At 67.2% G+C, this 57671-nt stretch carries 44 protein-coding genes and 4 tRNA genes (1 of these 48 running past the window's edge); 40 read left to right on the top strand and 8 right to left on the bottom strand.

Features of this window, described 5'->3' with window-relative positions:
• The 6 genes from E6K79_05960 to E6K79_05935 form a co-directional block, all read right to left on the bottom strand.
• A protein-coding gene (locus tag E6K79_05960; protein ID TMQ65039.1) for a hypothetical protein crosses the window boundary here: on the bottom strand, window positions 1-789 show its 5' portion. 741 nt of this gene lie to the left of the window's left edge; only the first 789 of its 1530 coding nucleotides appear in the window; its start codon is at window positions 787-789; the stop codon falls past the left edge of the window.
• A gap of 499 nt (window positions 790-1288) precedes the next feature.
• On the bottom strand, window positions 1289-7399 hold the full coding sequence (locus E6K79_05955) for a PKD domain-containing protein (protein ID TMQ65038.1): 6111 nt from the start codon (window positions 7397-7399) through the stop codon (window positions 1289-1291).
• A 62-nt stretch (window positions 7400-7461) separates the two neighbouring features.
• Window positions 7462-9879 (bottom strand): PKD domain-containing protein, encoded by a 2418-nt coding sequence (locus E6K79_05950; protein TMQ65037.1) that lies wholly within the window; start codon window positions 9877-9879, stop codon window positions 7462-7464.
• A 230-nt stretch (window positions 9880-10109) separates the two neighbouring features.
• Entirely contained in the window at window positions 10110-10766 is a 657-nt protein-coding gene (lepB, locus tag E6K79_05945; GenBank protein ID TMQ65036.1) for a signal peptidase I, read from the bottom strand.
• 95 nt (window positions 10767-10861) lie between these two features.
• On the bottom strand, window positions 10862-11200 hold the full coding sequence (locus E6K79_05940) for a hypothetical protein (protein ID TMQ65035.1): 339 nt from the start codon (window positions 11198-11200) through the stop codon (window positions 10862-10864).
• Window positions 11201-11380: 180 nt separating this feature from the next.
• Complete coding sequence (locus E6K79_05935) at window positions 11381-12130, bottom strand: hypothetical protein (GenBank protein TMQ65034.1); 750 nt, start codon at window positions 12128-12130, stop codon at window positions 11381-11383.
• Between the two features lie 51 nt (window positions 12131-12181).
• On the opposite strand from E6K79_05935, the gene pruA reads away from it, so the two are divergent.
• Window positions 12182-13732: an L-glutamate gamma-semialdehyde dehydrogenase gene (gene pruA, locus E6K79_05930; protein ID TMQ65033.1), complete on the top strand. Its 1551-nt coding sequence runs from the start codon at window positions 12182-12184 to the stop codon at window positions 13730-13732.
• Here pruA and E6K79_05925 read toward each other — a convergent pair.
• On the bottom strand, window positions 13713-15182 hold the full coding sequence (locus E6K79_05925; protein ID TMQ65032.1) for a UDP-N-acetylmuramate--alanine ligase: 1470 nt from the start codon (window positions 15180-15182) through the stop codon (window positions 13713-13715). The genes pruA and E6K79_05925 overlap by 20 nt on opposite strands.
• A gap of 274 nt (window positions 15183-15456) precedes the next feature.
• Here E6K79_05925 and E6K79_05920 point away from each other — a divergent pair, with 274 nt between their 5' ends.
• Together E6K79_05920 and E6K79_05915 are read left to right on the top strand one after the other, a co-directional pair.
• Entirely contained in the window at window positions 15457-16659 is a 1203-nt protein-coding gene (locus tag E6K79_05920; protein TMQ65031.1) for a glycosyltransferase family 4 protein, read from the top strand.
• A gap of 46 nt (window positions 16660-16705) precedes the next feature.
• A tRNA-Ala gene (locus E6K79_05915) sits at window positions 16706-16778 on the top strand.
• Window positions 16779-16785: 7 nt separating this feature from the next.
• Here the strand turns inward: E6K79_05915 and E6K79_05910 are convergent.
• Window positions 16786-17310, bottom strand: a complete 525-nt coding sequence (locus tag E6K79_05910) for a hypothetical protein (GenBank protein ID TMQ65030.1) — start codon at window positions 17308-17310, stop codon at window positions 16786-16788.
• 157 nt (window positions 17311-17467) lie between these two features.
• Here E6K79_05910 and E6K79_05905 point away from each other — a divergent pair, with 157 nt between their 5' ends.
• The 37 genes from E6K79_05905 to E6K79_05725 form a co-directional block, all read left to right on the top strand.
• Window positions 17468-18871, top strand: a complete 1404-nt coding sequence (locus tag E6K79_05905) for an insulinase family protein (protein ID TMQ65029.1) — start codon at window positions 17468-17470, stop codon at window positions 18869-18871.
• A gap of 39 nt (window positions 18872-18910) precedes the next feature.
• Complete coding sequence (locus tag E6K79_05900) at window positions 18911-19555, top strand: site-2 protease family protein (GenBank protein ID TMQ65028.1); 645 nt, start codon at window positions 18911-18913, stop codon at window positions 19553-19555.
• 38 nt (window positions 19556-19593) lie between these two features.
• Window positions 19594-20550 carry a tryptophan--tRNA ligase gene (gene trpS / locus E6K79_05895; GenBank protein TMQ65045.1) on the top strand — a complete coding sequence of 319 codons (957 nt, stop codon included), beginning with the start codon at window positions 19594-19596 and terminating at the stop codon, window positions 20548-20550.
• The gene (locus E6K79_05890) at window positions 20547-21344 is read left to right on the top strand and encodes a segregation/condensation protein A (protein ID TMQ65027.1); all 798 of its coding nucleotides are present in this window, start codon (window positions 20547-20549) and stop codon (window positions 21342-21344) included. The genes trpS and E6K79_05890 overlap by 4 nt, the downstream gene beginning before the upstream one ends.
• Complete coding sequence (gene scpB / locus E6K79_05885) at window positions 21344-21940, top strand: SMC-Scp complex subunit ScpB (GenBank protein TMQ65026.1); 597 nt, start codon at window positions 21344-21346, stop codon at window positions 21938-21940. The genes E6K79_05890 and scpB overlap by 1 nt, the downstream gene beginning before the upstream one ends.
• Complete coding sequence (locus E6K79_05880) at window positions 21930-22673, top strand: rRNA pseudouridine synthase (protein TMQ65025.1); 744 nt, start codon at window positions 21930-21932, stop codon at window positions 22671-22673. Before scpB ends, E6K79_05880 begins: the two co-directional genes overlap by 11 nt.
• A 30-nt stretch (window positions 22674-22703) precedes the next feature.
• The gene (locus tag E6K79_05875; protein TMQ65024.1) at window positions 22704-23804 is read left to right on the top strand and encodes a histidinol-phosphate transaminase; all 1101 of its coding nucleotides are present in this window, start codon (window positions 22704-22706) and stop codon (window positions 23802-23804) included.
• A gap of 58 nt (window positions 23805-23862) precedes the next feature.
• Complete coding sequence (gene aroA / locus E6K79_05870) at window positions 23863-25143, top strand: 3-phosphoshikimate 1-carboxyvinyltransferase (GenBank protein TMQ65023.1); 1281 nt, start codon at window positions 23863-23865, stop codon at window positions 25141-25143.
• On the top strand, window positions 25140-26429 hold the full coding sequence (locus E6K79_05865) for a (d)CMP kinase (GenBank protein ID TMQ65022.1): 1290 nt from the start codon (window positions 25140-25142) through the stop codon (window positions 26427-26429). The genes aroA and E6K79_05865 overlap by 4 nt, the downstream gene beginning before the upstream one ends.
• A complete protein-coding gene (gene ispH / locus E6K79_05860) occupies window positions 26420-27277 on the top strand; it encodes a 4-hydroxy-3-methylbut-2-enyl diphosphate reductase (protein TMQ65021.1) in 858 nt (285 codons plus the stop codon). Before E6K79_05865 ends, ispH begins: the two co-directional genes overlap by 10 nt.
• Window positions 27278-27340: 63 nt before the next feature.
• On the top strand, window positions 27341-29197 hold the full coding sequence (locus E6K79_05855) for a 30S ribosomal protein S1 (GenBank protein ID TMQ65020.1): 1857 nt from the start codon (window positions 27341-27343) through the stop codon (window positions 29195-29197).
• Between the two features lie 127 nt (window positions 29198-29324).
• Window positions 29325-29660: a LapA family protein gene (locus E6K79_05850; GenBank protein ID TMQ65019.1), complete on the top strand. Its 336-nt coding sequence runs from the start codon at window positions 29325-29327 to the stop codon at window positions 29658-29660.
• The gene (locus tag E6K79_05845) at window positions 29657-30796 is read left to right on the top strand and encodes a tetratricopeptide repeat protein (protein TMQ65018.1); all 1140 of its coding nucleotides are present in this window, start codon (window positions 29657-29659) and stop codon (window positions 30794-30796) included. Before E6K79_05850 ends, E6K79_05845 begins: the two co-directional genes overlap by 4 nt.
• Complete coding sequence (locus E6K79_05840) at window positions 30793-31875, top strand: hypothetical protein (GenBank protein ID TMQ65017.1); 1083 nt, start codon at window positions 30793-30795, stop codon at window positions 31873-31875. The genes E6K79_05845 and E6K79_05840 overlap by 4 nt, the downstream gene beginning before the upstream one ends.
• 12 nt (window positions 31876-31887) lie before the next feature.
• Complete coding sequence (mutS, locus tag E6K79_05835; GenBank protein TMQ65016.1) at window positions 31888-34530, top strand: DNA mismatch repair protein MutS; 2643 nt, start codon at window positions 31888-31890, stop codon at window positions 34528-34530.
• Window positions 34531-34567: 37 nt separating this feature from the next.
• Entirely contained in the window at window positions 34568-36424 is a 1857-nt protein-coding gene (locus E6K79_05830; protein ID TMQ65015.1) for a hypothetical protein, read from the top strand.
• A 67-nt stretch (window positions 36425-36491) separates the two neighbouring features.
• Window positions 36492-38627 carry a hypothetical protein gene (locus E6K79_05825; protein TMQ65014.1) on the top strand — a complete coding sequence of 712 codons (2136 nt, stop codon included), beginning with the start codon at window positions 36492-36494 and terminating at the stop codon, window positions 38625-38627.
• Between the two features lie 225 nt (window positions 38628-38852).
• Window positions 38853-41156, top strand: a complete 2304-nt coding sequence (locus E6K79_05820) for a GAF domain-containing protein (GenBank protein TMQ65013.1) — start codon at window positions 38853-38855, stop codon at window positions 41154-41156.
• Window positions 41157-41179: 23 nt separating this feature from the next.
• Entirely contained in the window at window positions 41180-42433 is a 1254-nt protein-coding gene (locus tag E6K79_05815) for an aminopeptidase P family protein (protein ID TMQ65012.1), read from the top strand.
• Between the two features lie 5 nt (window positions 42434-42438).
• The gene (gene mutL / locus E6K79_05810) at window positions 42439-44235 is read left to right on the top strand and encodes a DNA mismatch repair endonuclease MutL (GenBank protein ID TMQ65011.1); all 1797 of its coding nucleotides are present in this window, start codon (window positions 42439-42441) and stop codon (window positions 44233-44235) included.
• On the top strand, window positions 44105-45163 hold the full coding sequence (miaA, locus tag E6K79_05805; protein ID TMQ65010.1) for a tRNA (adenosine(37)-N6)-dimethylallyltransferase MiaA: 1059 nt from the start codon (window positions 44105-44107) through the stop codon (window positions 45161-45163). The genes mutL and miaA overlap by 131 nt, the downstream gene beginning before the upstream one ends.
• Window positions 45164-45211: 48 nt before the next feature.
• A tRNA-Gly gene (locus E6K79_05800) sits at window positions 45212-45286 on the top strand.
• An 87-nt stretch (window positions 45287-45373) separates the two neighbouring features.
• On the top strand, window positions 45374-46657 hold the full coding sequence (locus E6K79_05795; GenBank protein ID TMQ65009.1) for a DUF512 domain-containing protein: 1284 nt from the start codon (window positions 45374-45376) through the stop codon (window positions 46655-46657).
• A 9-nt stretch (window positions 46658-46666) separates the two neighbouring features.
• Entirely contained in the window at window positions 46667-47980 is a 1314-nt protein-coding gene (der, locus tag E6K79_05790) for a ribosome biogenesis GTPase Der (protein TMQ65008.1), read from the top strand.
• Window positions 47981-48013: 33 nt separating this feature from the next.
• Window positions 48014-48685, top strand: a complete 672-nt coding sequence (gene plsY, locus E6K79_05785; GenBank protein TMQ65007.1) for a glycerol-3-phosphate 1-O-acyltransferase PlsY — start codon at window positions 48014-48016, stop codon at window positions 48683-48685.
• On the top strand, window positions 48682-49710 hold the full coding sequence (locus E6K79_05780; protein TMQ65006.1) for an NAD(P)-dependent glycerol-3-phosphate dehydrogenase: 1029 nt from the start codon (window positions 48682-48684) through the stop codon (window positions 49708-49710). The genes plsY and E6K79_05780 overlap by 4 nt, the downstream gene beginning before the upstream one ends.
• A gap of 4 nt (window positions 49711-49714) precedes the next feature.
• The gene (locus tag E6K79_05775; protein TMQ65005.1) at window positions 49715-50098 is read left to right on the top strand and encodes a MerR family transcriptional regulator; all 384 of its coding nucleotides are present in this window, start codon (window positions 49715-49717) and stop codon (window positions 50096-50098) included.
• A gap of 118 nt (window positions 50099-50216) precedes the next feature.
• Window positions 50217-50293: transfer RNA gene (locus E6K79_05770), tRNA-Pro, on the top strand.
• Complete coding sequence (locus E6K79_05765) at window positions 50249-51271, top strand: hypothetical protein (GenBank protein ID TMQ65044.1); 1023 nt, start codon at window positions 50249-50251, stop codon at window positions 51269-51271. Before E6K79_05770 ends, E6K79_05765 begins: the two co-directional genes overlap by 45 nt.
• The gene (locus tag E6K79_05760; GenBank protein TMQ65004.1) at window positions 51268-51930 is read left to right on the top strand and encodes a glycosyltransferase family 2 protein; all 663 of its coding nucleotides are present in this window, start codon (window positions 51268-51270) and stop codon (window positions 51928-51930) included. The genes E6K79_05765 and E6K79_05760 overlap by 4 nt, the downstream gene beginning before the upstream one ends.
• Entirely contained in the window at window positions 51930-52694 is a 765-nt protein-coding gene (surE, locus tag E6K79_05755) for a 5'/3'-nucleotidase SurE (protein TMQ65003.1), read from the top strand. Before E6K79_05760 ends, surE begins: the two co-directional genes overlap by 1 nt.
• A complete protein-coding gene (locus E6K79_05750; protein TMQ65002.1) occupies window positions 52678-53346 on the top strand; it encodes a protein-L-isoaspartate(D-aspartate) O-methyltransferase in 669 nt (222 codons plus the stop codon). The genes surE and E6K79_05750 overlap by 17 nt, the downstream gene beginning before the upstream one ends.
• A gap of 73 nt (window positions 53347-53419) precedes the next feature.
• Window positions 53420-53496 (top strand) — tRNA-Pro (locus E6K79_05745).
• 57 nt (window positions 53497-53553) lie between these two features.
• A complete protein-coding gene (locus E6K79_05740; protein ID TMQ65001.1) occupies window positions 53554-53844 on the top strand; it encodes an acylphosphatase in 291 nt (96 codons plus the stop codon).
• Window positions 53796-54914, top strand: coding sequence for a sigma-70 family RNA polymerase sigma factor (locus E6K79_05735; GenBank protein ID TMQ65000.1), 1119 nt, complete (start codon window positions 53796-53798; stop codon window positions 54912-54914). Before E6K79_05740 ends, E6K79_05735 begins: the two co-directional genes overlap by 49 nt.
• A gap of 34 nt (window positions 54915-54948) precedes the next feature.
• Complete coding sequence (locus E6K79_05730; protein ID TMQ64999.1) at window positions 54949-55992, top strand: alpha/beta fold hydrolase; 1044 nt, start codon at window positions 54949-54951, stop codon at window positions 55990-55992.
• 62 nt (window positions 55993-56054) lie between these two features.
• Window positions 56055-57671: PQQ-dependent sugar dehydrogenase (locus E6K79_05725; protein TMQ64998.1), on the top strand; the 1617-nt coding region annotated here is incomplete at its 3' end.

Here is a 57671-nt window from a genome sequence, read left to right as displayed (position 1 = left end):
CACGCGGTGAATCGCCTGGCTCGCGTCGACGAGGACCGCCTCCGTCCATGAGAGCTCGCCGGGCAGCGAGACGCCGCGGCACGAAGCACCCATCACGAGGAATGCCGCCAGGGTCAGGACGGCAACGCCCACCGACGCACGCCTCAGCCCGATCGCAAGAAGCAGGGAGGCTCCGAGCGCGGGTAGGGCGACGAGATAGGGGACCCATGGCCGGACCAGGAACGTGGGAAGGAGAAGTGGCGGAACCGCGAGCAAGAGCCCGAGCGTGGCGAGCCGGCGCGCGGACGGTAGCGAACCGATATCGCTACTCAAGGCCGCGCGCATCCCGCGGCCCCAAGCTATGCCGGCGACGAGAACGGCGAGCGCCGCGGCAACCCAAGGCGTCAGCTCCGACGGCCACCGCGTGGAGAATCCGGTTACCGGAAGGTTCCAGAGCGTCGCCACGTATCGGAGGGAATATCGCGCCCATCGCTCGGGATGCTCCAGGCCCACGTACCCGGTCGCGCCGCTTTGGAATCCGTGCGCAACCAGCGCTCGCACGCCCGGATGCATGGCGGCCCATGCGACGATCACGCACCCATAGGCGATCAGGGCGCGGGCGAGACGAGGCGCCCGGCTCCCGGTGATCGCGTCCCAGAAGACGAGCGCGGGCACCATCGCGATGGCGGATTCCTTGGAGAGAAGCGCGCACGCGGTCGCCGCGAGCGCGGGTACGAACCGGCCGGCGTCGCGGAGAAGCATGGCCGCGAGGAGGAACACGATCGCGAAGAGATCGTGCGAGCCGCTCACCCAGGCGACGAGGCTCGGAACCGCCCCGGTGGCCGCGAAGGCGAACCCGGCGATGATCCCGGCACGCCTCCCGGCGAGGCGCGTGACGATCCGGACCAGGAGGACGACAGCGAGCGCGAAGAGCGCGAGGTTGATCCCGTGCCCCAGGAGGCCGCTGTGCGGATCGAGGCGCCTGAGGAGCTGCGCGTAGAGACCCTCGGGGATCGGCCGATAGTAGGGGTCAGCCTTATGCGGGATTAGATAGTAGAGGGGGTTGTTCGTGCCGCGCGCGGTCAGGAAGTGATAGTCGTCCCAGAAATAGCCGAGGCCCAGACGAGGGGCGGCGAGGAGAGCCGCCGTCAGCGCCGGAGCGAGCCAGTCGGGAACGCCGTCCGCGGGTCGGGCACTTCGATCGGACTTGGTAATTGCCTTGGTGCCCCCAGTGGGCGCGGCGATGAACTACTTCAACTCAATCGCAAACCTACGGCACCACTATGTCCCGCCGCCGAGAGCCCCGCAACTACTTCAATACGCTGATCGATCCCTCCGTGACGCCGTCCGCCGTCGAAACCCGGTAGAAATAGATTCCAGAGGAAAGGCCGATGCCCTGGTCGTTCAAACCGTCGATCGCGATCTCGTGATCGCCCGGCCCTAGGTATTGCCGCGGCAGTAGTGTTCTCACCAGGCGTCCCTGAAGATCGAATAGCTGAATGCTCGCGCTCCCCGGCCTCGTGGTCATGAACGAGAGCCTGCCTTGTGGATTGAATGGGTTCGGGTAGGCGAGGACAGGGGCACTACCGCCGCCGCCCCTCTTGATCGTGACCGCCTTCACGCCGCGGAGTGGGACCGTACCCGTCGACGTCTGAAATTGCCCGGTGAGGATGAGGTTCACGGTGCTGTTGTTGGGGGTATTCCGGAACAGATCCCTGATGCAAGCGATCGGGAACCGGAGCTCGAGGTCGGACACACCGTTTCGATCCAGGTCCCCGATCCGGGTGTGCTTCGTGTCCGCCGAGCACTCGGCGACGGTGCCAGCGTTCGGGAAATCGGTGGAGAGGCGGGCCGTGCCGACGAGGACGCTCGCGTACGGCTGTTCGAGCTCCTCGATACCGAGCTTCAGGACGTCGGGATCGCCAAGGTTGATCGTCGACTTGCCGTTCTTGAGGAGTAGGGTCACCGGGATCTCCGCCAGGATCGTGACGGTCGTGACGTCTTCGTCGAAGTTACCTTCCGGGTCCGTGACGCGGAGGACCACGTTGTAGTTTCCCGGGGCGGTGTAGATGTGCATCGGTGTGGCCCCCGCGCCCGTGTTGCCGTCGCCGAAATTCCAGAGGTACGTGAGCACCTCACCGTTCGGGTCGGACGAGCCAGTCCCATCGAAACTCAGCGGGCTATTCACGATCCCTGTGTAGGGACCGCCGGCATCGGCCGTCGGCCTGCTCTCCGGTTGACTCACCAGCACCGTGATCGTCTCGGAATCGCTCAAGGGCGGGATCCCGTTATCCGTGACCCGCACCGTAATCGAGTAGAGGCCGATTTGCCCCAGCGACGGGGTCCACATGAAGGCGCCCGTGCCGCAGGTCATCGTGGCCCCGGGCGGCGAACCGGAATCGAGCGAGAAACAGAGCGTGTTGGGCGGGATATCGGCGTCGGTCGCGGTCGCCGTGAGGGCAAGGGTCGACCCCGCAGTCACAGTCTTGTTGCCGATCGGAGTCAGGACCGGCGCCTGGTTTACCTCATTCACGGTGACCGTGAACGTCTCGAAATCGCTTTGGGGCGGGCTGCCGTTGTCCGTCACGCGGACCGTGATCGGGCGGCTCCCGGGACCCTGCGCCTCCGACGGGGTCCAACTGAATGCGCCCGTCGATGCGCCGATGGTCGCGCCGGCGGGTGCGCCGGCATCCAGCGAGAAGGTGAGAACGTCACCAGCGTTTGGATCCGTTGCGGTCGCGGTGAAAGCGAGGAGCACAAGCTCGTTCACCGTTTTGTTCCCGATCGGTGACAGAACCGGCGCCTGGCCCGCACCGAGTGCCGGGACGATCGTGATCGTCTCGAAGTCACTCAGTGGTGGTGTGCCGTTGTCGGTGACGCGAATCGTTACGGGAACGGTCCCGCTGTTCGTCGGTGTCCAACTAAAGGCGCCCGTCGATGCGCCAATCGTGGCCCCCGGCGGCGCGCCGGCGTCCAACGAGAATGTCAGCGTGTTCGCCGGGATGTCGGCATCTGTCGCGGTCGCCGTGAAGGTGACCGGCGTGCCGATCGTGCCGCTCTTGTTCCCAATCGGTGTCAGCACAGGCGGGGAGTTGAACTCATTCACCGTGACCTGAATCGTCTCGAAATCGCTCAGTGGCGGGCTGCCGTTGTCCGTTACGCGGACCGTGATCGGGTAGACCCCCGGGCCCTGTGCCTCGGTCGGGGTCCAGACAAAGGCGCCGCTCGACCCATTGATCGTCGTGCCGGCAGGCGCGCCGGCATCCAGCGAGAATGTGAGGACTTCCCCAGCGTTCGGATCCGTTGCGGTCGCGGTGAAAGCCAGGAGCGTGAGCTCATTCACCGTTTTATTCCCGATCGCTGCCAAAACTGGCGCCTGGCCCGGACCTCCACCCATGACGATCGTGATCGTCTCGAAGTCACTCAGTGGTGGGGTGCCGTTGTCGGTGACGCGAATCGTGACCGGGAAGGTCCCCGTCGTCGAGGGCGTCCAGCTGAAGGCGCCCGTTGCGGCGTTAATTGTGGCGCCCGGCGGAGCGCCCGCATCGAGCGAGAAAGTCAGGGTGTTCGCGGGAATATCGGAATCGGTCGCCGTCGCCGTGAAGGTGGTCGGAGTGCCAATCGCGCCGGTCTTGTTCCCGATCGCCGCCAGCACCGGCGCGGAGTTGAACTCGTTCACCGTGACCTGAATGGTCTCGAAGTCGCTCAGCGGGGGGCTGCCGTTGTCCGTTACGCGGATTGTGATCGGGAAGGTGCCCGGGCCCTGGGCCTCCGTCGGGGTCCAGGTAAAGACGCCGGTCGATCCATTGATCGTCGTGCCGATAGGCGCTCCGGCATCCAGCGAGAAGGTGAGAGTTTCTCCAGGACAGGGACCGGGGTCGGACGCGACAGCGGTGAATGCCAGCGCCGCAAGCTCGTTCACCGTCTTGTTTCCGATCGCTCCCAGAACAGGTGCCTGGTTCGGCGCCCCGGGGCTTACGGTGATCGTGACAACCTCGAAGTCGTCCAGAGTCGGTGTGCCGTTGTCTGCCACCCGAACCGTCACCGGAAAGGTCCCGGTCGTCGAGGGCGTCCAGCTGAAGGCGCCCGTAGACGCATTGATCGCCGCTCCCGACGGGGCGCCGGGATCGAGCGAGAACGTCAGGACGTTTGCCGGAAGGTCGGCATCGGTGGCCGTCACGGTGAAAGTAAAGGGAGCGCCAACGCTGCACGCGGTTTTGTTTCCTATCGGCGCGAGCACCGGGGACACGTTCACCTCGTTCACCATTACGGTGATTGTTTCGAAATCAGTTGCCGGGCACTCTCCGTTATCCGTCACGCGAACGGTGATCGGATGACTTCCTGGGCCTTGGGCCTCGGTCGGCGTCCAAGTGAAGGCACCAGACGCTCCGTTGATGGCGGCACCGGCCGGAGCACCCGAGTCCAATGAAAATGTGAGCACATCCCCAGCATCTGAATCCGTCGCGGTGGCGGTAAAGCTCAAGAGGAAGCCTTCATTGACTGTCTTGTTCCCGATGGTCGCGAGCACGGGTGACGGGTTGCCCGGATCACCAATCGTGATCGTGATCGCCTCGAAGTCGCTCAGCGGGGGGATGCCATTGTCCGTGACGCGGATGGTGACCGGGAAGGTCCCGTTCTGCCCGCAAGCAGGCGTCCAGGAGAAGGTTCCGCCCGGCGTCATCGTGGCGCCGACCGGGGCTCCTGCATCGAGTGAGAAAGTCAGCGTCTGACCCGCATTCGGGTCCGTCGCCGTCGCCGTAAAGGTCAAGAGTACTTGAACGGTTCCGGATTTACCCCCGATGGGGGAGAGGACAGGCGCCTGATTCGCCTCGTTGACGGTGACTGTGATCGCGGCCGACCCGCTGAGCACCGGGGTCCCGTTATCGGTCGCCGTGATCGTCACCGGGTACACCTGGTTTGCCTGTGCCTGTGTGGGCGTCCAGCTGAACGCCCCTGTGGAAGAGTTGATCGTCGCGCCCGTCGCCGCGGGTGTCCCCAGCGTTAACGACCACGCAATCGTGTTGGCCGGAATGTCCGAATCGGTTGCCGTGACCGTGAACGCCAGGGTCGACAACACCGTTACGAACTTGTTCCCGGGATTCGCCACCACTGGGGCCGAGTTCACCTCGTTTACCGTCACCGTGATCGTCTCGAAGTCGCTAAGTGGCGGGCTTCCGTTGTCGGTCACGCGGACCGTGATCGGGAAGGTTCCCGGCCCCTGCGCCTCCGCCGGGGTCCACGTAAACGCGCCGGTCGACCCATTGATCGTGGCGCCAGCGGGCGCGCCAGCATCCAGGGAGAACGTGAGTGTCTCGCCAGGACAGGGACCGGGATCCGACGCCACAACGGTGAATGCCAGCGGCGTGAGCTCGTTCACCGTCTTGTTACCGATCGCGCTCAGAACGGGGGGCTGATTCGGCTCCCCGGGGCTAACAGTGATCGTGATGGCCTCGAAATCGTTCAACGGTGGCGTGCCGTTGTCCGTCACGCGAATAGTCACCGGGAAGCTCCCTGGCGAGGAAGGCGTCCAATTGAAGACGCCTGTCGACCCGTTGATCGTCGCCCCCGACGGAGCACCGGGGTCGAGCGAGAACGTCAAGACGTTTGCCGGAACGTCCGTATCGGTGGCCGTCGCGGTAAACGTAAAGGGTGAACCCACAGCGCACGCCGCCTTGTTTCCGATCGCTGCGAGCACCGGTGCCACGTTCACTTCGTTCACCGCGATCGTGATCCCCTCTACCGCGTTGAGCTGCGGACTTCCGTTGTCCACCACCTGGACCGTGATGGAGTACGAGCCCGGACCCTGGGCCTCTGTCGGAGTCCAGTTGAACGCGCCGGTCGTCCCATTGAGGGTCGCCCCCGTAGCCGCCGGGGCGCCTAGGAAGAGCAAGAAAGTCAGAGTCTGGCCCGCATCGGGATCCGTCGCGGTCGCGGTGAAGGTCAACGGTGCGAGCTCGTTTACCGCCTTGCTTCCGATTGGGTCCAGCACTGGGGGTCGATTGGATCCTCCCGGCCCAATGTAGATATGGGTCCTCGCCGAGGTAGCGAGCGAGTTGTATGCGAAGAAGACCACTCGGTACGGTCCACCCAGCTCGGCCGACGTCGGCGTCCATCGAAACGTGCCGGAGGTTTGCGAGGGATCCACCGTGAACGAGGCGCCCGGGAGAAGAGGGCTCACCCCCAGCTCCGTGATCGGCTCGCCGTCGGGATCGGCGGCGGACACCGTGAATGTAATCTCAGTACCGACATTGCCGCTGGCCGAGGGAGGAGCCGTAAGGACCGGCGAGTTTCCTACCGGCACCCCGGGCGTGTTGCGGAACAAGGAAAGGCGCCCCATCTGGTCAAAAGTTGAGGCCGCAAGATCCAGGAGTCCATCTCGGTCCCAGTCGCCAACCGCGAGGGCGTAGCCAGGACCGGTCGGGTAACCGTGTTTTGGATCGAAGGTTCCGTCTCCACGACCGGCGAGGACGTCGAGAGCACGCCCTTCGCCGGTGGTCACCGCGAGATCCGGGATGGTGTCCGAGTTGAAATCTCCGATTCTCACGCTGATCGGTGCGACGTCCGTTCCATAGTCCGTTCTCGGGAGGAAGGTGCCGTCCCCATTACCGAGGAACACGGATACGGCGAGCGCGGCGCCACCGGAGACGACGAGGTCGAGCCGACCGTCCCCGTTCAGATCGCCGATGTCGCACGACAGTGGCGAACCGTCGGCGGAATAGCTCAGCGGCGGTTGAAAGGAGCCGTCTCCGTGGCCAAGCAGAATGTGAACGAGCCCGGAGCAATTGTTGGTCACCGCCAGGTCGAGCCGGCCGTCGCCGTTCAAGTCGGCAGCCTGGATTTCACCGACGGCGCAGCCGGCAAGAGCCACGTCCGTCCGCGGCCCGAAGGTCCCGTCGCCGTTTCCGAGGCGTACAAAGATGGATGAGGAGACCGCGCAAATCGCGTCGGGCCGTCCGTCGCCATTCACGTCGGCGATCCCAACGAAGTAAGGGGTGGGCGAAGCTTCGAAGTCCGTGCCTCGGACAAACGTGCCGTCGCCAACCCCAATCAGCACGGATACGGTGCCCGCCCCGGCGTTTGCGACAAGTAGATCGGGAATCCCATCCAGGTTCAGATCTCCGGCCGCGACAGAGTGGGGCTCGTTGGCCGTGGCGTAATCCGAGCGAGCCCGGAAGGTCCCGTCTCCGTTTCCGAGAAATACCGAGGCGCGGTTGAATTCCAAACTGGTAGTTATGAGGTCGAGCGCTCCGTCCCGATTCAAATCGGATGTGATCACGGACATGTTGAAGCCGCCTACGTCGAGGTTCCCGATAGGCGTGAGGGAGATGTCCGCCGCGCGGGAAGGTCTTGCCCACCCCGAGCCGAGCGCAAAGAGGGTGCACGAAACGGCGAGCAGGCGGATTGTCGAGGCACGACTCATGGATTACCTCCGGAGCGATCGTGGCGCGAACAGCTGGAGCGGTGCCTCCTGTTGACGCAAGGCTACTTCAAGACGTTGATTGACCCCTCCGTGGCACCGTCCGCCGTCGAGACCCGGTAGAAATAAACGCCGGAGGAGAGACGGACCCCCTGGTCGTTCAGACCGTCGATCGCCACTTCGTGAGCGCCAGCCCCTAGGAATTGCTGCGGCAGGAGTGTCCTCACCAGTCGTCCCTGCAGGTCGAACAGCTGAATGCTCGCGCTACCCGGTCTCGTCGTGTGGAACGAGAGGCGGCCCTGCGGGTTGAATGGGTTCGGATAGGCGAGTACGGGGGCACTGCCGCCGCCGCCCCTCTTGATGGTCACGACCTTCATACCCCGGAGGGGAACCATTCCCGACGAGGTCTGGAATTGCCCCGTGAGGATGAGATTCACGGTGCTGTTGTTGGGAGTGTTTCGGAACAGATCTCTGATGCACGCTATGGGGAATCGGAGCTCGAGGTCGGGTATGCCGTTCCGATCCAGGTCCCCGATCCGGGTGTGCTTCGAATCGGCCGCGCACTCGGCGACCGTCCCGGCGTTCGGAAAGTCGGTCGAGAGGCGGAGCGTGCCGACGAGGACGTTCTCGTACGGCTGCTCGAGCTCCTCCATGCCGAGCTTCAAGATGTCGTCGCCCAGATTGATCGTCGACTTGCCGTTCCGGAGCACGAGCGCGGTCGAGATCTCGGCCAGGATCGTCACGGTGGTCGTGGCCTCATCGTAATTGCCTTCTGGGTCCGTGACGCGGAGAACCACGTTGTAGTTGCCCGGCGCGGTGTAAGTGTGCATCGGGGTGGCTCCCGTGCCCGTATTGCCGTCGCCGAAACTCCAGGCGTACGTCAACGGGTCACCGTTCGGGTCGGACGAGCCTGTCCCATCGAAGCTCACCGGGGAATTCACGATCCCTGTGTAGGGACCGCCGGCATTGGCCGTCGGCCCGCTTTGCTGTTGACCCACCAGAACCGTGATCGTCTCGGAGTCGCTCAACGGCGGGAGTCCGTTATCCGTGACTCGCACCGTGATCACATAACTTCCGATTTGCCCCAGCGACGGGGTCCACATGAAAGCACCGGTGCTGCAAGTCATCGTGGCCCCCGGCGGTGAACCGGGATCGAGCGAGAAACAGAGTGCGTTCGCCGGGATATCCGCGTCCGTCGCGGTCGCTGTGAAGGCAAGGGTGGAGCCTGCGGCAACGGCCTTGTTCCCGATCGGCGCCAGAACCGGCGGTGAATTCACTTCATTCACCGTAATCGTGATCGCCGCATTATCGCTCAGCGGCGGGGTGGCATTGTCCTCGGCCCTGATTGTCAGGGGGTAGATCCCGGGGCCCTGCGCCTCCGACGGTGTCCAGTTGAAGGCACCCGTCGACGCTTGGATCGTCGCACCCGTCGCGGAAGGGGTCCCCAGGAGCAACGACCAGGTGATCGTCTGCGGGGGCTGATCGGAGTCCGTCGCGGTCACGGTGAACGCCAAGTTCACTTGCTCGTCTGTCGTCTTGTTTCCGGGATCCGCGATAACCGGCGCGCTGTCGACGTGGCCGACCGTGACCGTGAACGCCGCGCTGCCGCTCAGCGGCGGCGATCCATTGTCCGTCGCCGTGATCGTCAGGGGGTAAACCCCGTTCGCCTGCGCCGGGCTGGGCGTCCAGGTAAACGCCCCCGTCGAAGGATTGATCGTCGCCCCATTCGCCGCGGGGGTCCCCAGGGTTAACGACCAGGTGATCGTCTGCCCCACGTCCGGATCCGTCGCCGTCGCGGTGAACGTCAAGGTCGAGAACTCGTTCACCGTCTTGTTCCCAGGATTCGTCACCGCGGGCGGATTGTTCGGTCCGCCCCCCGGTCCCAGACCGTCCCAGTCGGTGAAGTCCCCAGGGCCACCGTAGAACGCCTGCGTGTTCGGCCCGTCCAAGCGATACGTGTTGTCAAAGCCACGGCTGGGGCACTGTGTACCGAACCCGGTGAAGTCCGTGCTCGCACTCACGAGGTCCACGATGTCGATCCGCGGGGTGCCGCTCGTGCCCGTGATGGTCAGCGTGCAAAGGCGGAAGAGTCCGGGAGGTAAATACTGGATACCGTAATGGCCGTTCTTGTACCGCACCCCATCCGGGTTCAGCTCACCGGATGAGTTCGGCATCGTCGCCTGTCGGTTCACGAACCCCGAGTAGGCTACGGTCCCGCCGACCGCCAACAAGTTGAACGAGTATGCATTGATCCCTAGAGGGTCCGGACTCATGTCGCATACCGCCGGCGAGCCGTCGCGGTTCTGGTCCGTCCGGAGGTACAGATCGACCGTCGTCGCCGCGCCGTTCGCGTTCAGTCGGTCGCCCGTGTCGTGCACCCCGTTCCCGTTCGAGTCGAGGTAGATGTACTGGGCGCCAGCCTCCCTTGCGAGGCCGGTAACCACGACGATCGTCAGGATCGCCGTGAGAATCCGGGTCCACATGATGTCGCCCCTCCGATGAAACGGTGATTGATCCGACTGGGTCGTCCGTGGCGCACGTCTAACTGCGGAGAAACATGATGCGGCGAGCTGAGGCGCGGGTGAAGCGGGCACGGGAATTCCTTTCCTCGAAAGCCGAGGCCGTGCGTTAAACGAGGCCGTACTTTACCACGAAGAGGCTACGAAGGGAAGGGCGCCACTCGATCGGCGAGCGATCGCCCGCTAACGCGGGACTACCCGATGGTCTGGAACATCCGGCTGAACCGGATGGAGCTGTGCTCTCCGTCCCACGAGAAGTAGCGGATCATCGCCTTGCCCTTGATCAGGCCGACGGCAAGGGGTCCCCAGAAGCGGCTGTCGTGGCTGTTGTCGCGGTTGTCGCCCATCATGAAGAGATAACCCTTGGGCACGGTGATCGGTCCGAAGTTGTCCCGCTGGCTTACCTCGCGGGGCAGGATCCTCGGATCGATGTGGATCACGTAGGGCTCCACCTGCTGCACGCCGTCCACGTAGAGGGTCTTGTTCCGGATCATCACGGTCTGGCCGCCCACCGCGACGCAGCGCTTGATGAAGTCCTGGCGGATGTTCTCCGGATAGCGGAAGACGATGACGTCGCCGGGGTGCGGCTGCCGGAACGCGGGGAAGCGATAGTGCAGGAACTGATGGCCGCTGATCCCGAGGTCGATCTCCGAGCCGTAGAGCATCTTGTTGATGAACAGGTAATCGCCGACGAGAAGGGTGTTCTCCATCGAGCCGGTTGGGATCTGATAGGCCTGCGCCACGACGCCACGGAAGGTCACGACGAACAGGACGCTAAATATGATCGCCCTGGTCCATTCCTTGATCGTGGATTCGGTGGAGGAGTTGGACTTCCGAGTCCCGGATGCCATCGTTTGATCTCCTGAGTGCGGTTCGACTAGCCGTCGCTAAGGAGTATACCGCAGCCGGGACGCAAATGTTTCAGGGGAGGTGGTAGTGCGAACCGCTACGCGGGAGGTGCCGCGGGTGGGCTGAGCCAGGCCATGACGTGGTCCGCGACCCAACGCCACTGGTAGATGGCGACCCAGGCGCCCGCCGCCAGCAGGGTGACCGCGACCAGGATCCGCTGGCTGCGTGCCCGCCGGGATTTCTCGCGCTGGTCGAGCTCGAAGAGGCGCCACAGAAGCTCGGCCTTTTCCTCCGCCGTCAGGATCCGCCCGTGCATCAGCTTTTGAACGACCTTGGGGAGCCGCTGGGTATCGCCGCCGTAACCGCCCTGCCACTCCGGCAGTGGCAGGTCGGGCCTGCCGGGAACCCTCTCCAGACCCTTTTCGTGACGATCCATGGCCATGCGCCGACACGCGGCCCGCAATGCAGACTGCATCGCGGGGCGCTGAGCCTCCATCGAAGTTGGTGGAATGTATTGAGGTAAAAAGCCCCAGAATCATGAAATGCATCTTCCGTGCCCGGGAGAGGGCCAGACGTCGCCACAAGTCGAACGTGGGCCCGCGCCTGGGTCTGAGCTTCAGCCGTTCCCGCCGGCCTCGATGCCGGCGCTCGCGCCGAGAAGGGCGCGGAGGAGGTCCCTCCAGATCGGAGCAAGCCACCACTTGAGGCCGATGTCGGCGAGGAGGAGCGCGGCCGACCCAATGAGGAGGTTCCGGACGGGGGACCTCTCGGCGCCCCGGGCGAGGATGCGCGGATGGCCCCAGAGCGCGCCGGCCGTGCCGGCGAAGATGAAGGAGAGGACTCGGCAAGCCGACCACGGGGGCCAGGCGGTCAGGGCGGCGGCGATCGGCGAGGTCGATGGATCGGCGTGCGCGACGACCCAGCCGACGTAGCCGTTCATGTAGCCGAGGAGAAGTCCGCCGAGGAAGAGCGCGGCCACGCCCATGGAGACCGCGGAGAGAATCAGGACCAGCGCGTATTCCAAGAGCACGCGCGGGAGAAAGATGGCGGGGTTTCCCTCCGCGCCGCGGCCGGTCGCGATCCACGCGAGCATCTCGTCCCTGAATGCGCCGGCATGCCAGATCGCCTTTGTCGCGCCCTCCGGAAACACGGCGCTCGCGGCGACCGTCGAGATCGTGAGCCCAAGCGCCCAGAGCACCGCGACGGTGATCGCCTGATCGCCGCGCCGCGCCCGGATCAGCCGTGCGTAGACGATGGCGGCGGGCAGGACAGGGAAGACCGCGAAGAGACCCGTGTTGCGGAGCGGAAGCAGGAGCCAGGGAAGGACGAGGGCCGGGATGACAGCGATCAGGTAAGTGGATATCATGGTCGCGCGCAGTATAGGCAGTTCCCGTATCGTTCCCACAAGGAGAAGTCGATGCTTCCGGATTACACAACCACCGCCATGCTCGATTATTCGCGCCACGAGAACGAGGCCGGAATGAGCACGGCGTTGAAGCAGGTTCGGTCGAAATTCGGGACCACCTACCCGCTGGTGATCGGCGGGAAGCGGATCTCCACCCCGGAGACCTTCCAGAGCGCCAATCCCGCGAATCCCTCGGAATGCGTGGGGAATTTCTCGAAGGGCACCGTGGAGCACGTCGCCCAGGCCGTCGATGCGGCGCTCAAGGCGTTCGAGTCGTGGCGATGGACGCCGCACGAGGAGCGGGCCGACGTGCTCCTTCGCGCGGCCGGGCTGCTTCGAAAGCGGCGTCATGAGATGAGCGCCGTGATGGTGCACGAGGTGGGGAAGAGCTGGCCCGAGGCCGACGGCGACACCGCCGAAGCGATCGACTTCTGCGAATTCTACGCGCGGGAGATGCTCCGCTATGGCGCACCCCAGCCGCTCACGCCCTACCCCGGCGAGCACAACCAATACAAGTACATCCCGCTCGGCGTCGGCGTCGTGATCCCGCCGTGGAATTTTCCCTGCGCCATCGCGATGGGGATGACCGCGGCGACCCTCGTGACCGGGAACGCGGCGATCTTGAAACCGAGCAGCGACTCGCCGCTCACCGCGTGGAAGATCTTCGAGATCTTCGAGGAAGCGGGCGTTCCGCCGGGGGTCCTGAATTTCCTGACCGGGCCCGGAGGAGCGATCGGGGACGCGCTGGTCGAGCATCCGCACGTTCGGTTCGTGGCCTTCACCGGCTCGATGGAGGTCGGAATCGGGATCAGCGAGAAGGCGGCCAAGGTCCCGAACGGGCAGATCTGGCTCAAGCGCGCGATCCTCGAGATGGGCGGGAAAGATTTCACGATCGTCGACGAAGAGGCGGATCTCGACGCTGCGGTGAACGGCGTCTATCAGGGCGCGTTCGGATTCCAGGGGCAGAAGTGCTCGGCCTGCTCGAGGGCGATCGTCCACCGATCGCTCTATGACGAGTTTGTGAAGCGACTCGTGGAGAGGACGAAGGCCACGACCGTGGGTCCGACCGAGCACAAGGAGAACTACCTCGGCCCGGTCGTGAGCGCGCGCGCGGAGAAGACGATCATGGGCTACATCGAGATCGGCAAGAAGGAAGGCCGCCTGGTCGCGGGCGGAAACAAGCGCCCGGGCCCGGGCTACTTCCTCGAGCCCACGATCATCGCCGACGTGAAGCCGGATGCCCGGATCGCCCAGGAGGAGATTTTCGGGCCGGTCCTGGCGGTGATCCCGGCCGCCTCGTTCGAAGAGGAGATCCAGATCGCGAACGGCACCATCTACGGGTTGACCGGCGCCTACTACTCACGCGACCGCGCGAGGGTCGCCGAGGCGAAGCGCCGGCTCCACGTGGGGAACCTCTACATCAACCGAAAGTGCACGGGCGCGCTGGTGGGGGTCCATCCGTTCGGCGGATTCAACATGAGCGGCACCGATTCGAAGGCGGGCGGGCGGGACTATCTGGGTCTCTTCCTGCAGGGAAAGGCGATTACCGAGCTGGTCGGGTAGCCGGCGTCTCCGCGCGCGCCTCGCCGCGCGAGCCCGCGTGCTCCTCGAGCGCGGCCAGGATCTCCCGCGCGAACGCGGGAAGGGTGTCATCGCGAGCGCCCATGACGACCGCGCGGTCGCCGGCGCGGGCACGCTTCGCGATCTCCAGAGCGGCACCCGCCCTCGTCGCCGCCAGGGTCGCATCCACGTGAACCTTCCGTAGTGCCTCCACGATCTCCTCGGAACATATCGAGCGGTCGGTCGTGCCGCCCGCGTCGTAGATCGGCGCGAGGAGGAGGTGATCCTGGGGCCGCATCACCACGCGAAGCGTCTCGATCAGCTCATCCTTGAAGAAGCGCGTCGGGGCGTAGCCGTGGGGCTGATAGTAGACCCAGAGCGAGCCTTTCGGCCGCAGCGCCTCCAGCGCGGCGCGGATCTTCACGGGGTTGTGGCCGAAGTCGTCAAAGACATCGATCCCGTCGACCGCCCCGATCGGCTCCAGCCTGCGGCGCACGCCGCCGAACGACGCCATCGCGGCCGCCGCGCGCTCCAGCGGGACGCCCGCCGCCACCGCCGCGGCGATCGCGAGGAGCGCGTTCTCGACGGTCATCGCGCCGGGGAAAGGAACCGACACCTCGACACGATCCACCTTGAAGCGGACCGAGTCCGGGCTTAGACGCACCGATCGAGCGACGAGATCGGCTGGCGCCCACGTGGGGACGCCCTCGATCGCGGCATAGATGCGGGGAAGCCGGTCCGGGCAGCGGACTCTCTCTAGGATCGGATCGCCGCTGTGGATGACGGCCCGCTCCCGGGTGTTTTCCAGCAGCGCCTCGAATGCGCGGGCGGTCTCGTCGATCTCCTTGTGGTCGCGGCTCAGATTCGTGAGGACGGCGATCGCCGGGGCGAACTCGGCCACGCTCCCGTCGCTTTCGTCGGTCTCGACCACGAACCAGTCGCTCTCGCCGAGCCGCAGGCTTCCCGGGGGCACCGCCCCCTTCAACCGGACGGCGGCCCCTCCGCCGAGGAATGTGGGGTCGAATCCCGCCTCGAGGAGCACGTGCGCCGTCATCGCGGTGACGGTCGACTTGCCGCTCGTCCCCGCGATCGCGATTGCGCGCCGGGCGCCGGCAATTCCCGCCAGGAACGAGCCCCGCCGGATGCGCTCCACGCCGAGCTCGGTCGCGCGGCGGAAGTCCGGATTGGCGGTCTCGACGGCGGTCGAGTAGACGAACGCGGTGAGGTCCGGCGTGACCGCGCTCCCGTCCTGGGGCACGAGGCGGACCCCTCCGTCGCGGAGGGCCGAGAACGAGGGAAGGGGGAGGCCGCGGTCCAGATTGCGGTCCGACCCGGTCACCTCGGCGCCCAGGGAGACGGCCAGGATCGCGAGCGGCGTCATGCCGCTCCCGCCGACACCGCTGAAATGGTACCGGCGATCCCGAAACGGGAATGCTCCGAGGTCAGGCTTCATGGCTCGACGAGTCTCCTCGGGAGGCGGGTCGCGGTCAAGAGCGGGGCATCAGGCTTCCCCCCCGGGACTTATCGGCGCGAGCCGGCAATAGTTGAGGGCCGAGTTCCGAACGGACCCTGCGACGGGGCTGGCCTGCCGCAGCCCCGCCCCTGCGACGGGGCTGGCCCGCCACGGCCGGCCTTTGATACGCTTTACCTAGATTCCGACTTTGGGAGCGCGGCGAGGGAACGTCGCGGCGACCCCCAATTCGTCCGGCTATGGAGAGGAACGCCGAATGAGGGTTGCCATCTTTTCCGATCATACGGGAGGCGTCTACGTCTACTCCCAGCGATTGACGAAGCAGCTGGTCGAGCTGGGAGCCCAAGTCGAGTTCATCACGCACCCTCCCACCGGCAACCTGGGGTCCGAACGACTCGCCTCGCTCAAGCACGACGGCGCCACGATCCGGCCGGTCCCCAGGCACCCGAAGGAAGTCAGCAAGAAGCAGATGCTCCAGCTGTACCAGGCCTATCTCGACGCGAATGCCGACATCATCATTCCCAACTACCGAACCATCAGCTTCGCGGCCTGCGCGAAGCTGCCCCGGAAGAAGGCGAGCCGCATCATCGGCATCTGTCACGATCACACTCCGACCATGTACAAATACCTTACCTACTATGAGCCGATCATGGACGGCTTCATCTGCCCGGCCACCGTCTCCTACGAGCACTTGAAGAAAGTGCTCCCGCATCGGAGGCGGGACATCCGGCTCATCCCGCACGGCATCCCGGGCGCGGGCGACTCCCCGCCAAAATTCGATGGAGGAGAAATACGGCTCATCTACCACGGGCGCCTCGAGGAGGACCAGAAGAGCGTCTCCAGCCTGATCGCTCTCGCGGAGACGCTCGCGAAGGGGGACGTCGACTTCCGATTGATCTTGGTAGGGGACGGCCCGGATCAGCAGACGTATCGAGATCGGGTGGCTGAGCGCGGGCTGGGCGAGCGGGTCGTCTTCCTGGGACACCTTGAAGGGGCCGACCTCGAGAACGCTCTCCAAGGGGCCCACGTCGCCGTGCTGACCTCGCGGCACGAGGGCTTCTGCCTGAGCCTCGCCGAGGCGATGGCCGTCGGGCTCCCGGCGATCGCGTTCGATTGTGGCGGAGGGATCAACGACTACCTCGTGCACGGGGAGACGGGCTTCGTGCTGCCGTGGGGCGACCTGGGAGGAATGCGGGAACGGGTGGAGTGGCTCGCTCGCAATCCCGCCGAATGGCAGCGCCTCTCGCGGAATGCTCGGAGCCGCATGTCGGAGGGCTTCAGCGTAAAGGAATTCGGGGAAAAATCGCGTCAGTTCATGGCAGAGCTTCTCGAGAGGGGAGAGCGCCGCGGCTGGCCGCGCCTTGGGCGGTCTCTCTTCTTCAGCGATTCGCGGCTTTCGTCGCTCCGAAGGCGCATCTTCTCGCGAGACCGGGCCTCCAAGATCGAGGAACCCAATTGACGAGGCGAGCGAATCCTCAGTAGGCTCTGGAGATTATCGGTCTGACGGGGCTGTAGCTCAATTGGGAGAGCGCTTGACTGGCAGTCAAGAGGTAGCGGGTTCGATCCCCGCCAGCTCCACATTCCTTTACGGTCGTGCCACGTCCGAGATCGGGTCCACCCCGGTCATCGCATCGACCCCCGCCGCCACGCTCACCCCGCTGCGCCACGCCACGGCGGCTTGAAGCGCGCGGTCCGCCGCGACGAAGCTCGTCCCGTTCCGCGCGACAATCCCCACGTAATTCTCTCGGAGCGATTCGATCAGATAGCGGAGTCCGTGGTTCATCGCGAAGAGCGGGCTCGCGATGCGTCGCGCCGATGCGCCCGCCGTTTGCAGACAGTTCATGAGGCTGTCGGCGTCGACGAAGAGGGCGAGAATCCTGTCGCCGAAGGAGTCCTCGTCGAGCGTCCCGAGGCGCAGCTCTTCCCGCGCCTGGGTGAGGTCGGTGCAGATCCGATTGAACTCGGGAAGCATCGCGTTGAGGTCGGGCCCGGTGGCGGCGAGGGCGCAGCGCGGCGTCGGCGCGGCGTCCAGCGATGCGAGGATCGCGGCGAGTACCAAAGCCCTCTTTGCCCGGGCGCAATACCCGGACTGCGCGAAGAGATGTCCCATTTTGCCTTCTTTCGTTGAGGCCCCCGGCCTCAACCCAATAAATCGGCTCTCCATCCGGCGAACTTGACCGCGAAATCGGGGTAGAGCGGGCACATTGAGAGACGCCCATTCCCGTCCCACGTTGACGCGCCAGCGCGACTCTGATACGATTTTGGCGATGCCCCACTCCCGCAATCTCCTTCGTGCCAAACGACTTTCGCGGACCCTCGCGCTTCTGATCCCGCTCGTCTCGCTCCTCGCTTCCGGGCATTCCGCCGCCCAGGAGAGGGAAGCGCCCGACACGTCGGGACGGCCCAGGAACCCGGTCTACGATCCCGGCCAGCCCGTGCAGCGGAAGGTGCTGAAAAACGGGGTTCGCCTGCTGGTTCAGGAGCAGCGGACCAGCGACCGTGTCGCGGGCGTCGTCGCCCTCAAGATGGGCACCCGGTATGAATCCGAGAACGAGTCCGGGTTGAGCCAGGTCATGATGCGCGCCTTGGCGTCCGCCACCGAGCACCGCAGTGGACCCGAGATCCAGCTGGAGCTGCTCGCGTCCGGCGCCACCATGGAGACCGGCGCTGGGCCGGATATGGGACAGATCTCGATCGGCACGACGCGGGAGCGCTTGAGCAAGGCGATCGACCTGCTGTCGGACATCGCCTTGAATCCCGCATTCCCCGATACGGCGTTCGAGGCGGCGCGCGGCTACTTCCTTGGCAAGGCGTCCGACGATGTCGGCGGCCCTCTCTCCGGTACCTACGCCATCTTCCTTCGCACGTTCTACCGGGGGAGCCCATTCGAGCGGCCCGCGTTCGGGCAGGTTCGAACGATCGGCGATTCGCGCCGAGGCGACATCGTCGCCCTGTACAAGAAGCTCTTCGTCGGCGGAAACATCTCGGTCTGTTTCGTGGGGAATTTCGACGGCAAGAAGGTCATGGTGGATCTCGAGAAGGCGTTCGCGACGGCCGCCCCCGGGCCCCCGCCGGCGCCGTTCGCAGGCGATCCGGTTCCGCTCGCCGCGGACACCTTGGTCAGTGAAGAGAGGCCCTACCGGGCGCAGTCGCTCGCCTATGGCTATCCCGCGCCGGGCTACGGCGACCCCGACTATCCCGCGTTCATGATCATCGATTCCTATCTCCGGTCCGGGGACCGCTCCCCGATCGCCTACTGGCTCCCCGAGCGGCACCTGGCCACGGGGGTCGGCATTCTCTACCCGCGCTACCCGAAGCGCTCCTCGATCACCGTCTACCTTGGCGCCACTCCGGCAAACTGGAAGGCGGCGCGCGACACGGTCGCGACGGTGATGCGGCGGCTCACGACCGAGCCGCTCGACAAGGGGGATTGGGCGGCTCATCTCAAGCGCGTGCAGAACGCGTACTTCAAGGATCAGGACAGCCCCCTCGTCCGGGCGCGCGATCTGGCCCGTTACGAGACACTGGATCTGGGCCTCGACTACCCGAAGCGGTTCGAGTCGCGCCTCCTCACGCTGAAGCCGGAGGACGTGCGCGACGCCGCGGCGCGGTGGTTCACGCACGCGTGCGAGGTGACACTCCTGCCGTCCAAGATCGACTCGGGACCCTGATGAAGGCCGCGGCCCGCGGCCAGGGAGGGTAGGGGGCCCGTGGGTGATCCGGTCGGCCTGGTTCTCCTCTTTCCGCCTCTTCTCTTCGCGCTCACGGTCCACGAGGTGTCGCACGGCCTGGTGGCGCTCCGTCTGGGCGACCCCACGGCGAAGCTCATGGGCCGCCTGACCCTGAACCCGCTTTCGCATCTCGATCCGCTCGGGGCGCTGGTGTTTTTCATACCGCCGCACATCGGGTGGGCGAAGCCGGTGCCGGTGGATGTGCGCTACCTGAAGCACGCCCGCCGCGATCTCATGTACATCGCCCTCGCGGGACCGATTTCCAACGTGATTCTGGCGATCGGATTCGGCACCCTGTTGCGCGTCATCGATCCGGCATCGCACGCCTTTACCGGCCGCGTCGAGGTGGCGCTGGTCAAGATGGTGGCCTGGAGCGTGGTCTTGAACCTGAGCCTTGCCGCGTTCAACATGATTCCGATCTTCCCGCTCGACGGATCGAAAGTGCTCGCGGGCCTCCTCCCGCCGATCGCGGCGGCGCGGTACCAGACCCTCGAACCGATCGGTCCCTACCTGCTCCTCGGGCTGATCCTGCTCGGCTCCGTCTCCGGGATGAGCGTGATCGGCGTCGTGGTCGGCCCCTTCGTCCAATACTTCGGCGGGCTCTTCACAGGCGGAATCCTGTGACGGCTGGCGCTACCAAGCGACCGCGGATCCTGAGCGGGATGCGGCCGACCGGGAAGCTCCACCTCGGGAACTACCTGGGCGCCCTCCAGAATTGGGTCGACCTTCAGGCCACCTCCGAGAACCTGCACATGGTGGCGGACTGGCACGCCCTGACCACCGACTACGAGCACACCGATCAGCTCGCGCCCAACACGATCGAGATGGTCACGGACTGGCTCGCGGCCGGCATCGACCCCGAGCGGAGCCCGGTCTTCATCCAGTCGCACGTGAAGGAGCACGCGGAGCTTCACCTCCTCTTCTCGATGCTCGTCACGACGAGCCGGCTGGAGCGGAACCCGACGGTCAAGGAGCAGGTGCGGGACCTCAATCTGGAGCAGACCATGAGCTACGGCCACCTGGGGTATCCCGTGCTCCAGGCGGCGGACATCCTGCTCTACAAGGCGAACCTGGTCCCGGTCGGCGAGGACCAGGTGCCGCACGTGGAGGTGACGCGGGAGATAGCGCGGAAGTTCAACTCGCTTTATGGGGAGGTGTTCCCGGTTCCCGAGGCCAAGCTCACCCGCTTCCCACGCCTGCCCGGGCTGGACGGCAAGCGGATGAGCAAGTCGATGGGGAACACGATCCTCCTCTCGGATTCGCCGCAGGAGATCGCGGCCAAGATCCGGACCGCCTACACCGACCCCAAAAAACTTCGCGTGAACGATCCGGGAGACCCCGACGGATGCGTCGTCTTCGCGTATCATCGCGCCTGGAACGCTGGGGGCGCGGACGAGATTGCGGCGCTCTGCCGCGCGGGGAAGCTGGGGTGCGTCGCGGACAAGAAGGACCTGGCCGGAATCCTCGCCGAGAAGCTCGCCCCGTTCCGCGAGCGGCGGAAGGAGCTGGAGGCCAAGCCCGAGCGGGTGCGCGAAGCGCTTCGGTACGGTGAGGAGAAGGTGCGCGCGATCGCGAGCCGGACGATGAGCGAGGTGCGGGAGGCGATGAAGCTGCCATGAACGAAACGCGAAACGGCGCTCCGGTGGCGGAGTCGACGCCCGAGGGGCGATCCTCGATTCAGGTCCACATCCCGGTCTTCGATGGCCCTCTGGATCTCCTGCTCCATCTGATCCAGCAGGAGCAGCTCGAGATCACCGACATACCCATCGCCAAGATCACGCGGCAGTACCTCGACACGCTGGAGCTGATGCGCGAGCTCGACCTGGAGGTCGCCGGCGAGTTCCTGGTCATGGCCGCGACCTTGATGCGGATCAAGTCGCGCATGCTGCTCCCGCCGGCGATTGCCGAGGAGGAGGAGGAGGATCCGCGCGCGGGACTCGTCCGTCAGCTCCTCGAGTACAGCCGTTTCAAGGAGGCCTCCCAGGACCTGGGCCGGCTCGAGACCGAGCGCAGGCTCCACTTCGAGCGGGGCGCCCCGGCGCAGCTTGAGGATCCGGAAGCGAGCGAGCTTCTCCCCGTCAGCATGTTCCGCCTCCTCGACGCGCTCAAGACGGTGCTCTCGCGCCAGGTCCCTCCGATCGTCCACACGGTCAACGCCGAGCCGCTCAGCCTGGAGGAGGCGATGGGCGTCATACGGGGCCACCTCCTCGAGAGGCCGCGGCTCCTCTTCGCGGAGCTGCTCGAACGTTTCGTCACGCGCATCGAGAAGATCACCGCGTTCCTGGGCCTGCTCGAGCTGCTGAAGCAGGGGAGCATCGCGGCGGCCCAGGAGTCTCTCTTCGGACCGATCTGGATCGAATGGCGCGGCGGCGCCGCCCCAATTCCCGTTGCGTTGGAAGAGGAGAACGCCTGATGCCGACCCAGAAGCAGATCGTGGAAGCGCTGCTCTTCGCGAGCGACTCGCCCGTGGGGCTCTCGACGTTGGTGGAAGTGCTCGAGGGGCCCGGGCCGGAGGAGACGGTCGCCTTACTCCAAGAATTGGAGCGCGACCTTCGCGATTCCGATCGCGGGGTCGTCCTCGTGGAGATCGCGGGCGGCTACCAGCTCCTCTCCCGAAGGGAGTGCGCGCCCTGGATCGAGCGGATGCTCCGGTCCCGCCGGAAGGTCCGCCTGTCGCGGGCGGGCCTCGAGACCCTCGCGATCATCGCGTACAAGCAGCCGATCACGAAGGTCGAGGTCGACTCGATTCGAGGGGTGGACTCGGGCGGCGCGCTCCACACGCTGCTCGAGCGGAATCTCGCGCTCATCAAAGGACGATCGAGGGCGGTCGGACGGCCGCTCCTCTACGCCACCTCGCCCGAGTTCCTCTCGTACATGGGAATCAACGATCTCTCGGACCTTCCCGAGCTCAAGGAGCTGGGGACCGTGATGGAGGACCGCGAGCGGGCGCAGGAGGAGATCGAGCTGATTTCCGAACCGGAGGTGGCCTCGACCGAGAGTGCGACTTAACCACTTCCTCGCCCTGGCGGCCGGCGGATCCCGCCGGGAAGCCGACCGCTGGATCCAGGAGGGTCGGGTTCGGATCAACGGCGCGCCCCCCGAGAGCATCGGGATTTCCGTGGAGCCCGAGAAGGACCGGGTGACGCTCGACGGTTCCAGGGTCGAGCTGCCGAAAGAGCGCCGCTACATCGCCTACCACAAACCGCGCGGCCTGCTCGTGAGCCGCCGGAGCCAGGGCGGCCGCCGGACTATCTTCGAGGTGCTCGGGGCCTCAATCCGCGGACTCCACGCGGTGGGAAGGCTCGACGTGGAATCCGAAGGGCTCATTCTCCTCACCGACGACGGGGCGCTCTCGGAGGCGCTCCTCCATCCGCGGACCGCGCTCCTGCGCCGCTACCGGGTCTGGGTCCGTCCGGTTCCCGATCCGAAGATGCTCCGGCTCCTGTCGAGGGGCACTACGGTCGAGGGGGTGCCCGTGAAACCGGAGCGCGTCACCCACGAGGGCGCGGACCGAGGGCTAGGCGTTCTCGTGATCGATCTGGCGGAGGGGAAGAAGCGCGAGGTGCGGGTCATGGCGAAGGCGGTCGGCCTGGACGTGGCCCGATTAGTCCGGATCCAGTTCGGTCCCGTCCGACTCGAGCCCCTGGCCCAGGGCGCCATTCGCCCCCTTACGCGGACAGAGATCGACGCGCTGCGGCGGGATGCCTTTCCCGGCCCAGCGTCCGGTGCTAGACTGCGCTGAGTTGTGACACATAGCTCGGAAAGGGACCCGATGGCCTTCCCCGCGGTCGAGACGATTCGCCCCGAAGTCCGCTCGCTCCAGCCATACGTCCCTGGGAAGCCGATCGAGGAGCTGGAGCGGGAGCTGGGGATCGCGGGCGCGATCAAGCTGGCCTCGAATGAGAATCCGCTCGGGCCGTCGCCGCTCGCGGTCGCGGCGATTCAGGCCGCGGCGCACGGGGTGAATCGCTACCCCGACGGCAGCTCGTATTACTTGCGTGAATCGCTGAGCACCCACTGGAACGTTCCGCCCGACTGGATCGCGGTCGGCTCGGGCTCGAACGATCTGATCGACGTCCTCTGCCGGATTCACTTGGGGCCGGGGGACGAGGCGGTCATGTCGGACCCCTCGTTCATCATGTTCGCGATCGCAGTGCGGGTCGCCGGCGGGACTCTGGTGAAGGCGCCGGGCAAAGGCCTCTTTCACGATCCCGAGGCGATGCTGGCCGCGATCACCGATCGAACGAGGTTGGTCTACTTTTCCAATCCCGACAATCCGACCGGCACGATCGTCGTGAAGCGCGCCCTGGATGAATACTTCCGCCGCGTTCCCGGCCACGTTCTTACGATCCTCGACGAAGCCTACTTCGAGTACGTGACCGACCCGCAGTATCCGGACGGTCTCGAGCACCTCCGGCGGGGCCGTCGCGTCGCCGTGCTCCGCACGTTCTCCAAGATCTACGCCCTGGCGGGCCTCCGCATCGGATACGGATTTTTTCCGGCGAGCCTGGCTTCGCTCGTGCACCGGGTGCGGCTCCCGTTCAACGTGACGAGCATCGGCCAGGCTGCCGCCCGCGCCAGCTTGACCGACCTGGATCAGATCGCCCGAAGCCGCGCCCTGAACGGGGAGGGCCTCGCCTACTACCAGCGCGAGCTTCCCGCGCTCGGGATCCAGCTGACCCCGACCTGGGCCAATTTCGCGCTGGCCCGATTTCCCGGCTCGGCGGTCGAGGTCGCGCGCACCCTGGAGCGCCAGGGGATCATCATCCGCCCGATGCTCCCGTTCGGCCTCTCCGCGGAGTACGCGCGGATCAGCGTCGGACTTCGCCCCGAGAACGAACGCCTCATCGAGAGCCTCCGCCGGATCTTGTGATCGGAGTCTGGGCCTCGATAGCGGTCCGGGCGCTCCTCTCCCCGAAGGGCCCGGCGCGGTGAGCCGCGCGACCACCCGGCCAGGACGGCCTCTTCGCGGCGCGTGCGACGCACCCGGTGACAAATCGATCACCCAGCGGGCGATCCTTCTTGGCGCCCTGGCGGCCGGGGAAACGCGGATCGTGGGCGCGAACGCGGGCGCGGACGCGCTGGCGGCGCTCGGGATCGTCCGGGCGCTCGGCATCAAGGCGAGCGCGTCGAAGCCAGGCGACTGGCGGATCCGCGGCGGCGAGCTTCGGGAGAGCGACCGCGTCCTCGACGCCCGAAACTCGGGCACGGCGCTCCGTCTCTCGATGGGGCTCCTCTCCGCGCAACCCTTCCTATCCATCCTGACCGGGGACAGTTCCCTTCGGAATCGTCCCGTGGCGCGGGTGATCGAGCCGCTGCGAGCCCTGAGCGCGGACCTCGCCGCAAGGGGCGGGGACCGGCTCCCGCCGGTGGTGGTCCGGGGCCGCCGTCTCAAAGGCGCGACCGTCCGGACCCCGGTCGCGAGCGCCCAGGTGAAGAGCGCGGTTCTCCTCGCCGCGATCCAGGCGGAGGGAGAGACCGTCGTGGAAGAGTCCGCGCCCACGAGGGACCACACCGAGAGGATGCTCCCTTTGTTCGGCTGCCCGGTCGCGCGGGAGGGCGCGGCCGCCCGCGTCGAGGGCCGAGCCCCGCTTCGCGGCGCCGAAATCCGCGTGCCGGGAGACGCGTCCGCGGCGGCGTTCCTGCTCGCCGCAGCGGCGCTGGTGCCCGGTTCCGACCTCACGGTGCGGGACGTGGGGGTGAACCCGACCCGCCGCGCGTTCCTCGACCTTCTGGCGCGCGCGGGCGCGCGGATCGAATTGGGGAACGAGCGCCTGTTCGGGGAGGAACCGGTCGCGGACGTCCGGATACGGCCGGGCGCCCTCGCGGCGTTCCGGATCTCGGGGCCCGAGGCGGGACCGCTCATCGACGAGCTTCCGCTGGTCGCGGTGCTCGCGGCGTTCGCTAAGGGAGAGAGCGTCATACGCGGCGCCGAGGAGCTCCGCGTGAAGGAGTCGGATCGGATCGCCGCCGTCACGGCGGGGCTCCGCGCGATCGGGGTGGAGGTGGAAGAGCGCGAGGACGGGTGGACGATCGCGGGGCGGCAATCCGCGCGGGGTGGGATCGTGGATGCGCGGAGCGATCACCGGATCGCCATGGCATTCCTGATCGCCGGGCTCCGGGCCAAGCAGGGCGTCACGGTGGACGGCGCCGAATCGATACGCGTTTCCGATCCCGGCTTCCTCGCCCGGGTCCGGGGGCTCGCGCGTTGAAGGGATTCGTGGTGGCGATCGACGGACCTGCCGGCGCGGGCAAGACGGCCACGGCCCGGGGGGTCGCCGACCGGCTCGGGCTCATCCACGTCGATTCGGGCGCCATGTACCGCGCGGTCGCGTGGCTCGCCCGAAAGCATGGGGTCCCGCTCGACTCGGAAGAGGCCCTTCTTCGGCTTCTCGCGGAAACGAAGATCGAGGCGGGCCGGGAGGGGATCCTCGTCGATGGAGTCTCGGTCGAGGCCGAGATCCGGACCGCCGAAGCGGGAGAAGCCGCGTCCCGCGTCGCCGTTCATCCTGGCGTCCGCTCGCGGCTGGTGAGGATTCAGCGTTCCCTGGGCGGCGCCCCGGGCGTCGTGATGGAAGGACGCGACATCGGCACGGTCGTCTTCCCCAAGGCCGATCTCAAGATCTTCCTGACGGCGTCGGTCGAGGCCCGGGCACGTCGGCGCTTCGAGGAGCTTCGAGCCCGGGACGAGCGGCCCGAGCTTGCGGCGATCGAGGCCGCGATCCGTGAGCGGGATCGGAGGGACAGCGACCGCGCGGCGAGCCCCCTTCTGCCCGCGCCCGACGCGATCCCGCTCGACACGACCCGGCTGACCTTGGAGGAGCAGATCGACCTCGCCACCCACTGGGCTGCCGGGGCGCGAAGGGGGCCGGGGGGGATGACCCCGTTTCACGCCGCGAGCCGGCAGGTGGTGGTCAACTTCGCCCGGCTGGGCCTCAAGTACCGGGTGGTGGGCCGGGAGCACATTCCTCCCAAAGGGCCCCTGATCATCGCCTGCAACCACATCTCGTTCTGGGACCCCCCCCTCGTGGGGGCATGGGTACCCCGGACCCTCCACTACCTGGCCAAGCAGGAGCTTTTCGAGAATAGGGTGTTCGGGGCGATGCTTCGGGCCTATAATTGCATCCCGATTCAGCGGGGACCCCAGGCACGGTCGGCGTTGCGCGGTGCCGAAGGGGTTCTGGATCGAGGGGGCGCGGTCCTCATCTTTCCGGAGGGCACGCGCAGCAAGAGCGGGTCGCTTCTGCCGCCGCGGGCCGGTATCTCGCATCTGGCGGCCTCGGCCCGCGCCCCGGTCGTGCCCGCCCGCATCTCAGGATCCAACCAGATCCGCCGCTCCATGTTGCGGCAGGTTGAAATTCGACTTACGTTCGGCTCGCCGATGATGCCCCCGGTGGGGGCGGCGGGGAGCCGTGAAGATGGGGACGCGTTCGCGCGGAAGATCATGGACGCGATCGTGGCCCTCCCGGCAGGAACGGAGGAGATTCGATGGAAGTGATCGTTGCCGACAACGCGGGCTTCTGCTTCGGCGTGAAGCGCGCGATCAAGATGGCGAACGACACCCTGGATCGGAGCCAGGGCGGGGTGAAAGCCCTCGGCCCGCTCATCCACAATCCCCAAGTGGTCGAGGCATTCCAGCGCCGCGGTCTCGAGGTCGTGTCGGACTTGGATGAGATCGAGGAGGAGTCGACCATCATCATCCGCTCGCACGGCGTCGGGCCCGAGGTCAAGGAAGGCGCCCTCCGTAAGGGGCTCAACGTCGTCGATACCACGTGTCCCTTCGTGACGAAGGCGCAGCAATACGCGGCGAAGCTCGTGGAGGAGAACTACAAAGTGGTGATGATCGGGGACAAGCATCACCCCGAGGTCATCGGCGTCGTTGCCCACTCCGGGGACAAGGCGATCGTGATCAACACCGTGGCGGAGGCCGAGGCGCTCAAGTTCATTCCCCGGATGGGGGTGGTCTTCCAGACGACCCACTCGATCGGGCACGTCCAGGAGATCGTCGGAGCGCTCTTGAAGCGCGGGAAGGAAGTCCGGGTCTTCAACACGCTCTGCGGCGCGACAACGTCGATGCAGAAGACCGCGGTCGAGCTGGCCCCGGAAGTGGAAGCGATGGTCGTCGTCGGCGGACGTCAGAGCGCGAATACCGCGCAGCTGGCCGAGGTCTGCCGCCGGGTGAACCCGCGGGTTCATCAGGTCGAATCCGCGGACGAGATCCGCGCGGAGTGGTTCTCGGGGTTGCGCCGGATCGGAGTCTCCGCCGGAGCCTCCACGCCCGACGAGGTGATCGCCGAGGTCGTGGAACGCCTCACCCAGATCGTCCCCGCTGCGGCGGGCGCCTAACGCTGGCACCAGCGGCTCCCACGGGAGCCGAAATTCATAGAATCAAGGGGGAAACACAAAAGCATGGTTCGACGGCATGATGACGATGTGGATGTGAAGGACGAACCGACCGAGGAAACCGAGGTCGAAGCCAAGCCGCGGAAGCGCAAGGCGGTGACGCGGCTGGTGCATGAGGACCTGGGTGAAGAGGCCAACGGGACCGGAACGGGCCTCGCGGAAGCCGACTCGGACGACGAGAACTCGAGCTCGATGGGGCAGTGGCTCCAGATGTACGAGGACTCCCTCAAAGACCTCGAGGAAGGTGAGATCGTCCGCGGTCGCGTCCTCAAGATCGACGACAAGGAGGTGACCGTCGACGTCGGCTTCAAGTCGGAAGGCGTCATCCCTGTCGAGGAATTTCCCGACCTGGAAGGCGTCAAAGTCGGCGACGAGATCGAGGTCTTCCTCGAGAAAACGGAGAACCAGGACGGCCTCGTTGTTTTATCGAAGCAGCGGGCCGACTTCGTCAAGGTCTGGGATCGGGTCAAGACCGCCGCGGACAACGGCGAGCTGGTCGAAGGGAAGCTGGTGCGGAAGATCAAGGGCGGCGTGGTCGTCGACCTCTACGGGGTCGAGGCCTTCCTCCCCGGATCGCAGATCGCGCTCCGCCAGGTGCAGAACGTCGATTCCCTGATCGGCCAGCTGATGGAATTCAAGATCATCAAGCTCAACAAGCGCCGGCGGAACATCGTCATCTCGCGACGCTCGGTGCTCGAAGAGCATCGCGCGAAGCAGAAGAGCGAGATCATCCAGGAGCTCGCCAAGGATCAGCTTCGCGAGGGAGTCGTCAAGAACATCACCGACTTCGGCGCGTTCGTGGATCTGGGCGGGATCGACGGCCTGCTCCACATCACCGACATGTCCTGGGGCCGGGTGAGCCACCCCTCGGAGCTGGTATCGATCGGCGACAAGGTCCGGGTCAAGGTCCTCTCGTTCGATCCCGAGAAGGAGCGCATCTCCCTCGGCATGAAGCAGCTGACCCCGTACCCGTGGGAAGACGTCGACAAGCGGTACTCGGTCACGCAGCGGGTCAAGGGCAAGGTTGTATCGATCACCGACTACGGCGCCTTCGTGGAGCTGGAGAAGGGGATCGAGGGCCTGATCCACATCTCCGAGATGTCCTGGACGCGCCACGTGCGGCATCCGTCCAAGGTCGTCGCCATCGGGGACCAGATCGAGGCGATGATCCTCAAGATCGACAAGGAGAACGAGAAGATCTCCCTCGGCTTGAAGCAGATCGAGCCCGATCCGTGGCTCTCGCTGGACGAGCGCTTCCCGATCGGCACGAGGCTGACCGGAAAGGTCCGCAACTTGACGAATTTCGGCGCGTTCGTGGAGATCGAGGAAGGAATCGACGGGCTCGTGCACATCAGCGACATGTCCTGGACGCGCCGGGTCGTCCACCCGAGCGAGGTGCTGAAGAAGGGGGACAAGGTCGACGTCGTGGTCCTTTCGATCGACAAGGACGCCCGGCGAATCTCGCTCGGATTGAAGCAGGTGAGCGAGGATCCCTGGCCGACGTTGGCGGAGCGGTACCTCCCCGACATGATCGTGAAGGGTAAGGTCGTCCGGCTTCTGGATCGCGGGGTCATCGTCGATCTGGAGGACGGCCTCGAAGGATTCATTCCGCTCTCCCAGCTGGGGATCGATGGGCTGAAGAAGCCCTCGGACAGCTTCAAGCCCGACGACGTCCTCGAGCTGAAGGTGACGCGCGTCGATACCCAGGCGCACCGGATCATCCTGAGCGTCAAGGCGTGGCTGACCGACCAGCCCGGGGCGGCGCAATCGGTATTCCAGGAGCGCTTCAAGCCGCAGCCCTCGGCAACCGAAGAGCCGGTCGTAAGCGCCGAGGAGGGGAGCGACGCGGGCACGATCGCGTGACAGCGCTTTGATTCGAATCGACGCAGACGAACCCGAGGGGCGATACGAAGCTCCTCGGGTTTTCGTTTTGAGCACGGGCTGCTATCCTGGCACTTAGCGTCGAAGAGATTTCCCGCCCCTGGAGGGAATGCTCATGTGGTTTCTGAGGAACGTCGTCTGGCTCGCCATCATGGTGCTCGTCGTGGGCTTCGCGATCCTGAACGTCCATGAGACCGTCACCGCGATCATCCTTCCGGGGAGCGTCTACCGCCTGGTCCCGGCGAACGTCGTGCTGTTCGTGGCCTTCACGATCGGCATGATGACCGGGTTCGTGCTCACGCTCTTCCACCAGCTCAAGGTCCGCTCGGCCATGAATCGGATGAGCCGCGAGAACCAGGACCTGAAACGGGAGCTGAGCCAATTGAGAAACCTCGCCCTTGAGGATCTGAACCTGGGCGAGCCGACTGGGGCGGCCCGGGGATGAGCGACTTCTTCACCGTCTTCCTCGTGGGAGGCCTCCTCGCCGGGGTGGGGTACGCGGCGTGGGTCCTCTCCCGCGACGCGGCGGTGAAGCCGACCAAGGTGGAGACCCCCTACCAGCAGGGGCTGAACGCGCTCCTCGCGGGAGACCGGGAAGAGGCGCTCCAGGCCTTCGCGGAGAGCGTCCGCCTGGACAGCGATAACGTGGATGCATACATCCACTTGGCCAATTTGCTTCGCGAGCAAGGCGAGGTTCAGCGTGCCCTCCAGCTCCACCGGGAGCTCACCGTGCGCGCAGGGCAGACCCCCAGCCAGAACCGTGCGATCCGGGAGGGGCTCGTTCTCGACTTGATCGCCGTGGGAAGGGCGGGCGAGGCCGTGGAGGTGGCGGAAGAGCTCTACGACCACGATCGAAAGAGCGGGAGCGCGCTCAAGCTCCTGCTGAGGGCGCACGAGGCGGCTCACGATTGGGACCAGGCCTACGAGGTGCGGGCCGAGATCGCCAAGTCGTCCGGCGAGCGAAACGGCGAGGGCCTCGCGCGGTATCGGTCGGCGATCGGCGAGATCTACCTGCGGGACGGGAAGCTGGACGAGGCGAAGCGCCAATTCAAGGCCGCGCTCCACCTGCGCCGCGACGACCCGGCGGCGCTCCTCCGTCTCGGAGATATCTACTACGAGAGCAACCGGCCCGAGCGGGCCGGCGTGCTCTGGAAGGCCCTCGCCGAGGCGCACCCCTCCTTCTCGCATTTGGTTCTCGAGCGCCTCGAGGCCTCGTATTTCGAGAAGGGCCGATTCGGGGACGTCGACCAGGCGTACGAGGAGATGCTGGCGCGGAACCCGAAGGACGTCCGGATCCATCTCGCGCTCGCGAGGATGCACGTGAAGAAGGGCGATCTCGCGGACGCGGGCCGGGTCCTGAACGAGGCGCTGGAGCTCGAGCCCGACTCGGTCCCGGCGCGCCTCCTCCTGGCCGATCTCTATCGCAGGCGAGGCGATCTGTCGGGCGCGCTGGACGAAATGGAATCGCTGATGCGCGGCGTGGGAAGCGGAGAGGTCTACGTCTGCGCCGCGTGCGGCCACCAGGCCGAGGAGTATTGGTCGCGCTGCCCTCAGTGCTTCTCGTGGGCCCGGCACGGATGAGGCGGGCTCTCACCACGCACCCATCGCGCGCGGTCGCGATCGTCGTGGCGCTGACCCTCGCCGCGCTCTCGATTGCCGGCGCGCGCGCCCAGACTCGCCCGGGCGGGGACAAGGGCGGCCGCACCTCCGCCGAATGGCGCAAGCTCGCCGAGGCCTCGGAAGCCTTCGGGGACGGGCGGGGCGAGGAGGCCCGCGCCCTGCTCGCGTCGATTCCGGTGGCACGGCTTCCGAAGGGGGCGGAAGACGATTACGCCTACCTCAAGGCCATGCTCGCGGACGACGGCGCCGCTAACGTGGCCGCGCTCGAAGTGTACTTGAAGACTTACCCGCGGGGGCCCCACCGCCGCCAGGCGACGCTGGCGCTCGGGCGCGCGCGCTACGTGCGCGGTGAATACTCCGAAGCGGAGAACGTCCTCAGTATTTTCTCACCCGGAGTCGAAAAGGACTACATCGGCAGGCAGGCCCTCGTGCAACGCGGACTGGCCCAGCTCGCGCGCGGGGACGCCGTGGGCGCCCTCGCGTTCTTCCGCTCCGCGCAGGCCGATCTCGCCGGGACACCCCAGGAGGAGGCCTACTACTTCGCGGTCTCCCAGGCGGCGATCCGCGCGAGCAAGCCGGCCGAGGCGATCGAAGCCCTGCGGCTCCTGCTCGAGCGCCACGCCAAGGGAGATTACGGGCCGCAGGCGCTCTACGCGATGGCGTTGAGCCTTGAAGCGGTGGGGCGTCCGGGCGACGCCGCCGGCGCGTTCCGCCAGGTGATGGTCCGATACCCGAATTCCTACGAGGCCACTCGGGCCCGGGACCGGGGCATCCGGGTCGCGTCCTCGAGCCCGACGTTCCCGCTGGGGGGCGGCTTCGTGGTTCAGGTCGGCGCGTTCAGCCGGCGCGAGCTCGCCGAGGCGCTCGCCCGCGATCTCAAGCTGGCCGGCGTCGACGACGTCTCGGTGAAGCAAGGCACGGAAACCCCCACCATCTTCCGCGTGCGCGCGGGCGCCTTCTCCACGCGCGACGAAGCCCGCGCCCTGGGCGAGCGGCTCCGGCGCGAGCGAGGCTTCTCCTACACCATCGCACCGCGGTAGGGCTACCCCCCGGTGGAAGCAACCCCGATGCTCGAGCAGTACCGCCGGCTCAAGGCGGAGCACCCCGGGACCATCCTCCTCTTCCGGATGGGGGACTTCTACGAGACCTTCGGCGACGACGCACTCGTCGCTTCCCGCGTCCTGGGAATCGCGCTCACCTCGCGCGACAAGAAAGGCGATCCGCTTCCGCTGGCCGGGGTCCCGTACCACGCCGTCGAAGGATATTTGAAGCGGCTCGTGGCGCAGGGCTTCTCGGTCGCCATCGCCGAGCAGATGGAGCCCGCCGAGGGAGCGAAGGGGATCGTGGACCGCCAGGTCGTCGAGGTCGTCACGCCCGGGACCGTGACGCGGCTGGGCCTCCTGGAATCCAGCGAGAGCAACTACATCGTCGCGCTCCTCCTCGGGGAGTCGCGCGCGGGCGTGGCCGTGGCCGAGGTCTCGACCGGGGAGTTTCGGGTGGGCGAGGTACCTCTCGAGGAGATCGCCTCCTTGCTCCTGGAATATCCGCCGCGCGAGGTGTTGCTCCCGGCAGAGCCCGAACGCCCCGGAGACGAGCGCGGCCTTCCCGGAAACGGCGGCGGAGGGGGGATGAACCTACCGGACCACGTTCCTGTGACCCGATGGGAGCGGGCACGCTTCGACGCGCGGAGCGGCCGCGAGGCGATCCAGCGGAAGTTCGAGGTGCTGAGCCTCGACGCGTTCGGCCTGGAAACGGCGCGCGAGGGCTTTGGCGCCGGCGGCGCGCTCCTCGGCTATCTCCAGTCGCTCAAGAAATCGGACCTCCCGCAGATTCGCGAGCTCCGCCGCCTGCGCGAGGGAAGCCCCCTGGTCGTGGACGAGGTCACCCTTCGGAATCTCGAAGTGTTCGAGTCGTCCGCCGGACCGGCCGGGACTCTCCTCAACCTGCTCGACCGCACCGAAACCGCGATGGGGGCGCGGGCCCTCCGAGCCTTGCTCCGGACGCCGGCGCGGGATCGCGCGGTGATCGAGGCTCGCCTTGACCGGACCGCGTGCTTCGCTTCGGCCGCCACGCTCCGCGCGGAAGCGCGCGACCGGCTCCACCGATTTCCAGACCTCGAGCGGACGCTGGGGCTCCTCGGTTCCGGCCGCGCCACGCCACGCGACCTCGGCGTGCTGCGCGACGCCCTGCGCCGTCTTCCCGCAATCCGGCTCATGCTGGAGGCCCGGCCCGGCGCGGTGCTGGAGGGATGGCTCGCCGGCCTTCCCGATCTCTCCGACCTCGCGGGGCGACTCGAGGTCGCGCTCGCCGAGGAGCTTCCGCTCGTCGCGACCCAAGGGGGAATCGTCCGCCCCGGCTACGATCCCGAGCTCGACAGGTATCGCGCGGATACTTCCGACGTCCGCGCGCTGGTGCTCGCCCTCGAGACCCGGGAGCGGGAGCGGACCGGGATCCCGAACCTCCGCGTCATCTATAACCGGGTCTTCGGCTACGTGATCGAGGTGACCCGGTCGCAGCTCTCCCGCGTCCCTGAGGACTACGTGCGCCGGCAGACCTTGACGGGAGCCGAGCGGTTCGTGACGGCCGACCTGAGCCGCATGGAGGAGCGGATCGAGGCCGCGAGCACCGAGAGCCATCGCCTCGAGGCGGAGCACTTCCAACGGCTGCGCGGCCACGCGGTCGCAGCGATGGGGGACCTCCACGCCGCGGCGCGGGTCGTTGCCGAGCTCGATCTTCACCTCTCGCTCGGCGACACCGCGGCACGGGAGCGCTGGGCCCGTCCCACGCTCTCGGAGCAGCGGGAGCTTCTCCTCACCCGCTCCCGTCATCCGATGGTCGAGCGCTCGCTCGATCCGGGGCGATTCGTTCCCAACGACTGCGAGATCGACGCCGAATCCGGTCAGATCTGGATCATCACCGGTCCCAACATGGGCGGCAAATCGACGTTCCTCCGCCAGGTGGGCCTCTGCGTGTTCCTCGCGCAGGCGGGCTCCTTCGTACCGTGCGAGTCGGCGTCGATCGGTCTGGTCGACCGCATCTTCACGCGCGTTGGGGCGTCCGATCAGATCGCGCGAGGCGCCTCGACGTTCTTCATCGAGATGCAGGAGACCGCGGCGATCCTTCGCCAGGCGACCGACCGAAGCCTGGTGCTCCTGGACGAGGTGGGGCGCGGAACGAGCACGTACGACGGCCTCAGCCTGGCCTGGGCGGTGACCGAGGCGCTCCACGACGGCGCCCGCGCCAAGCCGCGCACGATCTTCGCGACGCATTACCACGAGCTGACCGACCTGGAGGACACCCTGAGCCGTGTCCGCAACCGGACCGTCCGCGTCGCCGAGCAGCGTGGCGAGATCGTGTTCCTTCATCAAATCGCGCCCGGGCGGGCCGACCGATCCTACGGCATCCACGTGGCCCAGCTCGCGGGCGTGCCCGGCCCCGTGCTCGAGCGGGCGCGCGAGATTCTCGGGCGCCTCGAAGCGGAGCACGCGCGCCTCGCTCGCCGGGAGAGCGAGGGGGGCGGGCCGCTGCCGGAGGAGTCCACAACGCAACCCGACGCCGCCGGCGTCGGTCCCGACGAGCGCGCGGCCCTCCTCGGGGAATTGTCCGACGTCGAGGTGGAAGCGATGACGCCGATCGAAGCGCTGAACGAGCTCGCGCGTCTGCGCGAGAAGGCGCGCGCCGGCGGGGCACGTTGACGGACCTGCGCGGAGTCCCTATGCTCCACCGCGACCGATGACCTTCCTCCGGCGGTGCGTTCCCCTCGTTCTCATCCTCGCAGGCTTGACGGCCGCCACGCTCGCGGAGGCCGCGCCTACAAAGCGCGCGGCCGCGGCGGGTGCGCCCGCGAAGGCCGCGAAGACCGCGAAGACCGCGCCATCGCGCCCCGCCTCCCCGAAGCCGACGATCCCCGGCGTCTTTCCCGTCGATTCCGTCCGCGCCGGAATGACCGGGATCGGGCTGACCGTCTTCGAAGGAACGCGCATCGATTCATTTCCCGTCACGATCCTCGGCGTTCTGAAGGGGCAGCGGCCGGGTGCCACCCTGGTCCTGGTGCGTGCGCAGGGTGCCTATCTCGAGCGCACGGGAATCATCGCGGGGATGAGCGGAAGCCCGGTCTACATCAACGGGAGGCTCCTGGGCGCCGTCGCCTACACCTGGGCCTTCTCGAAGGATCCGGTCGGCGGCATCACGCCGATCGGCGAAATGCTCCATCTCTTCCCGTCGGGCGGGACACCCCCGTCGGAGGAAGTCGACAGGCGGTTGGGCTCGCTGGATGGCGGGCCCGGCGGCAGCTCCGGAGATCCTTCCGGCGCACGGCCGATCGCGACGCCGCTCGTCCTCTCCGGATTCACATCGGATGCGATCGCGTACCTGGAGCCGTGGCTAAGGGAGCGCGGCTTCGTGGCAGGACCCGGCGGGGGCTCGGAGCCGGGCATCTCCTGTGACGACCTCGTGCCCGGCTCCGCCGTCGGGGTGGAGCTGATCCGCGGCGACTGGTCGGCCGCCGCGATCGGCACCCTCACCTATCGCGACGGCGATCGGGTTCTCGCGTTCGGCCATCCGTTCTCAGGGATGGGCTGGGTCCGATTCCCGCTCACCGCTGCCACGATTCATACCGTATTCGCGAATCAGCAGATCTCGACCAAGGTGGGATCGGCGACGACCCCCTGCGGAACGCTCCTCGCGGACCGAAGCGTGGGCATCGCCGGAGAGATCGGCGCGGAACCGGCGATGATCCCGGTCGCGGTCACGATCGCGGGGAGCGGGAAGCTCGGAAGGCAGTACCACTTCGAAGTCGCGCGCAGCCGCCTCCTGACGCCGAGCCTCGTGGGCATGACGGTGGTGAACTCGATCTCGGAGGCGCTCTACGAGTCCGGGTACGCGACCGTCCGATACGACCTGACGTTCCACATGAACGCCGGCGCGACGACGGTACGGAAGGGCAACGTGCTGCTCACCCAATCGCCGATCTCGGGAGTCGGGGATGAGGTCACGCAATCGCTCACGCTCCTCTTGAGCGATCATTTCCGCCCTTCGACGCTCGACTCGGTCACGGTCGACGTGAGCGCGTCGATCGGGCTCGACGCCGCGCGAATCAGCGAGGTGCGCGTGCATCCCGCGACCGCGGCGCCGGGCGACTCCGTGGAAGTGGAGGTCGCGATCCGACGGGGCGGCCGCGCGGTGGAGACGCGCCGCGTCCGGCTCCGCGTGCCGCCGCAAACGCCCGAGGGAGAGCTGACGGTCCGGGTCTGCGACGGCCAGGAGACGGACAAGTGGGATCGCGACCGCTCGCCGGACAGCTTCAAGCCCGACACCTTCGACGATCTCGTGCGGCTGATCGAGCAGGAGCGCCGACTCGATCGGATGTACGTCCAGCTCTACCGCGCCAAGGGAGGCGCTGCGGCCCGCGGAGGCGAGATCTCCCAGGCGCCGCCCTCGGTTCTGGGAGTGCTCGGAGGCGCGGGGAACTCCGGCGCGACGTCGATGACGAAGGGAGCCACGCTTCAGGAAGTCTCGGTCGACCTCGGAGCCGTCACGAACGGATGCGAGACGGCGAAGCTGGACGTCGTGCCCGACCGGGTGCATTGATGCGCACCGATTCTCGACGGAAAGGAGCCTGACGCTGACGCACGCCAAGTGGCTGTTCGGCGCGATCTTGATCACGGGATTGCTGGGAAGCGTTCCCGACGCGGCGGCCGTGAAGACCTCGTTCTGGAAGATCACCGACATTCAAGGGTTCCTCGAAGGCGAGAACGTGGCGGGCGTATCGATCGAGAGCGACGGGTCGCTCGCGTTGGGCCCCGCGTGGGATTCCGTGGTGACGCGGCTGGACGGGGTCTCGTATATCTGGTGTGCGGCGCGCGACTCCAAGGGCCGGGTCTACTTCGGAACGGGCGACAACGGGCGGATCTACCGCTGGACGCGCGGCCAGGGCGCCGCGCTTCTCTGGGAAACCGGCGCCGCGGAGATCACCTGCATGGCGATCGACCCCGCCGACAACCTGTTCGCGGGATCCGCTCCGGGCGGCACGGTATTCCGGGTCGGAGCGCGCGGGGACACCACCCGCTACTTCGAGACGGGCGAGGAATCGATCTGGTCCCTCCTCCAGGGGAAGGACGGGGCGCTCTACGCGGGGACCGGGAGCCACGGGAAGATCTACCGCATCACCGGCCCGAAGAAGGGATCGGTCCACGTCGAGACGAAGGATGTGAACGTCGTGGCCCTCGCCGAGGCGAAGGACGGCACGCTCCTCGCCGGCACCGCCTCGAAGGGGCTCCTCTTGCGCATCGACAAGACCGGATCCATGCGGGTCATCTACGACGCCGACGCGGACGAGGTCCGCGCGATCGCCGTGCTCGAGGACGGATCGATCGCGGTCGGGACGAACCGGACGCAGGCTGGCAAGTCGGGGGAGGGGCCGAGCGAGCGGAGCACCGGAGGCGACGGCCGCTTCGGGATCGACGTGACCCCCCAGGGCGGCGGGAAGTGCGGGGTCTTCCTGGTCCAGTCGGACGGAAGCGCCCGACTCCTCTACGCGCCTCCGACCGATTTCATCTATGCCTTGGTCCCGTACGACGCGACCTCCGTCTTGGCCGCGACGGGGGAGTCCGCGGCGTTGTTCCGCATCGGCACCGACAAGAAATACTCGCTCCTCGGCGTGCCCGAGCAAAAACAGATCCTCGCGATCGCGCGCGGCGGCGGGGAGACCTATATCGCTACCGGGAACGACGCGATCCTTTACGCCCTCGGCTCCGGACCCGCGCGCGAGGGAAGCTACACCTCGCAGCCGTACGACCTTCACTCCGTGGCGTCCTGGGGGAAGGTGATCGCCGGGATCACGGGAGGGGGCGAGGTCACGTGGTCGACGCGGAGCGGGCTGAGCGAGGAGCCCGACGAGGGATGGAGCCCGTGGTCCAAGGCGGTTCCGATGAAGGAGGGCGTTCCCGTGGAGAGCCCGGCCGCGCGCTTCCTCCAGTACCGCCTCGGCCTCAAGGGGAGTGGGAGCGCGGGCCCCGTCGTTTCCTCGATCGAGGTGGCTTTCCTGGCGAGGAATCTCCCGCCCGAGATCGGATCGATCCAGATCTTCGGGCCCGACAACCCGTACATGGAGGGGGGCCCGGAGTACCGCCCACCCTCGATATCGCAGACCTTTGCCGGCGGTCTCAAGGTGGAGTACAACCTCCCCCGCGTCGGACCCAAGCAGGTCTCCGACGCGAGCACCGCGTGGGCGCGCGGCATCCGGACGGTCACCTGGGAGGCGCTCGACCCGAATGGGGACGCGCTTCGATACAACCTCTCCATCAAGGCCTCCGACGAGAAGGAATGGCGCCGCCTGGTCTCCGATCATCCGGAGCGGCTCTACAGCTTCGACTCGGAGTCGTACCCGAACGGGACGTACCGCGTCCGGGTCGAGGCGACGGACACGCCGGACAACCCTCCCGGCGTCGCGCTCAAGAGCGAGCGGCTGAGCACGGTGTTCGAGATCGACAACGTTCCTCCCCGCGTGGAGGAGCTGCGCGTATCGGCCGGCGCCGCGCGCGGCGGCAAGACCACCGTCACCGTCAGCGGTGCCGCCGTGGATGACGACACCCGCGTTTCCTCGATCGAGTATTCGGTCGACGGCGGCGACTGGACGGACATCTTCCCGGAGGACGGGATCTTCGACGCGCGGCGGGAGACATTCCGATTCGAGGTGTCCGACCTGGCGCCGGGCGAGCATCGGATCACCGTGCGGGCGTCCGACCTGGATCGAAATGTGGCGGCCGCCAAGGTTGTGACCGTAACGCGATAGCCGTGCATCTTGCACGGCCACGAGCCGGGGCATGGCGGTGACGAGCCGCGCACCCCCGAGCCGCCCTTCAACTTAAGCCTCCGGCGACCCGCGTAACTCGCTAGCCCGGCCCGATTCCGGCCTCACCCCGAAACATGCCTTCCGAATGGTACAATCCTTGCGTTTCGCCCCGCGGATCACTCTGCATATCTACGCTATATTTCATTCGGCCGACGCAGGGGTGCCATGAGGCTCGCGTTTCTCGACCTGCCTGACGACAGGGTCGATCTGATTTCGCTCGCGCGACAGACGGCCGGTGTGGAGATCGCGCTCGTCTGCCATCCGGATCCGGAGGCCCTGGCGCTCAAGATCGCCGAGGTGCTCCAGATTCCCCGCTCCACGGAGCCGCTCGACCTCCTTGCTCTGAAGCCGGACCGCGTTGCTCTCCCCGCCATGGATACGCCCAGCGCCGCCGCGCTCACCCGCGCGGGCATATCGAACCGGATCTTCATGACCCTGGATGACCTCGAGTCCACGTTCGTCGCGGGCACGCGCGCCGACGCCACCGGCGACCCCACGCCCCTGGAGAACTGGGAAGAGCTATTCGACGAGGCGACCGGGACCCGACTGGGCAAGATCCAGGAAGCGCTCGCTCTCTCCGAAGACCGCCAGCGCCTATTCCGCGAGATCCTGTCGTTGGCGGTGGAGCAGACGCGGGCGGAGGCGGGATCGATCATGGTCCTGGACGAAGAGGAAGGGGAGCTTCGCATCGCATTCGCCACCGGGCTCTCCGCCGACACCGTGCGCGCGACGAGGCAGAAGCTCGGCGAGGGCGTCGCGGGGAAGGTGGCTCTGGAGGGTCGTCCGCTCATCATCAACGAACGGATCGGCGATCCCCGATTCCGCGACACGCGGGAGCGATCCCGCATCTCGGCGGCGATGTCGGCGCCGATCCAGCTCGACGGACGCGTGATCGGCGTGCTCAACGTCTCGAGCGACCGGCCCGACCGTCGCTTCGACGAGCAGGACCTCGGACGCCTGACCGAGATCGCGACCCAGATCTCCGCGATCCTCGAGCGGGTGATCCAGGGGCTGAAGCGCGACGCCGACGCGGTCGAGTTCCGGGCACGGCGGGCGCTGGAGCAGGCGTTCGCCCGTGAGGACCTGCCCCTGGCCGAGCGCTTCCGGATCGCCGCGACGAAGCTCGCGGCGCATCTCGAGGCCGAGTCGGCGCACATCTGCATCGCCGAGCCGGACGCTGGACGTTTCCGGGTCATTTCGTCCGGGACGGAGACGGGAACGGAGGGACGGCTCCCGATGACCGGAGGCCTCTACAGCCGCGCGTACAAGAACGGCGAGTCCCTGTTCCTGGCCTCTCGCCTCGCGCGCCCTTCGGACGCCGACGCGGGGGAGCCCGCCGCCAACATGGTCGTCGCGCCGATCGGCGAGGCCCGCGCGCTGGGCGTGCTCGCGATCGAGTGCATGGAGCGGATCGCGACCGACATCGAGGAGCACACCCGGCTGATCACGCGCATCGCGTCGTTCCTGGCCCGGCTCGCCGGCATCCACCGCGACCACGGGATGGCCACCCGGCAAGGCATCCTCTCCGGCATGCTGGCCGACATCGCGCCGCGGCTCATGGTGCAGCACGATCTGGAGTCCCTCTTGACCGAATCGCTGGCGGCCCTCCGGGAGCTGTTCGGCCGGGGCCTCGTCACCGTAAGGCTCCGAAATCACAAGGACGGAACCATGTCCCGGACCGCCTTCGAGGGGTCCGAAGCCGACCAGGCCGTGCTCACGAAGATGGATGAGGATCTGACCGCGCTCGCCTTGGAGCACGGGACCGAATCGAGCTCGATCGCGGGATCCGCCAGGCCCGATGGCACGGACGCTGCGCGCACGGAGTTCGCCGCGGTTCCGATCCGCTCCTCCGACCGCGTCGTGGGCGCGCTCGGGATCGCGATGTCGTCTCCGCCTGAGGCACGCGTCGGGTCTTTGAGCCTGGGCGCGGCCGAGCTCGACGCGGTCCGGAAGCTCGCGCTCTATATCGCCCTCGCCTGGGATCAGGCGCGCGCCGAGGTCTGCGAGCCGCCCGATCCGCACGACGCGGTGACCGGCCTTCTGGGCGGCGCCGGACTGGAGGCGAGGGTCCAGGAAGAGGTGAAGCGCGCCGAGCGGTACCACGACCGCATCCTGCTCACGATCTGCTCGATCTCGGGGTACGAGCGCCTCGAGCGCAGGCACGGCCCCGAGTGGACCGAGAGCTTCGTCCGCGAGTTCGCCCAGGCGCTCGCGAAGAACGTCCGCGAGGTCGACACCGTGGCCCGCCTCGGCGGGGGACGCTTCGCGGTGCTCTCGCCCGAGTCGGACAAGGACGAGGGAGCGCTGTTGAAGCGGCTCGATCATCTGGTCCCACGGCTCGACACGGTCCAGTCGCTCCCCGACGCGGACGACATCCGTCTCGTCGGGCGTCAATACAGCTATCCCGACGAGGTATCCACAGGCGGCGAGCTTCTCGCCCTCATCCGGAGCAGTTACCCGGGCGCCTAGCAGTCCTCCCCTCGGACAATGACTTGCCGCGCGGGCTCGGCTCGAGCTATCGTATCCGCATGGAAACGGCCCCGGTAGAGACGCGAGCGCCCAGCATCGGCGCGCTGAAGCTGGCCCAGGCGCAGTCGCTCCTCGAATCGAGCGGGCTCGACGCGTGGCTCGTGGTGGTGCGCGAGTCCGCCGAGCGGCCGGACCCCATCCTTCGCTTTTTCTTCGATCTCGACTTCACGTGGACGACGTTCTTCCTGGTCACGCGCGATTGGTCCGCGGCCCTGGTGGCGACATTCGACGCGCCCGATCTGGTCCGCCTCGGCCTCTTTGACGAGGTCGTGACGTACCGGGAAGGTCCGCGCGCCCAGCTTCTCGAGCTCTTGCGGAAGAGGGACCCGGCGCGCATCGGGATCAACTTCTCGATCGATGACGCGCTCGCGGACGGAATCACGGCAGGATTGCGCGACTATCTCGCGGAGAGCCTGGCCGGAACGCCCTTCGCCTCGAGGATCGTAAGCGCGGCGCCGCTGCTCTCCGTTCTGCGCGGGGTCAAGCTCGAGGAGGAGCGCGGGCTCGTGACCCTGGCCGTGAACGAAACCGAGCTGATGTTCGACCGCGTGCGCGACCGTATTCGCGTCGGTCAGACGGCCCGCCAGATCGCGGGGGAATTTCACGCCGAGGCGGCCCGCGGCGGCGTCCGGACCGCGTGGCCCAAGCACCACTGCCCGACGGTGACGGTCGGCGCGAAATCGCCCATCGGCCACGTGGGCCCGAGCGAAGAGCCCGTCACCCTGAACTGCGCCGTCCACGTCGATTTCGGCATCATCCTGAACGGTTACTGCTCGGACCTGCAGCGTTTCTGGTACGTGGCGCCCGCCGGCGGCTCCGCCGCGCCGGAGCCGGTCCGACGCGCCTACCAGACCATCGTCGATGCCATCGACCTCGCGGCGCGGTCCCTGATTCCCGGCGCGCTCGGGTGGGAGGTCGACGAGAAGGCCCGGAAGCTGCTCCTGTCCCGCGGATATCCGGAGTATCCGCACGCCCTCGGGCATCACCTCGGCCGAGCGGTCCACGACGGCGGCGGCGTCCTAGGTCCGCGCTGGGAGCGGTATGGACGGGAGCCGTTCGAGCCCGTGCGCGTGGGCAACGTCTTCACGCTCGAGCCGAGCATCCACCTCGAAGAGCACGGGCTCATCTCCCTCGAAGAGGATGTCGTGGTCGGCCCGAAGGGCGCCGAGTTCCTCTCACGCTTCCCACGCGAGCTCCCGATCCTTCGTCTTCCCTGAGCACCATGGCCGCGATTCGAATCCTGGACGATGAAGTCGTTGCGAAGATCCGCGCCGGCGAGGTAATCGACCGGCCGGCCGCCGTGGCCAAGGAGCTGATCGAGAACGCCCTCGACGCCGGGAGCCGGCTCATCGCTGTCCAAACAGCGTCGAGTCCGGAGCGGTCGATCCGGATCCAGGACGACGGCCACGGCATGTCGCGGGAGGACGCCCTGCTCTCCGTCCGGCGCCACGCGACGAGCAAGCTGGAACGGGCGGAGGACCTCGCCGCGATGCGGACCCTGGGCTTCCGGGGGGAGGCGCTCGCGTCGATCGCCGAGGTCTCCCGCCTCACGCTCTCGACCCGCTCCGCGGACGATCTCTCCGGGAGCCAGATCGAGGTCCTGGGCGGCACGGTCATTTCGGTCTCGGGGATCGGCCGCGCGGTCGGCACGACGGTTGTGGTAGAGGATCTCTTCTTCAACACGCCGGCCCGCCTCCGCTTTCTTCGCTCCCGCGAGTCCGAGAGCCGCGTGCTCTCGAGAGTGGTCTGGAGCTACGCTCTCGTCACCCCGCGGGTCCACTGGCGATTCAAGGTGGACGACAGGGAAAACACCGATCTCCCAGCGACCGAGGATCTTCTCGAGCGGTGGCAGGTGTTCTACGGGCGCGGCGCGGTCGAGGGCGCGGCCCCGTTCGAGGGAGCGGCCGCCGGCATTCGCCTGCGGGGGATCCTGGGCCCGCCGGAGATGGCGCGCGCGAGCCGCGAGCACCAGGTGTTCGCCGTCAACGGTCGCGTGTTCTCCTCGCCCACGATCGGCGCGGCCCTTCGCCAAGGTTACGGAAATCTGATCCCAGGGGACCGCCACCCGGTCGCGCTCATCCTGATCGAGATCGATCCGGCGCAGGTCGACGTGAACGTCCACCCGACGAAGCGGGAGGTGCGCTTCCGGGACGAGTCGGCGCTCTTCCAGGCGACGCGACGCGCCGTGGAGCAGACGATGAAGCGCTACGTCCCGGTCGCCCTCGGCGTCGGCGGGGAGGGTGCGGCGCCGGAGGAGGGAACTCCGACCCGCGGCCCCGGCGCAGCGCCGGGTTTGCCGGGGAGCGCGGGGACGCTCACGCCCTCCCAGCTTCTGTGGGACGGGATCGCGGCCGCGCGCACGCTCTACGCTCCACCCGAGGAAGGAACTGGATCGGACACGGCGCGGGAGGTTGAGGTCGGCGACGTCCGCGAGAGCCTCGCCGAGCCGGAGATCCCGATCTGGCAGCTCCACGACCGCTACCTGCTGGCGCCGATCCGCGGCGGCCTCGTCATCGTCGATCAGCACGCGGCGCACGAGCGGATTCTCTACGAGGAGGCGCGCATCCACCTCTTCGGAGAAGCCGGCGTGAGCCAGAGCCTCCTCTTCCCGCGCGTCCTCGAGGTCTCGGCACAGGAGCTGGACACGCTCCTCATGCTCGAGCCCCACGCGCGGCGGATCGGGTACGACATCTCCCTCTTCGGGGACCGCCAGGTCGCGATCCGGGGAGTTCCTGCTTCGCTCCCCGAGGACATCGCGATCGAGGCCCTGAAGCGCCTCCTATGCGGGGATGACGGACACGCGGACGTCGACGCCTCGGAGCCGCCCGAGGAACGGATCGCGAAGACCTACGCTTGCCACGCCGCCGTTCGCTCCGGGCAGGCGCTGAATCCCGAGGAGCGGCGCGCCCTCTTCGACCGCCTCTTCGCCACGAGCCTTCCGCACGGCGATCCGCACGGGCGCCCCACCTACGTGCGCGTCGCGATGGAGGAGCTGGACCGGCGCTTTGGCCGGCGCTGAGCGGGCCGTGCCCCGCCGCCCCGTCGTCGTCCTCGGTCCCACCGCCGCAGGGAAGAGCGAGATCGCGCTCCAGGTCGCCCGCAGGATACGAGCGGAGATCGTGGGGGCCGATTCACGCCAGATCTACCAAGGGCTCGAGATCGGCACCGCGGCGCCGAGCGAGCGGGACCGCGCCGTGGCTCCGCATCACCTCGCGTCGTTCCTGCCGCCGGGCGAGTCGTACAGCGCCGGACGCTACGCGCGCGAGGCACGTGTGGCCATTGATGGAATTCTGACGCGCGGCGGGACCGCCTTGGTCGTCGGCGGATCGGGGCTCTACCTGCGCGCGCTCCTCGACGGGCTGTTCGAGGGGCCCGGGAGGGACGAAGGCATCCGCGCCAGACTCCAAGAAAGGCTGTCGCGCGAGGGTCTGCCGGCGCTCCGGGCCGAGCTCGAGCGGGTGGATCCGGAGGCGCATTCCAAGATCCTGGGAGCGGACGCCGTTCGCGTCATCCGCGCGCTCGAGGTGCATGAGCTGACCGGGAAGCCGATCACGGCGCTCCGGCGCGAGCGCCGCCGGGCCCCGCTTCCGGCGATCAGGTTCGGGATCCGATGGCCGCGCCCGATCCTCGCGCTCCGGATCGCGTCGCGCATCCAGGATCAGCTCCGCGACGGATTTCTGGATCAAGCGCGCGCGCTTCTCGCGGCGGGGCTGCCCGCCGACGCGCCCGGGGTCCAGACCCTGGGCTACCGGGAGCTCCTCGCGCACCTGCGGGGAGAGAGCTCGCTCGAGTCGGCGGTGGAGACGATCGCGCTCCGGACCCGACAACTCTCCAAACGGCAGGAAACGTGGTTCCGGAAGGTGGAAGACGTGGTTTGGCTCGATCTGGAATCGCCCGAGCAGTTCCCGGATGTGGCCCGGACGATCGCGAGCCGAATTGATTCTTGACCACGGCACCCCGTTCCCCCTACGCTCGGTCTGGGAGTTGCATCGGGAGCGGGCATAACTCAGTGGTAGAGTGTCAGCTTCCCAAGCTGAAGGTCGCGGGTTCAAATCCCGTTGCCCGCTCCAGTATCCACGCTTGTCTGCCTCCCTTGCCTCACTCATGCCTTGATCCCACGACTTCGACGCTCGTCCCTCGAACCGGGAGTTGATTCCGTGATCGGCCTTAGCGACCCATTCACCATCGCAAAAATCGAGTCCGGCGGCTTGGCCGCGCGGCTCGGGCTTCGGGCCGGTGAGCGGATATTGGAGATCAACGGGGTCGCCCTGAACGACGAGATCGATTTCGGCGCCCAGATCTCCGAAGAGCGCCTCCTGCTCCGGATCCTGGGCAAGGACGGCGTGGAGCGGCAGGTCGCGGGGGAGCGGGAGTACGGCGTCTCCTTCGGCGCCGAGTTCGAGGCGCGCCAGCCGAAGCGCTGCCACAACAATTGTGTGTTCTGCTTCGTCTACCAGCACCCGAAGGGCGTCCGGCGCGAGCTCCTCATCAAGGACGACGATTACGTCTTCTCGTTCGTCCACGGGAATTTCATAACGCTCACCAACCTGTCCGAGGCGGACTTCCAGCGAATCCTGGACGAGCGTCTCTCGCCCCTCTACGTCTCGGTGCACGCGACGGATCCCGACGTACGGATCCGCCTGATGAAGAATCCCAAATCGGGTCAAATCCTAAAGCAGATCGACCGGCTCGCAGCGGCCGGCATCGATCTCCACACCCAGCTCGTCGTTTGCCCGGGGATCAACGACGGCGCGGTTCTCACCCAATCGATCGCGGAGCTGGGGGAGCGCCATCCGCGGGTGAAGACGATCGCGGTCGTGCCTGTCGGGCTCACCAAGCATCGCGCCCGGCTTCCCGACCTTCGACCGTTCACGTCCGAGGACGCGCGCGCGTCCCTCGAGATCGTCCATCAACACCAGGCCACGTTCCGGAAACGCTCGAGGAGCCGGGTCGTCTTCGCGGCGGACGAGATGTACGTTCTCGCCGGCGAGCCGGTGCCCTCGGCGCGGGCCTACGAGGGGTTCCCGCAGCTCGAGAACGGAATCGGGATGCTTCGGGCGACGATCGACCAGTGGATGGACGGCAGGGATGAGATCCGGGCAAGGAACGGATCCCGGGAGCGGGTCGCCGTCGTCACCGGGACCAGCGCGGCGCCGACCCTCGAGCGGCTTCTATCCGATCGCCCTCCCGGCAGCGTTGACGCCTCCATCTGCGTCGTGACGAATGATTATTTCGGCGATTCGGTCACGGTGAGCGGGCTTCTCGTCGGCGCGGACATCGAGCGGGCGCTCGTCGCGCACGGTCCCGCCGACCGCGTGCTCCTTCCTCCCAACTGTCTCAAGGAGCGCGAGATCTTTCTCGACGATCGAACCCGCGGCGACCTGGAGCAGAGACTCGGCGTCCCGGTTCAAATCGGGTTCGATTCGCCGGTCGGCCCCTAGGACACGCCCGTGCTCCCCATCGTCGCCATCGTCGGCCGTCCCAACGTGGGGAAGTCGACGTTATTCAACCGGCTCCTCGGACAGCGCCGGGCCATCGTGGATGAGCTATCGGGGCTCACGCGCGACCGGCATTACGCGGAAGCCGAGTGGAGCGGGCGGCATTTCCTCCTCGTCGACACGGGCGGGATCGATCCCGGGAGCCCGCATCCGATCCAGCGCCAGGTCCTGAGCCAGACGGCCCAGGCGCTCGAGGAGGCCGACGTGGCGCTCCTCGTGGTGGACGCGACGCAGGGGATCATGCCGCTCGACCGCGAGGTGGCCGATCGGGTCCGCAGGCGAGGGCGGCCGATGCTGGTCATCGCCAACAAGGCCGACTCGGCGGCGCGCGAGGAGGATCTGGCCGACTTCTACTCCCTCGGCATCGGCGATCCGATCCCGGTCTCCGCGCTTCACGGCCGGGGCTCGGGGGAGCTGCTCGACGAGGTCATCGGGTGCCTTCCCGAGCCCGAGGAGACGCCTGAAGTCGAGGGCGCGATCCGGATCGCGGTCGTGGGCCGGCCCAACGTCGGGAAATCGTCGCTCGTGAATCGGCTGCTGGGGAAGGAGCGGATGGTCGTCGACTCCGTGGCCGGGACCACCCGCGACGCCGTCGACACGACCTTCGAGCGCGGCGGGAGGACCTACGTTCTCGTAGACACGGCCGGCCTCAGGCGGGACCGAAAGGTCACCGACCCGGTCGAGTACTACAGCGTCACGCGCGCGCTTCGCGCGATCTCCCGGGCCGACCTCGTCATCCTCGTGATCGACGTCTCCCGCGAGCCGTCGCGCCAGGACGCGCACCTCGCGGCGCTCGCCGAGGACCAGGGGAAGGGAATCGTCGTGGTCTTCAACAAGTGGGACCTGGTCGACGATCCGGTCGGGGTCCGCCAGCTGATCGACGAGGAGTTCCCCCGTCAGTATCCGTTCCTTGGCTTCGTGCCGCGCCTCTACGTCTCCGCCGAATCCGGGAAGGGCGTCCCTCGGGTCCTACCGGCGTGCACCGAGGTCTACGAGGAATACGCGCGCTCGATCCCGACCGCGGAGCTCAATCGGGCCGTTCACGAGATCCTCGGTCGCGTGACCCCGCCGGCCACTCCCAGCGGCCGCCACCTGAAGCTCTACTACGCGGCCCAGACCGGGAGCCGCCCCCCGACATTCTCCCTTTTCGTTAACAATCCTCGATATCGTCAGAAGAATTATGTAAGTTACCTGGAGCGAGAGTTGCGCGAGCGATTCGGCTTCCAGGGCACGCCGATCGTGCTCGAGTGGAAGGCAAGCCACTAGCCGCTTAGATCGCTCGTTACCGGAGGACAGACCATTCCGCTCCTAATCGCCTCCGTGCTGGTCGGCTTCCTGCTCGGCGGGATTCCATCGGGCCTCCTGATCGGACGCGCCCGGGGCGTCGACCTCAGGACCGCCGGCAGCAAGAACATCGGCGCCACCAACGCGTTTCGGGTCCTCGGTGCGCGGTGGGGGGCCCTCGTCTTCCTTCTCGATGCCCTTAAGGGGTTCGCGGCGTCGATGGTTCCGCGCCTCGCGAGCGGGATCGCGGCCGGCGGGCTGACGAGCGGGACTGCGGCCGGCGGCTCCCCGGCCGACCTGCTGGCTCCAACGCTCGCGGCCGGCATCGCCGCAATCCTTGGGCACGTCTTCTCTCCATGGCTCGGCTTCAAAGGCGGCCGCGGAGTGGCGACGAGCCTCGGTGTTTTCCTCGGCATCCTGCCCCGGCCCACGCTTCTCGCCTTTGGCCTCTGGATCATCCTCGTGGCGATCTCCCGGCGCGTCTCGGTCGGGTCGATCGGCGCCGCGATCTCCTATCCGTTCCTCGTCGCTTGGCAGACCGCGAGGGATCCACAGCGCGGGATCCTCATCACGGTCTCCGCGGTGATCGCCCTTCTCATCATCGTCCGGCATCTCCCCAACATCCGCCGATTGCTGAAGGGAACCGAGCCGCCCATTTTGGGCGCGGCCTCGGAGCGCCGCCAGTGAAGATCGGTGTGATCGGAGGCGGAGGATGGGGAACCGCGCTCTCGATCGTGCTCGAGAGCCGCGGCCACGCGGTCCGGCTCTGGGTGTTCGAGGCGGATCTCGCCGAACAGATGCGCCGCACGCGGTCGAACGACCGCTTCCTCCCGGATGTGCGAATCCCCGACGCGATCGAGATCACGTCCACTCTTCCCGACGCGGCGGCCGACGCGGACGTCCTGCTCTTCGTGACCCCTTCCCACGCGCTCCGCGCGACCGCGACGAGGCTCGCGGCCGAGGCGGAGAAGTCGCTCAAGGGCGTGAAATGGGTGACGGTGGCGACCAAGGGACTCGAGACGAAGACGCTCCGCCGGATGAGCGAGGTCTTGGCGGAGACGCTTCCCAAGGGACTGGGCGAGCGCGTGGTCGTGCTCGCGGGGCCGAGCCATGCCGAGGAGGTCGCGCGCCGCGTGCCTACCCTCATCGTGGCCGCGTCCGAGAGCGCGCCGCTCGCAGCGAATGCTCAGGAAACCTTTTCCACCGACTGGCTTCGCATCTACACGAACGACGACGTGATCGGGGTCGAGATCGGGGTCGCGCTCAAGAACGTCATCGCGATCGCGTCCGGAATCGCCGACGGACTCGGCTTCGGCGACTCCACCCGGGCAGCGCTCATGACGCGAGGTCTCGCCGAGATATCGAGGCTGGGCGAGGTCCTGGGCGCGAGGCGGGAGACCTTCGCGGGTCTCGCCGGAATGGGCGACCTGATCGCCACCGCGACGAGCCGGCACAGCCGAAACCGCCGGCTCGGAGAGGCCATCGGCCGCGGGGCGACGTTGAAGGAAGCGCTCGCGTCCTCGCCGATGGTCGTGGAAGGCGTGGGCACCGCGGAGGCGGCCGTCAACCTTGCCCGCCGCCACGGCGTCGAGCTTCCCATCGTGGAGCAGGTCCACGCGATCCTCTACGAAGGGAAGAGCGCGAAGACCGCGATGCGCGAGCTTTTGACACGGGATTTGAAGCCGGAAGCAGGAACCCTATCCAGGAGGTGATCCATTGAAGTCGCTTCCGACAGGTAGGCTCTACTACTCGATCAGCGAAGTGAGCGACTTGGTCGGCGTCAAACCGCACGTCCTCCGCTACTGGGAGACGCAGTTCAAGATGCTCCGCCCGAAGAAGGGGCGAGGTGGAGCCCGGATGTACCGCAAGCGGGACGTGGAGGTTCTCTTCGAGATCAAGCAGCTCCTCTACGACCAGCGCTTCACGATCGCGGGCGCGAGGCGGAGGATCCTGGACGGCCGGGACGAGAAGGAGCAGATCGAGCTCCCGTTCAGCAAGCTGGACCGGGAAGAGACCCTGCGCGCGCTGCGCAAGGACATGGAGGGCCTCCTGAACCTTCTTCGCCAGGAAGCCCAGGCCAGAGGGCGCGCGCGACGCTGACGGTCGAGGGGCCGGCGCTCCCGGCGATGTCCGGCCTTGGGCGCTGCCTCTTGTCCGCTCCGTCGGGGGTCGTGTACCATTGCCGCGAACGGTGCCACCCGAAGCCGCATGAAGAGGTCGGGGCGTAGCGCAGCCCGGTAGCGCACCTCCTTGGGGTGGAGGTGGTCGCAGGTTCAAATCCTGTCGCCCCGACCATCTGAGCTCGTTTGTCTCGCTGCGCCCCGGGGTCCGAACCCCGGGGCGTCGCCATTCCACCCAGAGATCCTCGACCCGCACGTGACCGACATCGGCTACATACTCGCGGCCTCCGCGGCGCGGCATCTGCCGCGCTGGGCGAGCGACACCCTCGCGGTGGCGGTCGCGGACCTTTGCGTCCTGAGCCATCCCGGGCGGACCCGCGCGGTCGATCGGCGGCTCCGCCGCGTCTGGTCCGAGTCGGGCGCCGTGGGTCCGATTCCGACGGCGCGGGAGACGCACCGCGCGTTCGCGCGGGCCTTGCGGGACTTCCTCGCGGCCGACGCGCGGGCGCGGAACGCACCGCGCGTGCGCCTCGACGAGGAGGCCCGCGGAATCCTCCGGGAAGCGCGCGCGTCCGGGCGCTCGACGCTCCTGGTCAGCGGCCACTTCGGCCCGTGGGAGCTCGCGCTCCAGTGGCTTGCCCGGGAGGTAGGCTCCGTGGATGCGCTCGCCCAGGTCCATCGACTCTCAGCGGTCGAGCGCTTCTTCGCGGCGCGGCGTGCCGCCTTCGGCGTGCGGACGTTGAGCGCGGACCGGCCCGCCTCCGCGGCCCTCGCGCGGCTCCGCGCCGGCGGCTGGATCGCCGCGCTCGTGGACCGAGGAGCCCGAAGGCGGGCCCATCCCACGGGAGCCGAAGACCATGCCGGCGGACCCGCGCTCGTGCGCGTCGATCCGGCGCCTCTGTTCCTGGCGCGACGCGCGAGCGCCCAGGTCCTGGCGGGGGTCGCCTGGCGCGCTCCCGACGGAGAGGTGGAGGTGCGATTCCACCCGGCGTTCTCGATCGAGCCGTGCGGGGGAGGCATCGCGCTCAGCCTGGCCGAGGCGCGCCTCCAGGGATTCTTCGAGGCCCATGTCCGCGCCCACCCCACGCAGTGGTTCGATTGGAGCCCTTGGCCTCCGCGCGCGGCCGCGGCCGGGGACCCGTCGGAGGGATGAAGGTGATCGCGGTGATCCCGGCGCGCGACGCCGCGGCCACGGTGGGCGACGTCGTGCGCGGCCTCCGGCGCGTTCTCCCGTCCGCGGAGGTGATCGTGGTGGACGACGGGTCCATGGACGCCACCGGCGAGCGGTCGCGCGAAGCCGGGGCGGCCGTGGTGCGGCATGAGGTCAATCGCGGAAAAGGGGCGGCCCTCGAGTCGGGATTCGCCGAGGCGCTTCGCCGCGGCGCGGACGCGGTGATCGCGATGGATGCGGACGGCCAGCATGATCCGGCGGCCGCGCCAAACCTTCTGGCGTCTCTCGAGGGCGCCGACCTGGTCGTCGGCTCTCGGGAGCGGGATCGGACCGGGATGCCCTTGCTTCGCCGCGCGACGAACGATGTCACGACGTGGCTCGTCTCGCTCCTCGCGGGGCAGCGGATTCACGACTCCCAGTCGGGGTACCGGGCGATCCGGTCCTCGGTGCTCCGCACGGTCCACCCTCGGAGCCGCCGGTTCGAGTACGAGTCGGAGTTCCTGATCGCGGCCGCGCGGGCGGGCTTCTCGATCGGGGAGGCCCCGGTACCGACGCTCTACAACGCGCCGGGGAGCCACATCGACCCCGTGCGGGACACGCTCCGCTTCATCCGTCTCGTGATCCGGCACATTGGGCGCTGATGGACATCCTCGTCACGAACGACGACGGAATCCAGGCGGACGGGATCCGCGCGCTCGCCGAGGCCCTCGCCCCGCTCGGGACGATCTCGATCATCGCCCCCGACCGCGAGCAGAGCGCGACGAGCCACGCCCTGACGCTCCACCGACCGCTCCGCGTCCGGAAGATCGGGGACGGCGTGATGAGCGTCGACGGCACACCCACGGACGCGGTCCTCCTCGGAGTGCACGGGTTCCTCAAGCGAAAGCCCGCGCTCGTCGTCTCGGGCATCAACCACGGACCCAACATGGGGAACGACGTCCTCTATTCGGGCACGGTCGCCGCAGCGAGCGAGGGGATGTTCCTGGGCATCCCCTCGATCGCCATTTCGCTCGCGACGTGGGAACCGACCGCCGACTTCGGGCCCGGCGCCCGCGTGGCGCATCGCCTCGTGAAGGGGCTCCTTCGCCGCGGCCTCCACGAGGGCTCCTGCCTCAACATCAATATCCCGGCGATTCCGTGGAGCGACATCAAAGGGGTCCGGGTCACGCGATTGGGAATGCGCGTCTATCGAGACGTCATCGTGGAGAAGACCGATCCCAGGGGGAAGCTCTACTACTGGATCGGAGGCGAAGAGCCGACGTGGAAGCACGACGAGGCGAGCGATTTCACCGCCGTCGAGCAAGGCTACGTTTCGATCACGCCGCTCAGTTTCGAGCTCACTGACTACAAGGCCATTGTGGATCTCGAATCGCTCGGACTTTCGCTCGATGAATCGGAGGCGTAGCGACCTGGCCGTCGCCCGGCGGCGGATGGTGGAGGAGCAGCTCCGGGCCCGCGGGATCCACGATCCGCACGTTCTCCGCATCATGGAAGCGCTCCCGCGCCACCTCTTCGTCGACGATACCCTCGCCGCCCGCGCCTACAGCGATCACGCGCTCCCGATCGGTGAGGAGCAGACGATCTCGCAGCCGTACATGGTCGCGCTGATGACGCAGGCCCTGGACCTGACCGGGGAAGAGAAGGTTCTCGAGATCGGGACCGGCTCGGGATATCAGACCGCCGTCCTCGCCGAGCTGGCGGGGCGGGTCTTCACCGTCGAGCGGATCCCATCGGTCGCGGAACGAGCGAAGGAGCGCCTCGATACCATGGGCTACTCCAACATCGTGTTTCGGTGCGCGGACGGATCGCTCGGGTGGAAGGAAATGGCGCCCTACGACCGAATCCTGATCACGGCGGGCGCCCCGCGAGTTCCCGCCTTCCTCGAGGAGCAGCTCAAGGTGAACGGGATCGGAGTGGCCCCGGTCGGCGAGAGCGAGAGCCAATCCCTGGTGAAGGTGATCCGGGCATCCGAGGGAACGATCGAGCGCGTTCTCTGCAGCTGCACGTTCGTCCCATTGATCGGTCGGGAGGGCTGGTCTCCGGGCGAAGTCGGTTGACCCCTTTGCCTTCCGGCTGATAAACTGCGGACGATCGGGGAAGAATTCGTGGATGCCGTATGCGGACAAGGATCGGGGCGTGGCTCAGCCCGGTAGAGCACCTGGTTCGGGACCAGGGGGTCGGAGGTTCAAATCCTCTCGCCCCGACCATTTTCCGCCACGGCAGCCCCGCCTCCATTCTTGTGGTCCCTCTGACACTTCCAGCGCGTGAGTCAACGAGACGCGGCCCGCTTCGTCGCGCGCGTTGAGGGGCGCGTCCAAGGGGTTGGCTACCGCTACTTCGTCCAATCGCGGGCGGAGGCGCTTCACCTGGCCGGTTCGGTCCGGAACATGCCCAACCGATCATCGGTACGAGTGGAAGCAGAGGGTCCGAGGGAAGTGCTCGAGGCGCTGATCGAGGATCTGCGAGAGGGGCCGCCCGCGGCGCGGGTCGATCGCGTCGAGGTGGAATGGCTCCCTCCGACCGGCGCCAATCAATTCCGCATCGAGGCAGGCTGAGGGGAGAGTCCATGGCCGAGAATTCCCGCCGATTCGTCTCCGAGCTCTCCGAGGCGCTCCGCCGTGGCCTCGAGCAGGGCGAGCTTACGGACGAGGATCTGGACGCTCTTCTCCATTCATCGGACTTCGAGGCCGGCGCGTTCGACCTCTTCCTGGCCGAGGCGCGACGGCAGTCCGTCAAGCTCCCCGAGGGAAGCCGGATGGGGGACGTCTCGACCACCGAGACGACCGGCCGCTCGCTGGGAAGCCTCGAACGCCGATACCTGAACGAGATTCAGCGCTATCCGCTCCTCGAGCGCGAGGAGGAGCGCGCCCTCTGGGAGGCGATGCGGCGCGGCTCGGAGCCTGCCCGGCGCTCGATCATCCACGCCTACCTCCGCCTCGTCGTCTCGTTCGCGCGCAGCTATCGGAATCGTGGCGTCGAGTTCCTCGATCTCGTCGAGGAAGGAAACCTCGGGCTGATCACCGCGGTCGATCGATTCGACGTGGAGCGCGGCATTCACTTCAGCACCTACGCCGGGTGGTGGATCCGGCAGGCCCTCGCGCGCGGGGTCGCGAACCAATCGCGGACGGTCCGGATTCCGATCCACGTGCTTCAGATGATGCGGCGTTTCGTGGCCACCCAGCGCCGGCTCGAGTCGGAGCTGCGACGCAAGCCCGGCCATGACGACATCGCGCGCGAGATGGGAATCGCGGTGACGCGCGTGGCGCGCCTCGAAACCTTGGTTCAATCGATCCACACGCTGGACGTCGACATGGGGAACGAAGCGTTCCACGGTCTGATCGAGTCCGAGGCCGTGGAGCAGCCGCCGAGCCTCGACGAGATCGTCGAGATGCAGATCCGCGACCAGCAGCTGAACGACATGCTGAAGCGCCTCTCGGGCCGGGAGGAGGCGATCCTGCGTCTGCGCTACGGCTTCTTCGACGACCGCCCACGGACCCTGGCCGAGACGGGCGAGCACTTCAAGCTTTCGCGGGAGCGCATTCGCCAGCTCGAGGAGCGCGCTCTCCTCAAGCTCCGCCATCTTCTCGAAAGCGACGAGGCCGAAACCCAGCCTTCCGTGCACTGATCCTGGGTCTTCGGGCGTCTCGCGGGAGGGAACCATGAGTCGTCGTATCCAGCGCTTCCTGTTCGCCGGGGGGGTCGCGATCCTGGCGGCCGCCCCGCACCCGGCCCCTGCCGCGGCAGCCCGTCCCTCGGCCGCCCTTCCTACAGCGGCCGCGCCGGCTCCCTCGCCCCAGCTGGGCTACCCGATCTCGGAAGGGTACGTCGAGACGAACGGCGTCTGGATCTACTACAAAGCGATCGGCAGGGGGCAGCCCCTCGTCGTTCTCCACGGGGGGCCCGGCGCGTCGCACGACTACCTCTTGCCGCACCTCGTCCCGCTGGCGCGCCAGAACCGCCTCGTCTTCATCGACGAGCGTGGCTCCGGCCGCTCCCCGGCGCTCGAGGACCCGAGCGGCTACACCATCGAGAAGATGGCGGACGACGTCGAGGCCGTGCGGCTGGCGCTTCGCCTGGGCAGAATCAATCTCCTCGGCCATTCCTACGGTGGGGCCCTCGCCCAGGCGTACGCCCTCAAGTACCAGCAGAACCTTGCCCATCTAATCCTCTGCAGCACGTTCTCGAGCACCAAGGCGATGAACCAGGTCTTCGTTCGAATGAAGGAGCAAATGGCGCCGGAGCTGCGGGCCCGGATCGACAGCCTCGAGCGTGCCGGGCTCTACGGGCGGGGGAAGATCTTCGAGAGGGAGCGGTACCCGGCCGACTACATGGCGGCGTCCTGGGGCGAGGCGTATTTCCCTTACCTCTACCGGAAGCGGCCCGATCGCAACTTCGATCCCCTCATGAACGGCGTCATGTCGTGGGACCTCTACCGGACGATGTGGGGCTCCCACGGGGAATTCGTGATCGACGGAAACCTCGTCTCGGTGGAGTACGACGACCGGCTCGGCACGATCTCCGTGCCCACCCTCATCATGGCGGGGGATCACGACGAATGCGATCCGGCCCTGTCCCGCAAGATGCAGGAGCTGATCCCGGGATCGAAGCTCGTGATTCTTCCCGAGAGCGGGCACATGACATTCGTCGATCAGCCGGCGCTCTTCGTGAAATCGGTGGACGATTTCCTTCACCCGCCCCGGTAAGAAATGTCGTATAATACGTAGGAGAGGATCCTACTTGAAGGGATTGACCATGTTTCGGCCGTATGCCATCAACATATAGTTACATACGTAGTTACTGGATTTCCTTCAAGTGGTCGACAAGGGTCGCCGCGGTTTGTCTGTTGCTCGCCGCGGGCCTGGGCCAGCCTGGCACAGCCCTCGCCCAGACTCCTCCCAATACCCCCATCATCACAACCCCAGCTTTCGACGGACAGGTCGTGAGCCCGTTCGACGTGCATATGGAGACCGCGGTCTTCTCCGACCCCGACCCCGGGGACACCCATTTCTGCTCCGACTGGGAGATCTGGACCGTGACCCCGTCGGAGAGGGTGTGGTCGGCGACGTGCCTCACCGGAGTCGAAAAGGTCCATACGCATTTCGGGGACGGGACCTTCGAGGGATCTCGTGCCGGCCAGACGAGCCTCGCGTTCAGCACCGACCACATTCTCCGAGTCCGGCACCGGGACCAGACGAGCCTCTACAGCAATTGGGCGCAGCGCGCCTTCACGACCGGGGATCAGACCCAGGTCTTCCCGCTTCAGCTCGACGACGTCACGAGTGCGCCGACGCCTACCTGGATGGATGAATCGGCCTCCCCGATCGTCCTCTCGCCCGGCTCGCCGGCCCCCTCGCTGCGAATCGATTCCGGAGCCGGGGACCTCCTCCTCCAGTTCTCGGGGCTCGACGGCGCGACCAACACCATCACGAACCCTGCGATGCTCGGCAGCGACGTTGCCGCGCGGGTCGTAATTAACGGCGGGAGCGGCGGCCTCGTGCTTCCGGCGTCGCGGCTCGGCTTCCAGGAGCGACTCGGCTTCTCGCGGATCGTCTATCTCCCGCCAGTCAGCGTGGCGGCCTCCGGCCAGGTCTACTTCTGGGTGTCGGCGAACGGCAGCACCTATTCGGGGAACGCTTCCCAGACCGCGCCCGACTTCTCTACTCTGGCTCGGGGATCGCCCGTCCCTTGGGAAGTGCTCCAGCCCGGTTTCGAAGTGGAGATCGTCGCGACCGGGTTCCAGCTGCCGGTCAACATCGCGTTCGTGCCCAACCCCGGCCCCAATCCCACCGATCCCTTCTATTACGTCTCGGAGCTTTACGGAAAGATCAAGGTCGTCGCGAAAAACGGCGTCGTGTCGGACTACGCGACCGGGCTCCTCAATTTCGATCCCGGCGGACAGTTCCCGGGGTCGGGCGAGCAGGGGCTCGGCGGGATCGCCGTGGATGCGGCCTCGGGCGACATCTTCTGCGGCATGCTCTACGATTCGGCCCCGCCCAACGGCCCCCATTATCCGAAGGTAGTCCGGTTTCACAGCGTGGACGGCGGGCACACCGTGTCGACGCAGACGACGATCTTGGCGATGGTCGGCGAGGACATGGGCGCATCTCACTACATTTCTAACGTGTCCTTTGGTCCCGACGGCAAGCTTTACGTCCACCTGGGGGACGGCTTTACGACGAGCACCGCGCTCGATCTGGACTCCTTCCGCGGGAAGGTGTTGCGCATGAACCTCGATGGAAGCGCCCCGTCGGACAACCCGTTCTACAACGCGGGAGATGGGATCAACGCGCGCGATTATGTCTACGCCTATGGCTTGCGGAATCCCTTCGGAGGCACCTGGCGTGCCGCGGACAACTCGCATTACGAGGTGGAGAATGGGCCG

This window comes from Candidatus Eisenbacteria bacterium, assembly GCA_005893305.1.
Taxonomy (GTDB): Bacteria; Eisenbacteria; RBG-16-71-46; order SZUA-252; family SZUA-252; genus WS-9.
Note: the sequence above shows the minus strand (reverse complement) of the source record. Positions and strands in the feature narration are given on the sequence as shown.

Bases quoted from the DNA above. Each gene is read 5' to 3' on its own strand.
- E6K79_05730 (TMQ64999.1), top strand. From the start codon at position 54,949: ATGAGTCGTCGTATCCAGCGCTTCCTGTTCGCCGGGGGGGTCGCGATC.
- E6K79_05875 (TMQ65024.1), top strand. From the start codon at position 22,704: ATGGCCTTCCCCGCGGTCGAGACGATTCGCCCCGAAGTCCGCTCGCTC.
- E6K79_05950 (TMQ65037.1), bottom strand. From the start codon at position 9,879: ATGTGGACCCGGATTCTCACGGCGATCCTGACGATCGTCGTGGTTACC.
- E6K79_05940 (TMQ65035.1), bottom strand. From the start codon at position 11,200: ATGGATCGTCACGAAAAGGGTCTGGAGAGGGTTCCCGGCAGGCCCGAC.
- E6K79_05920 (TMQ65031.1), top strand. From the start codon at position 15,457: ATGAGGGTTGCCATCTTTTCCGATCATACGGGAGGCGTCTACGTCTAC.
- E6K79_05905 (TMQ65029.1), top strand. From the start codon at position 17,468: ATGCCCCACTCCCGCAATCTCCTTCGTGCCAAACGACTTTCGCGGACC.
- pruA (TMQ65033.1), top strand. From the start codon at position 12,182: ATGCTTCCGGATTACACAACCACCGCCATGCTCGATTATTCGCGCCAC.
- E6K79_05850 (TMQ65019.1), top strand. From the start codon at position 29,325: ATGCTCATGTGGTTTCTGAGGAACGTCGTCTGGCTCGCCATCATGGTG.
- E6K79_05890 (TMQ65027.1), top strand. From the start codon at position 20,547: ATGAACGAAACGCGAAACGGCGCTCCGGTGGCGGAGTCGACGCCCGAG.
- E6K79_05820 (TMQ65013.1), top strand. From the start codon at position 38,853: ATGAGGCTCGCGTTTCTCGACCTGCCTGACGACAGGGTCGATCTGATT.
- trpS (TMQ65045.1), top strand. From the start codon at position 19,594: ATGCGGCCGACCGGGAAGCTCCACCTCGGGAACTACCTGGGCGCCCTC.
- E6K79_05830 (TMQ65015.1), top strand. From the start codon at position 34,568: ATGACCTTCCTCCGGCGGTGCGTTCCCCTCGTTCTCATCCTCGCAGGC.
- ispH (TMQ65021.1), top strand. From the start codon at position 26,420: ATGGAAGTGATCGTTGCCGACAACGCGGGCTTCTGCTTCGGCGTGAAG.
- E6K79_05955 (TMQ65038.1), bottom strand. From the start codon at position 7,399: ATGAGTCGTGCCTCGACAATCCGCCTGCTCGCCGTTTCGTGCACCCTC.
- E6K79_05935 (TMQ65034.1), bottom strand. From the start codon at position 12,130: ATGATATCCACTTACCTGATCGCTGTCATCCCGGCCCTCGTCCTTCCC.
- E6K79_05855 (TMQ65020.1), top strand. From the start codon at position 27,341: ATGGTTCGACGGCATGATGACGATGTGGATGTGAAGGACGAACCGACC.
- E6K79_05840 (TMQ65017.1), top strand. From the start codon at position 30,793: ATGAGGCGGGCTCTCACCACGCACCCATCGCGCGCGGTCGCGATCGTC.
- lepB (TMQ65036.1), bottom strand. From the start codon at position 10,766: ATGGCATCCGGGACTCGGAAGTCCAACTCCTCCACCGAATCCACGATC.
- E6K79_05760 (TMQ65004.1), top strand. From the start codon at position 51,268: ATGAAGGTGATCGCGGTGATCCCGGCGCGCGACGCCGCGGCCACGGTG.
- E6K79_05925 (TMQ65032.1), bottom strand. From the start codon at position 15,182: ATGAAGCCTGACCTCGGAGCATTCCCGTTTCGGGATCGCCGGTACCAT.
- E6K79_05910 (TMQ65030.1), bottom strand. From the start codon at position 17,310: ATGGGACATCTCTTCGCGCAGTCCGGGTATTGCGCCCGGGCAAAGAGG.
- E6K79_05750 (TMQ65002.1), top strand. From the start codon at position 52,678: ATGAATCGGAGGCGTAGCGACCTGGCCGTCGCCCGGCGGCGGATGGTG.
- mutL (TMQ65011.1), top strand. From the start codon at position 42,439: ATGGCCGCGATTCGAATCCTGGACGATGAAGTCGTTGCGAAGATCCGC.
- E6K79_05845 (TMQ65018.1), top strand. From the start codon at position 29,657: ATGAGCGACTTCTTCACCGTCTTCCTCGTGGGAGGCCTCCTCGCCGGG.
- surE (TMQ65003.1), top strand. From the start codon at position 51,930: ATGGACATCCTCGTCACGAACGACGACGGAATCCAGGCGGACGGGATC.
- scpB (TMQ65026.1), top strand. From the start codon at position 21,344: ATGCCGACCCAGAAGCAGATCGTGGAAGCGCTGCTCTTCGCGAGCGAC.
- E6K79_05735 (TMQ65000.1), top strand. From the start codon at position 53,796: ATGGCTCCCTCCGACCGGCGCCAATCAATTCCGCATCGAGGCAGGCTG.